The sequence below is a fragment of the Pseudomonas sp. TE3552 genome (assembly GCF_056278945.1).
Genome location: NZ_JBWBQJ010000001.1, coordinates 2,528,328 through 2,585,048, shown reverse-complemented (window position 1 = coordinate 2,585,048; position 56,721 = coordinate 2,528,328). Strand labels below are relative to the sequence as shown.

At 60.3% G+C, this 56,721-nt stretch carries 50 protein-coding genes (2 of these 50 running past the window's edge); 27 read left to right on the top strand and 23 right to left on the bottom strand.

Annotation, left to right across the window (positions count from 1 at the left end):
* The 8 genes from araD1 to ACZ9BB_RS11350 form a co-directional block, all read left to right on the top strand.
* Positions 1-589 carry the 3' portion of an AraD1 family protein gene (araD1, locus tag ACZ9BB_RS11385; protein ID WP_476213866.1) on the top strand. 404 nt of this gene lie to the left of the window's left edge, so 589 of the gene's 993 nt are visible here — the last part of the coding sequence; its start codon lies beyond the left edge, outside the window; it ends in the stop codon at positions 587-589.
* A 10-nt stretch (positions 590-599) separates the two neighbouring features.
* Positions 600-2,180, top strand: coding sequence for an aldehyde dehydrogenase (NADP(+)) (locus ACZ9BB_RS11380; RefSeq protein WP_476213865.1), 1,581 nt, complete (start codon positions 600-602; stop codon positions 2,178-2,180).
* A gap of 199 nt (positions 2,181-2,379) precedes the next feature.
* A complete protein-coding gene (locus ACZ9BB_RS11375; protein ID WP_476213864.1) occupies positions 2,380-2,676 on the top strand; it encodes a DUF5629 family protein in 297 nt (98 codons plus the stop codon).
* Positions 2,669-3,838 carry a lactonase family protein gene (locus tag ACZ9BB_RS11370; protein ID WP_476218273.1) on the top strand — a complete coding sequence of 390 codons (1,170 nt, stop codon included), beginning with the start codon at positions 2,669-2,671 and terminating at the stop codon, positions 3,836-3,838. Before ACZ9BB_RS11375 ends, ACZ9BB_RS11370 begins: the two co-directional genes overlap by 8 nt.
* 155 nt (positions 3,839-3,993) lie before the next feature.
* Entirely contained in the window at positions 3,994-4,173 is a 180-nt protein-coding gene (locus ACZ9BB_RS11365) for a hypothetical protein (protein ID WP_018926171.1), read from the top strand.
* A 206-nt stretch (positions 4,174-4,379) separates the two neighbouring features.
* Positions 4,380-4,505: a hypothetical protein gene (locus ACZ9BB_RS11360; RefSeq protein ID WP_007901166.1), complete on the top strand. Its 126-nt coding sequence runs from the start codon at positions 4,380-4,382 to the stop codon at positions 4,503-4,505.
* Between the two features lie 115 nt (positions 4,506-4,620).
* Positions 4,621-4,833, top strand: a complete 213-nt coding sequence (locus ACZ9BB_RS11355) for a hypothetical protein (protein ID WP_476213863.1) — start codon at positions 4,621-4,623, stop codon at positions 4,831-4,833.
* Positions 4,830-5,087: a hypothetical protein gene (locus ACZ9BB_RS11350; protein WP_476213862.1), complete on the top strand. Its 258-nt coding sequence runs from the start codon at positions 4,830-4,832 to the stop codon at positions 5,085-5,087. Before ACZ9BB_RS11355 ends, ACZ9BB_RS11350 begins: the two co-directional genes overlap by 4 nt.
* 156 nt (positions 5,088-5,243) lie before the next feature.
* Here the strand turns inward: ACZ9BB_RS11350 and ACZ9BB_RS11345 are convergent, their stop codons facing one another.
* The 11 genes from ACZ9BB_RS11345 to ACZ9BB_RS11295 form a co-directional block, all read right to left on the bottom strand.
* Positions 5,244-5,840 carry a glutathione S-transferase gene (locus ACZ9BB_RS11345; RefSeq protein WP_476213861.1) on the bottom strand — a complete coding sequence of 199 codons (597 nt, stop codon included), beginning with the start codon at positions 5,838-5,840 and terminating at the stop codon, positions 5,244-5,246.
* A complete protein-coding gene (locus tag ACZ9BB_RS11340; RefSeq protein WP_476213860.1) occupies positions 5,837-9,478 on the bottom strand; it encodes an AAA family ATPase in 3,642 nt (1,213 codons plus the stop codon). The genes ACZ9BB_RS11345 and ACZ9BB_RS11340 overlap by 4 nt, the downstream gene beginning before the upstream one ends.
* Positions 9,475-10,719: an exonuclease SbcCD subunit D C-terminal domain-containing protein gene (locus ACZ9BB_RS11335; protein WP_476213859.1), complete on the bottom strand. Its 1,245-nt coding sequence runs from the start codon at positions 10,717-10,719 to the stop codon at positions 9,475-9,477. The genes ACZ9BB_RS11340 and ACZ9BB_RS11335 overlap by 4 nt, the downstream gene beginning before the upstream one ends.
* Before the next feature lie 261 nt (positions 10,720-10,980).
* Positions 10,981-12,633, bottom strand: a complete 1,653-nt coding sequence (locus ACZ9BB_RS11330) for a BatD family protein (protein ID WP_476213858.1) — start codon at positions 12,631-12,633, stop codon at positions 10,981-10,983.
* The gene (locus ACZ9BB_RS11325; protein ID WP_476213857.1) at positions 12,630-14,363 is read right to left on the bottom strand and encodes a tetratricopeptide repeat protein; all 1,734 of its coding nucleotides are present in this window, start codon (positions 14,361-14,363) and stop codon (positions 12,630-12,632) included. Before ACZ9BB_RS11325 ends, ACZ9BB_RS11330 begins: the two co-directional genes overlap by 4 nt.
* Complete coding sequence (locus tag ACZ9BB_RS11320) at positions 14,360-15,454, bottom strand: vWA domain-containing protein (RefSeq protein ID WP_476213856.1); 1,095 nt, start codon at positions 15,452-15,454, stop codon at positions 14,360-14,362. The genes ACZ9BB_RS11325 and ACZ9BB_RS11320 overlap by 4 nt, the downstream gene beginning before the upstream one ends.
* Positions 15,447-15,941, bottom strand: a complete 495-nt coding sequence (locus tag ACZ9BB_RS11315) for a DUF4381 domain-containing protein (protein ID WP_476213855.1) — start codon at positions 15,939-15,941, stop codon at positions 15,447-15,449. Before ACZ9BB_RS11315 ends, ACZ9BB_RS11320 begins: the two co-directional genes overlap by 8 nt.
* Complete coding sequence (locus ACZ9BB_RS11310) at positions 15,938-16,882, bottom strand: DUF58 domain-containing protein (protein WP_476213854.1); 945 nt, start codon at positions 16,880-16,882, stop codon at positions 15,938-15,940. Before ACZ9BB_RS11310 ends, ACZ9BB_RS11315 begins: the two co-directional genes overlap by 4 nt.
* Positions 16,883-16,887: 5 nt before the next feature.
* On the bottom strand, positions 16,888-17,847 hold the full coding sequence (locus tag ACZ9BB_RS11305; RefSeq protein WP_007941298.1) for an AAA family ATPase: 960 nt from the start codon (positions 17,845-17,847) through the stop codon (positions 16,888-16,890).
* Between the two features lie 285 nt (positions 17,848-18,132).
* Positions 18,133-18,486, bottom strand: a complete 354-nt coding sequence (locus ACZ9BB_RS11300; RefSeq protein ID WP_476213853.1) for a hypothetical protein — start codon at positions 18,484-18,486, stop codon at positions 18,133-18,135.
* Positions 18,477-19,028 carry a hypothetical protein gene (locus tag ACZ9BB_RS11295; RefSeq protein ID WP_476213852.1) on the bottom strand — a complete coding sequence of 184 codons (552 nt, stop codon included), beginning with the start codon at positions 19,026-19,028 and terminating at the stop codon, positions 18,477-18,479. The genes ACZ9BB_RS11300 and ACZ9BB_RS11295 overlap by 10 nt, the downstream gene beginning before the upstream one ends.
* Here ACZ9BB_RS11295 and ACZ9BB_RS11290 point away from each other — a divergent pair.
* A complete protein-coding gene (locus ACZ9BB_RS11290) occupies positions 19,003-23,910 on the top strand; it encodes an NAD-glutamate dehydrogenase (protein WP_476213851.1) in 4,908 nt (1,635 codons plus the stop codon). The genes ACZ9BB_RS11295 and ACZ9BB_RS11290 overlap by 26 nt on opposite strands.
* A gap of 63 nt (positions 23,911-23,973) precedes the next feature.
* Here ACZ9BB_RS11290 and ACZ9BB_RS11285 read toward each other — a convergent pair whose 3' ends face one another.
* The 3 genes from ACZ9BB_RS11285 to pdxR form a co-directional block, all read right to left on the bottom strand.
* The gene (locus ACZ9BB_RS11285; RefSeq protein ID WP_476213850.1) at positions 23,974-24,390 is read right to left on the bottom strand and encodes a cupin domain-containing protein; all 417 of its coding nucleotides are present in this window, start codon (positions 24,388-24,390) and stop codon (positions 23,974-23,976) included.
* Positions 24,391-24,693: 303 nt separating this feature from the next.
* Positions 24,694-24,987, bottom strand: a complete 294-nt coding sequence (locus tag ACZ9BB_RS11280) for an antibiotic biosynthesis monooxygenase family protein (protein WP_476213849.1) — start codon at positions 24,985-24,987, stop codon at positions 24,694-24,696.
* Between the two features lie 122 nt (positions 24,988-25,109).
* A complete protein-coding gene (gene pdxR, locus ACZ9BB_RS11275) occupies positions 25,110-26,543 on the bottom strand; it encodes a MocR-like pyridoxine biosynthesis transcription factor PdxR (RefSeq protein WP_476213848.1) in 1,434 nt (477 codons plus the stop codon).
* A gap of 205 nt (positions 26,544-26,748) precedes the next feature.
* On the opposite strand from pdxR, the gene ACZ9BB_RS11270 reads away from it, so the two are divergent.
* The 3 genes from ACZ9BB_RS11270 (at position 26,749) to ACZ9BB_RS11260 (ending at position 28,869) form a co-directional block, all read left to right on the top strand.
* Positions 26,749-27,189: a carboxymuconolactone decarboxylase family protein gene (locus tag ACZ9BB_RS11270; RefSeq protein WP_476213847.1), complete on the top strand. Its 441-nt coding sequence runs from the start codon at positions 26,749-26,751 to the stop codon at positions 27,187-27,189.
* An 85-nt stretch (positions 27,190-27,274) separates the two neighbouring features.
* The gene (locus ACZ9BB_RS11265; protein WP_476213846.1) at positions 27,275-28,258 is read left to right on the top strand and encodes a LysR family transcriptional regulator; all 984 of its coding nucleotides are present in this window, start codon (positions 27,275-27,277) and stop codon (positions 28,256-28,258) included.
* A gap of 101 nt (positions 28,259-28,359) precedes the next feature.
* Entirely contained in the window at positions 28,360-28,869 is a 510-nt protein-coding gene (locus tag ACZ9BB_RS11260; RefSeq protein ID WP_476213845.1) for a GNAT family N-acetyltransferase, read from the top strand.
* 26 nt (positions 28,870-28,895) lie between these two features.
* Here the strand turns inward: ACZ9BB_RS11260 and ACZ9BB_RS11255 are convergent, their stop codons facing one another.
* From ACZ9BB_RS11255 to ACZ9BB_RS11240, 4 genes are all read right to left on the bottom strand, one after another.
* On the bottom strand, positions 28,896-29,588 hold the full coding sequence (locus tag ACZ9BB_RS11255) for an aspartate/glutamate racemase family protein (RefSeq protein ID WP_476213844.1): 693 nt from the start codon (positions 29,586-29,588) through the stop codon (positions 28,896-28,898).
* Between the two features lie 116 nt (positions 29,589-29,704).
* The gene (locus ACZ9BB_RS11250; RefSeq protein ID WP_476213843.1) at positions 29,705-30,175 is read right to left on the bottom strand and encodes a DUF2599 domain-containing protein; all 471 of its coding nucleotides are present in this window, start codon (positions 30,173-30,175) and stop codon (positions 29,705-29,707) included.
* Complete coding sequence (locus tag ACZ9BB_RS11245; protein WP_476213842.1) at positions 30,172-30,375, bottom strand: hypothetical protein; 204 nt, start codon at positions 30,373-30,375, stop codon at positions 30,172-30,174. Before ACZ9BB_RS11245 ends, ACZ9BB_RS11250 begins: the two co-directional genes overlap by 4 nt.
* A gap of 79 nt (positions 30,376-30,454) precedes the next feature.
* A complete protein-coding gene (locus ACZ9BB_RS11240; RefSeq protein ID WP_476213841.1) occupies positions 30,455-31,963 on the bottom strand; it encodes a hypothetical protein in 1,509 nt (502 codons plus the stop codon).
* Positions 31,964-32,215: 252 nt separating this feature from the next.
* Here ACZ9BB_RS11240 and ACZ9BB_RS11235 point away from each other — a divergent pair, with 252 nt between their 5' ends.
* On the top strand, positions 32,216-32,710 hold the full coding sequence (locus ACZ9BB_RS11235; protein ID WP_476213840.1) for a hypothetical protein: 495 nt from the start codon (positions 32,216-32,218) through the stop codon (positions 32,708-32,710).
* A gap of 176 nt (positions 32,711-32,886) precedes the next feature.
* Here ACZ9BB_RS11235 and ACZ9BB_RS11230 read toward each other — a convergent pair whose 3' ends face one another.
* The gene (locus ACZ9BB_RS11230) at positions 32,887-33,108 is read right to left on the bottom strand and encodes a cbb3-type cytochrome c oxidase subunit 3 (protein WP_476213839.1); all 222 of its coding nucleotides are present in this window, start codon (positions 33,106-33,108) and stop codon (positions 32,887-32,889) included.
* Positions 33,109-33,123: 15 nt separating this feature from the next.
* The gene (gene ccoN / locus ACZ9BB_RS11225; RefSeq protein ID WP_476213838.1) at positions 33,124-34,551 is read right to left on the bottom strand and encodes a cytochrome-c oxidase, cbb3-type subunit I; all 1,428 of its coding nucleotides are present in this window, start codon (positions 34,549-34,551) and stop codon (positions 33,124-33,126) included.
* 428 nt (positions 34,552-34,979) lie between these two features.
* Here ccoN and ACZ9BB_RS11220 point away from each other — a divergent pair, with 428 nt between their 5' ends.
* The 4 genes from ACZ9BB_RS11220 (at position 34,980) to ACZ9BB_RS11205 (ending at position 39,218) form a co-directional block, all read left to right on the top strand.
* Positions 34,980-36,653: a nitrite/sulfite reductase gene (locus tag ACZ9BB_RS11220; RefSeq protein WP_476213837.1), complete on the top strand. Its 1,674-nt coding sequence runs from the start codon at positions 34,980-34,982 to the stop codon at positions 36,651-36,653.
* Positions 36,650-37,144: a DUF934 domain-containing protein gene (locus ACZ9BB_RS11215; protein ID WP_476213836.1), complete on the top strand. Its 495-nt coding sequence runs from the start codon at positions 36,650-36,652 to the stop codon at positions 37,142-37,144. Before ACZ9BB_RS11220 ends, ACZ9BB_RS11215 begins: the two co-directional genes overlap by 4 nt.
* Before the next feature lie 315 nt (positions 37,145-37,459).
* Positions 37,460-38,428, top strand: a complete 969-nt coding sequence (locus ACZ9BB_RS11210; protein WP_476213835.1) for a hypothetical protein — start codon at positions 37,460-37,462, stop codon at positions 38,426-38,428.
* A gap of 118 nt (positions 38,429-38,546) precedes the next feature.
* Positions 38,547-39,218, top strand: a complete 672-nt coding sequence (locus ACZ9BB_RS11205) for a DUF3313 domain-containing protein (RefSeq protein ID WP_476213834.1) — start codon at positions 38,547-38,549, stop codon at positions 39,216-39,218.
* Here the strand turns inward: ACZ9BB_RS11205 and ACZ9BB_RS11200 are convergent.
* From ACZ9BB_RS11200 to ACZ9BB_RS11190, 3 genes are all read right to left on the bottom strand, one after another.
* Complete coding sequence (locus ACZ9BB_RS11200; RefSeq protein ID WP_476213833.1) at positions 39,188-39,361, bottom strand: hypothetical protein; 174 nt, start codon at positions 39,359-39,361, stop codon at positions 39,188-39,190. The genes ACZ9BB_RS11205 and ACZ9BB_RS11200 overlap by 31 nt on opposite strands.
* Positions 39,362-39,573: 212 nt before the next feature.
* On the bottom strand, positions 39,574-39,999 hold the full coding sequence (locus ACZ9BB_RS11195; protein WP_476213832.1) for a YciI family protein: 426 nt from the start codon (positions 39,997-39,999) through the stop codon (positions 39,574-39,576).
* A gap of 540 nt (positions 40,000-40,539) precedes the next feature.
* Positions 40,540-40,833 carry a hypothetical protein gene (locus ACZ9BB_RS11190; protein ID WP_476213831.1) on the bottom strand — a complete coding sequence of 98 codons (294 nt, stop codon included), beginning with the start codon at positions 40,831-40,833 and terminating at the stop codon, positions 40,540-40,542.
* A 39-nt stretch (positions 40,834-40,872) separates the two neighbouring features.
* Here ACZ9BB_RS11190 and ACZ9BB_RS11185 point away from each other — a divergent pair, with 39 nt between their 5' ends.
* The 10 genes from ACZ9BB_RS11185 to ACZ9BB_RS11140 all read left to right on the top strand — a co-directional run.
* Positions 40,873-42,846 (top strand): S-type pyocin domain-containing protein, encoded by a 1,974-nt coding sequence (locus tag ACZ9BB_RS11185; protein ID WP_476213830.1) that lies wholly within the window; start codon positions 40,873-40,875, stop codon positions 42,844-42,846.
* 2 nt (positions 42,847-42,848) lie between these two features.
* Positions 42,849-43,124 carry a bacteriocin immunity protein gene (locus ACZ9BB_RS11180; protein WP_192343199.1) on the top strand — a complete coding sequence of 92 codons (276 nt, stop codon included), beginning with the start codon at positions 42,849-42,851 and terminating at the stop codon, positions 43,122-43,124.
* Positions 43,125-43,230: 106 nt separating this feature from the next.
* Positions 43,231-44,814 carry a bacteriocin immunity protein gene (locus ACZ9BB_RS11175; protein ID WP_476213829.1) on the top strand — a complete coding sequence of 528 codons (1,584 nt, stop codon included), beginning with the start codon at positions 43,231-43,233 and terminating at the stop codon, positions 44,812-44,814.
* Positions 44,815-44,862: 48 nt separating this feature from the next.
* Positions 44,863-45,306 (top strand): SRPBCC family protein, encoded by a 444-nt coding sequence (locus tag ACZ9BB_RS11170; RefSeq protein ID WP_476213828.1) that lies wholly within the window; start codon positions 44,863-44,865, stop codon positions 45,304-45,306.
* Positions 45,307-45,459: 153 nt separating this feature from the next.
* Positions 45,460-45,960 (top strand): thiol peroxidase, encoded by a 501-nt coding sequence (gene tpx, locus ACZ9BB_RS11165; protein WP_123359645.1) that lies wholly within the window; start codon positions 45,460-45,462, stop codon positions 45,958-45,960.
* A 177-nt stretch (positions 45,961-46,137) separates the two neighbouring features.
* Entirely contained in the window at positions 46,138-47,454 is a 1,317-nt protein-coding gene (locus ACZ9BB_RS11160; protein WP_476213827.1) for an MdtA/MuxA family multidrug efflux RND transporter periplasmic adaptor subunit, read from the top strand.
* A complete protein-coding gene (locus ACZ9BB_RS11155; RefSeq protein ID WP_476213826.1) occupies positions 47,451-50,546 on the top strand; it encodes an MdtB/MuxB family multidrug efflux RND transporter permease subunit in 3,096 nt (1,031 codons plus the stop codon). The genes ACZ9BB_RS11160 and ACZ9BB_RS11155 overlap by 4 nt, the downstream gene beginning before the upstream one ends.
* Before the next feature lie 169 nt (positions 50,547-50,715).
* Positions 50,716-53,823: an efflux RND transporter permease subunit gene (locus ACZ9BB_RS11150; protein ID WP_476213825.1), complete on the top strand. Its 3,108-nt coding sequence runs from the start codon at positions 50,716-50,718 to the stop codon at positions 53,821-53,823.
* The gene (locus tag ACZ9BB_RS11145) at positions 53,820-55,301 is read left to right on the top strand and encodes an efflux transporter outer membrane subunit (protein ID WP_476213824.1); all 1,482 of its coding nucleotides are present in this window, start codon (positions 53,820-53,822) and stop codon (positions 55,299-55,301) included. The genes ACZ9BB_RS11150 and ACZ9BB_RS11145 overlap by 4 nt, the downstream gene beginning before the upstream one ends.
* Before the next feature lie 281 nt (positions 55,302-55,582).
* On the top strand, positions 55,583-56,721 hold the 5' portion of the coding sequence (locus ACZ9BB_RS11140; protein WP_476213823.1) for a putative bifunctional diguanylate cyclase/phosphodiesterase. Its footprint extends 943 nt past the window's final position; the window shows 1,139 of its 2,082 coding nt (coding positions 1-1,139); it begins with the start codon at positions 55,583-55,585; the stop codon falls past the right edge of the window.

Genomic DNA, 56,721 nt, shown 5'->3' with positions numbered 1-56,721 from the left:
ACCGGAGTGGTTCTACAAGGGTGACGGCAGCATCGTTGTGCGACCGGGCAAACCATTTCCGCTGCCGCCGTTTGCCGAAGATGCCGGGGAGGAGCCTGAACTCAGCGGCCTCTATGTGATCGGCCACGACGGCAAACCGTATCGCCTCGGTTTCGCGGTGGGCAACGAGTTCTCCGATCACGTGATGGAGCGCAAGAATTACCTGTATCTGGCTCACTCGAAACTGCGCAGTTGCAGCTATGGTCCGGAGCTTCGGGTCGGTGAATTACCCCAACACCTGGCGGGTACCAGTCGCATCCTGCGTGACGGCGAGGTGCTGTGGCAGAACGAGTTTCTCAGTGGCGAAGCCAACATGTGCCATAGCCTGGAAAACCTCGAGTACCACCATTTCAAGTACAGCCAGTTCCTGCGCCCTGGCGACGTGCACATTCACTTTTTCGGCACCGCGACCCTGTCCTACGCCGACGGCATTCGTACCCGGCCGGGTGATGTGTTCGAGATCAGCCAGGCCGAGTTCGGCGCGGCCTTGATCAACGGCATCGCAGCGGTTGAAGCAGCGTTCGAACCCGGCACCGTCGGCACACTTTAAGGAGACAAGCATGACTCGGATTCTTGGTCACAACTACATTGGTGGTCAGCGTAGCGCTGCTGGCGCGGTGAAACTGCAGAGCGTCGATGCGAGCAGCGGTGAGGCCTTGCCTCATGATTTCTATCAGGCTACCCCTGAAGAGGTCGATGCCGCCGCGAAGGCTGCCGCCGCTGCTTACCCGGCCTATCGCAGCCTGAGCGCCGAACGCCGCGCACAATTTCTCGATGCGATTGCCGATGAACTGGACGCCCTGGGCGATGAGTTCGTGGCCGTGGTCTGCCGCGAAACCGCGTTGCCCATGGCGCGGATTCAAGGCGAGCGTGGTCGCACCAGCGGCCAGATGCGTCTGTTCGCCAAAGTGCTGCGGCGTGGTGATTTCTATGGCGCGCGGATTGATCGAGCGCTGCCTGAACGTACGCCATTGCCGCGTCCGGATCTGCGTCAGTACCGCATCGGCCTAGGGCCGGTCGCCGTGTTTGGCGCGAGTAACTTTCCGCTGGCCTTTTCCACGGCTGGCGGCGACACGGTTTCGGCATTGGCCGCCGGTTGCCCGGTGGTGTTCAAGGCCCACAGTGGCCACATGGCAACCGCCGAGTGGGTAGCCGACGCCGTGATCCGCGCCGCCGAGAAAACCGCCATGCCGGCCGGTGTGTTCAACATGATCTACGGCGGCGGGGTGGGCGAAGCGCTGGTCAAGCACCCGGCGATTCAGGCGGTCGGTTTCACCGGTTCACTGAAGGGCGGGCGAGCGCTGTGCGACATGGCCGCGGCAAGGGCGCAGCCGATTCCGGTGTTCGCCGAGATGTCGAGCATCAACCCGGTGATCGTGTTGCCGCAAGCGCTGGAAACCCGCGCTGAAAGTATCGCTCGTGACCTCACGGCGTCGGTGGTGCAGGGTTGTGGGCAGTTCTGTACCAATCCGGGGTTGGTGATCGGTCTTCGTTCGCCGCAGTTCAGTGCGTTCGTGCAGCAAGTGGCAGGATTGATTGGCGATCAACCGGCGCAAACCATGCTCAATGCCGGCACGTTGAGCAGTTACGGCAAAGGCCTGCAGAAGCTCCTCGCACATCCGAAAATCGAGCACTTGGCCGGCAACCCGCAACAAGGCAATCAGGCGCAACCGCAACTGTTCAAGGCGGATGTGAGCCTGTTGCTCGATGGCGATGAAGTGCTGCAAGAGGAAGTATTCGGGCCGACCACGGTGTTCGTCGAAGTGGCGGATCAGGCGCAACTCAATGCCGCGCTGAACGGCCTGCACGGGCAACTGACGGCGACCATCATTGGCGAGTTGGCAGATTTCGAACAGTTCGGTGAGCTGACGGCATTGCTGGAACAGAAGGTCGGGCGGATCCTGCTCAACGGCTATCCGACCGGCGTGGAAGTCTGTGACTCGATGGTTCATGGCGGACCGTATCCGGCGACATCCGATGCGCGCGGTACCTCGGTGGGCACCCTGGCCATCGACCGTTTCCTGCGCCCGGTGTGTTTCCAGAACTACCCCGACAGCTTGCTGCCGGAAGCGCTGAAGAATGGCAATCCATTGCGCATTCAACGCCTGGTCGATGGCAAGCCATCGCGCGAAGCACTCTAACGGTTGTACGCAGTCCCTGTGGGAGCGGGCTTGTGGCGAGGGGGCTTGCCCCCGTTGGGCTGCGAAGCAGCCCCAAAACCTCTGATGCACCAAAGAATTTGTGAGTGCTACGCACTCAAACGGGGGCAAGCCCCCTCGCCACAGGTTCGCTTTCACTTTGAGCTATCATTGCGCCTTTCCCATTCAAAGATTGACTGCCATGACTGCCGTATCCAACACCTTGCTAAATGCCCTCGAAGTCTGCGACATGCTGGAGATCGACGGGCTGCACGCGTTCGACTTCTCTCTCGATGAAGACGATAACCTGCACATCGAATGCATGGACGGCCGGGTGCTCAAGCGCTGGGAGTTCAGCATGGCCCAGATCGCGGCGGCGACGTTCGACCCCGACTTGAAGAGCTGGATCATTACCGGTGATTCCGGCGAGCACCGGCTGGTGCCTATGGAAGCGTTCGGCGGTGGTGACGATGAGGACGAAACGAATGAGGATGCGTAACTTCTGGCCACTGTTGATGGCCGGCAGCGTCGGCGCGATGGGCGTGCAAGCAGCCCCGGTCGACAGTTACGAATTGCTGGTGGGCTCTTACACCGCCGGCCAGAGCCAAGGGATTTATCGTCTGAGCTTCGACAGCCGCACCGGGCAGATCGACGCCAAACCCCTGCAAGTGGTGAAGAGCGCCAACCCGTCCTGGCTGACCGTGTCCAAGGATCAACAACACCTGTTCGTGGTCAACGAAAACGGCCCGGGGCAGGCCGATCCGGTCGGGCGTGTCAGCAGTTATGCGATTGATCCCAAGACCCATGAGTTGAGCCTGATCAACCAGGTGCAAACCCTGGGCAACGAACCGACGCACTCGAGCGTCAGCGGCGATGCCAGTCACGTGTTTGTCAGCAACTACTCGGTGGCTGAAGACCCGGGTGGCACCCTGGCGGTGTTGCCGGTGGGCACCGATGGCACGCTCAAGCCTGTGGTGCAGATGAGCAGTCATCCGTCCAGCCGGGTCAATCCCGAGCGGCAGATGTCGGCGCACGTGCATTCGGTGGTTTCATCGCCGGATGGCCAGTACGTGTTTTCCAACGACCTGGGGGCGGACAAGATCTTCGTCTATCGCTTCGACCCCAAGGCCAATCCGGAACGGCCGTTGACCGCCGCCAAACCGGCCTCTGTCCAGTTGCCCCCCGGCAGCGGGCCGCGGCACTTGCTGTTCAGCGCCGATGGCAAGCGCGCCTGGCTGACCATGGAAATGAGCGCGCAGGTCGCGGTGTTCGATTACCGCGACGGCAAGCTTGAGCAAACGCAGTTGGTTGATCTGGCGGCGGGTCTGCCGACATCGGGCAAGGCTGCGGCTGCGCTTCACGCCTCGGCCGATGGCAAGTTCCTGTACGTCAGCAACCGTGGCACCACCAATCAGTTACTGGTATTCGCCATCGACCCGGCGACCGGGCACCTCAAGGAGCTTCAGCGCCGCTCGGTGGACGGTGATCACCCGCGTGAGTTCAGCCTCGACCCGAGTGGCAAGTTCGTGTTGATTGCCAACCAGAAGAGCAACCAGATTGTCGTCGTCGAGCGCGACGCCAAGACCGGGCTGTTGGGTAAAACCGTGCAGAAACTGCCGATGGACGCCCCCAGCGATCTCAAGTTCCTGCTGCGTCAATAGACCGCAGGCCCCGGTTGATGGGGCCTGCAACCTTCTATTAATGAGACTGATATCGGCTAATGCTACAAAGCATTTCAAGGCGTCGACCTTCGGGAGTTAAGTTTGCTTCACGGCCCAACCGGGCAAGCAAGCCAACTGAATCGAGGAATACCGCTATGAACTTCAATCTCTTCTCCGTCATCGCCGCTTCCGCTATCTCAGCCACCGTTGCACTGCCAGCCAGCGCCAACGTTGAAATCAGCGACAAAAAATCCCACACCCAAAGCTACACCCAGAAATACCTGCAACAGAGCGCCAACTTCTACGCCGCGCTGGATCACAAAAACCAACACTGAAATCTGAAGCCTGCACCTTTTATGCAGGAGCGAAGTCACTTGCCGATCGACCTGTAAAGCGTCGAAAAGCCTCGAAGTGATGTCGCTCCTGCATAACGCGTTTACGACAGCATCATATTGCCATCAATGTATTGCTTGATATCACATAGCCATGAGTTTAAATTTGACGCTGATTTTTTGACTCCTTCCCTAAAAGGATCGACAGCATGGCGATGCGTTTGGCAGTGGTTCTCCTGTTTCTCTATTCCACCCCGATTCTGTCGGCTGCCCAGCCCGTTCCCAACGAGCCGGACGCGGCCCGTGAGCGCTTGATGAGCTTTATCGAGGACTGAAACACGCTGGGTTCAAGATCAATAAAACTGATAGCTACTATGCATAAAGGCCGCTAGTTATCTTCTGTTTTTTGATCGATTCTGTGGGCACTGAAACATGCCCACGGAGAACACCATGGCCAGCGCAATCCTCACTTCTGCCAAACACGGCGCCTACCTGGCCATTGGTCTTTACGTGGCCATGGTGTTGGTCGTCAGCCTTTCGGCTCAATCGCAACAAAGCCTTCAAGCACCGATTCAGGTCGCTTATCCCGCCATTCAATTCGAACACCGCGCTCAAAGCGTAATGGTCGATCACGCCGACGTGGCGGGAGTGGTGGGGGCATGAAAGGACGCAAACTCTGGGTCATCGCCTTCCTGGCGTTCATGACCAATGGCGCTTCTTTGCTTGGGATCGGCCAGGGCTCGGCAGGGTCGGTGGCACGGGCCATTGAATGCAACCACAACATCGCCCACAACATTCAGACCGCCAAGGCTCTGGAGCTGTTGGTGGGCAATCCGCCAATCAAACCCAATGGCGAATTCTTCGGGCCGTTCCAGGTAGATTGCTCGGCATTGGGGATGTGCTCGGTATTAACCTGAATCCCCCGGCCTATTGTGGCGAGGGAGCTTGCTCCCGCTCGGCTGCGCAGCAGTCGTAAATCGGCTGATGAAGGCTGTCTGAAACAATGAGGTGACTGGTTTGGGGCTGCTGCGCAGCCCAGCGGGAGCAAGCTCCCTCGCCACAAGTGTGCGGTGCTATTTCTGCATCACACCAGTAAACAGCTCTGACTCCAGAAACCGCTGTAACCAGGCCTGCAAACGCACATAAGGCGTCTGCCCGAACCACTCGCGATCCACGTGGGCGAATTGCCGCACGAACGGCATCACGGCGACGTCCGCCAGGCTCGGATGCTCGCCTAGTAAGTAGTCGCCCCCCTTCAGTAATTCATCCAGCTTGCGCAAAAACACCTCGCCCTCCGAGCGGTAGAACGCCATCGGCTGCTCGGGGTAACGCTCGGCGTATTTGTAGCGATTCAGGTGCGCCTTGAACACTTGATCGTTGTCTTCGATCAGCGCGGCGCTGTGTCGCTGTGCTTGTGGATCATCCTTGAACAACCAGTCCTGCGGATCGTTCTGCGCCAGTGCCCAGCGCATGATGTCCAGGCTTTCATCGATCACCCGGCCGTCCACACTCAGCACCGGCACCGTGCCTTTGCTCGACAGTGCGAGCATTTCGGCGGGTTTGGCCTTGAGGCTGACCTCGACGATATTCACCGCAACGCCCGAATAGCGCAGGGCCATGCGTGCGCGCATGGCGTAGGGGCAGCGGCGGAACGAATACAGGGTGATCATTTCACCTCCAGCGTACTCAGGCCGTTGCCTTGGCGGCGGACCTGGATCTGCACCGGAATCCGTTCATGCATTTCCTGCACGTGGGAAATTACCGCCACCTTGCGCCCCTGCGCTTGCAGGCCGTCGAGGGCGTCCATGGCCAGTTGCAGGGATTCCGGATCGAGGCTGCCGAAGCCTTCGTCGATGAACAGCGATTCGATTTTCAGCGTACTCGAAGCCATCGACGCCAAACCGAGGGCCAGGGCCAGCGACACCAGGAACGTCTCGCCGCCGGACAGCGAATGCACCGAGCGCAGTTCATCGCCCATCTCGGTATCCATCACCAATAACCCAAGCATGCTGCCGCCACGTTTCAGGCGATAGCGTCGCACCAGTTGCCGCAACTGGACGTTGGCGTGATGCACCAGCAGGTCGAGGTTGTAAGCCTGGGCGATTTTGCGGAAGGTGTCGCCGGTGGCGGAACCGATCAATGCATTCAAACGTGCCCAGCGCTGGTACTCGGCGTAGGCGTCGGCAATCTGCTGCGCCAGCGCCTGATTGGCATTCTGTCGGCGCTGATCCTCGGCCTGTTCGGCGCGCAATTCAGCGCAGCGGTGTTCGCTGGCGGCGAACAGCTTTTGCAGATCGGTAAGCGCCGTGGCCAGTTGTTCGGCGTCGAGCTGGCCGTTGTGCTGCGCCTGATGATCGAGCAAGCGTTGATCGCGCTCCTGCAACCGCACCTTGGCTTGCTCGATGGCTTTTTCGCTCTGTTGCAATCGCTGACGCAGTTCGCTGACCTGCTGGTCGTCGACACTCAACAGCGCCTCCAGCCCACCGTCGTCCAGCTCCGGATGCTGCGCGCGCCAGTTGGCGATCTTGGCGCTCAGCTCGCGGTCTTCGATTTCCAGGGCTTGCGCACGGTCCTGTTGCGCCTTGAGTTCGGCGGCCAGTTGCACCAACCCCGTACGCACGCTTTGCAGTTGCTGATTGGCCGTCGCCTCGGCGTTGCGCGCCTGCTCGACAGCTTGATCCAGTTGTTGCTGCCACTGTTCGGCGCTGGCGTGTTCGCCCAACAGTTGCGTCAGTTTCTGCTGGCAAGCCTGTTGCTGCCCGGCCAGTGCCGTGAACTGCTGCTGCGCGGCGTCCAGCTGCTGGGCGCGGGTCTGCTGTTGGTACTGTTCTTTATCCAGCGTCTGCTGACGTTGTTGCTGTTCGCCGAGTTCATCGCGCTGCTGGTCGAGTTGTTGCAGGCGCTGGGCGATCTGCCGGTCAAGTTGCATGAACGTCGCGGCCGGTTCGTTGCGCAAGGCTTCAAGTGTGTCGGCCGGGAGCAGGGTGCTGAACGCGCTCAGTTCCTCGTTCAGGCGGTGGCGATCGCTGCTCAACTCACGCTGCTGGTTGATCAGGTGTTGTGTCGCCTGCTGGTTCGCCGCTTCGGCGCTGCGCAGTTGCTGCGCCAGGCGCGCGGCATCCTGTTGCAGGGTGAGCAGGGCAGCTTGCCGCTGTTCATCCTGGCTGATGCTCTGGTTCAACTGGCTGCTTTGTTGGGTCAGCCAGGTATCGCGCTTGCTTGCATCCTGGGCCAACAGTTGAGCGGACAACGGGTGCGCTTCCAGGCTTGGCGCCAGGCTTTGTTGCTGAGTCGCGAGCTGTTCTTGTTGTTGCAGCAATTCCTTTTGCTGAGCAATCAAGCCTCCGACCTCGGCGCGCAGGTCGGTGAGTTTTTCCTTGAGCAGGTCGACGGCTTTCTGGGCGTTGGCCTGTTCGCTTTCATCGTGCCGGCCGAGGCTTTGCAGCAAGGCTTCGGGCTGATGATAAGGATGGTCCTGGCTGCCACAAACCGGGCAGGGTTGATCGTCCTGCAACTGCGCGCGCAGTTCTTCGACGCTGGCACTGCGCGCCAGACGCTGGCGCTCCAGCAGTTCGCGGGTGACGCTCAGGGTCTGTTCGGCGACGCTCAGTTCAGCCTTGGTCTTCACCCCGTCCTGGGTCAGACGATCGCGGTCTTGCTGAGCGGCGAGTTGCCTTTGCTGTAGCTCGGCACCGCGTTTGTCCAGTTCTTGCTGGCTGGCCCACAGCCGCGTCAGCTCTTCAACGGCACGCAGTTGTTTGCGGTTGTCCTGCAGCAAGCTGCCGAGGATCTGAATCTGCTCGGCTACCGCTTCGGGTTCAGCGCCAGCTTCCTTGTACAGCACCTCAAGGCTCTGGCGCTGCGTGGTCAGTTCCTCAGCGGCGCGAGCGGCGCTTTGCTCCAGGGCGGCCAGCTCGGCCTGACCCTTGTTCAGGCGATTGCCGATCAACATCAGTTGCTGCAGGCGATCGCGGTAGGCGTTCCAGGCATCGCTCAACGGCGCCAGGTGAGAGCTTTGCTCAAGCTCGCCGGCAATCCGCTGCAACCGTTCGGCGACCTGTTTCTGTTGCTCGAGCAGGCCTTGAATCGTGCCCTGACCCTGAGTGCAGGCCTGTTCCGCCTGCTGCTTGAGGTCGGCACTGAGGCTGGCGTCCTTGACCAGGCGGGCGAGGGTGCTTTGCTCCTCAAAGGCCTGACGCAGCAGTGGCGCGCTGGAGGTGTGTTGGCTTTGTGCTTGGGCTAGCGCCATTTGGGCGGTGCTCAGGCTTTGTTCGAGTTGAATCTGTCGCTCGCCGAGCTCGGTTTGCTGTTTTGTCTGCTGCTGAATCTGCGCCGACAGCGGTGTGAGCTGGGCGGTCAGCTCGGTCTTGCGTGCGAACTGATGCCGTTGCGGAGCCAGTTGCTCCAGGCGAGTCAGCTTCAAGCGTTCGCCAGCCAGGCTCTCCCAGTGTTGCTGGGCCGATTGCAATTGCTCGGTGGCGCTCTGTTGCGCGTCCTGCCACTGGCGCAGGTCCTTGAGCCAGGTGTGTTGCAACTCCAGCTGTTTGAGCTGCGCTTGTTGGGTCTTGAGTTGTTGTTGCGCGTCGTTGAAGCGCTCGTCGAGTTCGGCTCGGGCTTCAGGCGACAGCGGCGTGACCCCGTTGGCCTGATCCTGTAGCAGCTTGTGGGCTTCGCGAGCTTCCTTGGTCTTGTCGAAAGCGCGGCGACCCAGGCGAGTGTAGAGCGCGGTGTCGGTGAGTTTTTCCAGCAGTTCGCTGCGGTCGTTGTCGTCTGCCTTGAGGAAGGCGCTGAATTCGCTCTGGGCCAGCAATACGGCGCGGGTGAATTGTTCGAAATTCAGGCCCAGTACGGACTCAATCCGGCTTTTGAATTCAAGTTTCTGACTGGCGAGCAATTGATCCTGATCGATGTCGCGAAGGCTCTGGCGACTGGCTTGCAACTTGCCGCCGGCCTTTTCCCGTGCGCGATTGGCTTCCCAACGTGCGCGATAACGGCGGCCATCGATGCCAACAAAATCCACTTCGGCAAAACCGTCACCGGTGCCGCGACGCAACAGCGTGCGCGGGTCGCCGGTACTTATTTCACCATCGGCGTCCGGCGTTTTGGCAGACGCTTGAGCGTTGTTCAGGCGCGGCACGGCGCCAAACAACGCCAGGCACAGCGCGTCGAGCAGCGTGCTTTTGCCAGCACCGGTCGGCCCGGTAATGGCGAACAGACCGGCACTGGCCAAGGGCTCGGCGGTGAAGTCGATTTCAAACGGCCCGGCCAGGGAAGCGAGGTTTTTCAGGCGGATCGCGAGGATCTTCATGGTTGCTCGCTCTCCATCTGCACGTCTTGCAACAGCTCGGCGAAGTCCTTCAGCGTTTGCTCGTCGACCTCGCTGCCGTAGTTGTCCTGCCAGGCGCGGCTGAACAGTTCCTGCGGCGTCAGCTGATCCAGTTCGATCAAGGTTGTGCCGTCATCGACGCTGTCGCGGCTGCCATTGCCGGCGTATTCGGCGGCAATCCGCACCAGCCGTACGGCTTTGCCTTGCAGCGCAGTTTCCACTTGATGGCGCAGGTCCGGTTGCGGTTCGTCGAGACGGACCCGCACTTCCAGCCACGGTTGGCGCTGGATATCGGCGAGCAGGTCGATGTTGGGCAGGTCGGCCAGTTGCAGCAGGATCTCCGCCAGCGGTATCGGGCCGAGACGTTGCAAGTGGACGGCACGCGGAATCAGGCGCGGTTCGACGCTGACCAATGTTTCGCCATCGAGCTGAATGTCTAGGATCTGATGTTGGTAATTGATTTCGGAGAACGACAGCGGAATCGGCGAGCCGCAGTAGCGAATGCGCTCTTCACCGTTGACCTTCTGCGGCTTGTGCAAATGCCCTAGGGCAACGTAACTGATGCTCGGCCCGAACAGGCTGGCGGGCAGGGCTTCGGCGTTGCCGATGATCAGGCTGCGCTCGGAATCTTCCGAAACCGAACCGCCGGCCATGTGCGCATGGCTGATGGCGATCAGCGCCTGGCCTGGCGTGCGCTTGGCGTTCGCGGCTTCGATCAGCCATTCGTGAACCTGGCCGATGCCACGCAAGTAGTTGTCGCCCAAATGCGCACCGGTCACTTCAGCGGGGCGCAGGAACGGCAGCGCCAGGCACCATGCGGCAATTTCGCCGCTGGCATCAGGCAACGGCAACAACAGGCGTTCGGCATCCAGTTGCCCGTCATCGAGCCACAGCACGCGCCCCAGCGCGTGAGTGCGCAGGCGTCGCATCAACGGCGCGGGCAGTTCGATCCGCGAGCCGGAATCGTGGTTGCCGGCGATCATCACGATGGTCAGCAACGGCTGCTGCTCGTGGGCGCTGACGATGAAATCGTAGAGGCGTTCCTGGGCTTTGACCGGCGGGTTGACCGTGTCGAAGATATCGCCAGCGATCAGCAGCACATCGGGCTGCTCCAGCTTCAGCTGACGCAGCAGCCAGTCGAGAAAACAGGCGTGCTCGAAATCGCGCTCCTGGCCGTGCAGGTTCTGCCCAAGGTGCCAGTCGGAGGTGTGGAACAGACGCAAGGCGTACTCCGCAACAAAATAAGGTGATGGCCGCGAGGAAAATGATGGCGGCTAAAGAGGGGAGAGTTTACTGGCAAACACGTTGGATGGCGCGGTGGATCTGATCGAACCAAAGACCTGTGGCGAGGGAGCTTGCTCCCGTTCGGCTGCGCAGCAGTCGCAAAATGGCTGATGCGTTATGTCAGACGAAACGAGTGATGTGGTTTTTGGGCCGCTTCGCAGCCCAGCGGGAGCAAGCTCCCTCGCCACAAGGCCCCGGGGTTATTTGGGATACAGCGGCGGCAACCCGGTGTCACCCACCAGATCTTGCCCTCCCTCAGCCGTCGGGATCGCCCGAATCGCCCGCCACAGCTCTTCGCCTTGCCAGTACTGGCCGGTTTCGCTGTAGAGCGCGCCGTTCAGGCCGTCGAGGGCATCGGACAACGGTACGAAGCGGGCGGCCATGTCGGCCAGGGTTTCCGGTTGTTGCCGGGCCCAAGCGTCGAGGGCCTGGCGGGTGGCATGGGAGTCATTGGCCTGACAGGCACGCTTGAGGTCATCAAGCAGAGTGCGCGGGCTCGGGCCGGTCTGCGCTGCACGCAGGATCGCCGGTTGCGAGCGGGCGCGCCACCAGAGGCCGAAGCCCAGCAGGGTGGTGCAGGCCAGAATCAAGCTGCTGAGTTTCCACCACCGCAGGGCTTCGTTGCTGGCGCCGGAGATTGCCTGCGGGCTGCCCGCCGGGGTATCGACGATCAGGCTCGGGTTGCTCGCCACTTGCAGTGTGCGGGCCGGCAGGCTGCTGTGTTCCAGGTGATCCTCGAAGGTGTTCCACCAGACCACTTCAACACTCGGCAAATCAATAGGGCCAGTGCGGGTCGGCACCAGGGCTTCACGGTCTTCGCGACTGCCGATCAAACCGCGCTCGCTGTTCTGGTTGCCCAGCACCGGTTGATCCGGGTAGCGCCGCAGACCGTTGATCTCGGTGGCGGGCAGCGGTGGCAGTTGCGAACTGGCGAGGCCTTCGGCGTTCAGGGTCAGGCTGCGGGTCAACGAGTCGCCGACCTGCGCATGATCAGGTTCCGGGCTCCAGCTTTCGCTCAGGCTCAGGCTGCGGGCCGGCAGCCAGGGAACGTCGGCTGGATAAGAATCGGGTTTGGCTTTGACCGTCAGCGGAATCTCGGCGGAGCTGACGTGCATCAGCTTGCCCGGTTTTGGCCCTTGTGGCGTTGCTTCCTGGGACGGTTGGGCGTCGACCAGCGTGGCACTGAACATCTGCGCCGGAATGGTCAATACGCCACTGAGCTGCGGGTAGATCGCGTAGCGCATCTCGATCACGCCATGGCGCAGGCCGTTGATGACTTTCTCGTAGGTGCGCGACTCGCCCAGTTGTTCGATGCGCGCATCGGGAATTTGCAACGGGGTCAGGCTGCTGTCGTCGTACAGCGACACCGAATGGTAAATGCGCAGCGTCAGGATTGCCTGAGCCTGCACATAGACGCTGTTCTGGTCGAGGCTGGCTTCGATGAACACCGGCGCCAGTGTGTTGCTACGGTCCAGGGTTTCGCTCTCGATCACTTGCACGGTAATCGGCTGGCTCTGGACGTCACCCAGTTGCAGCGATGGAATCACCACGCTGCCGTTTTGCCTGGGCAGCAGGGTGATGATCCAGCGGGTGGTCGCTTGGGTGTTGCCGTTGAGAGTGTTCAGTTGGTTGACCTGGCGGGTGCCGCGCACTTCGAACAGTGGTTCGAGTGGGGTCAGGTCAGGTTTGCCGAACTGGGTCACGTCGCTGGATTCCAGGGTCAGTTCGACCGTCTCGCCGGAATTCAGGCGACTGCGATCGACACTCGCGACCAAACCAACCGCCTGGGCCTGAACCGTGCAGAGCAACAGGGTGGGCAGCAGTGCGAGCAAGAAAGCGGTGAAGCGGGTCATCGAATTTTTCCCTGATCCTGATGTTGTTGCTGTTCGTACCAGAATTTGCGTCTGAGCAGTTCGCCGGGGTCATCCGGGATCGTGCGCAGCCATTGCTCCAGCGCCTGACGCTGTTCGCCTTCGATCATGTCGCTAGCCGGACGCCGCGGTGGCGTGGTGCTTTGTTCGTCGCCCAACTCGCTGCCCGGGACTTCATTGGCGCCCGGTTGCGGCGGTGTCGTGGGCGGCTGCTCGGCGTCCGGGTTGGTCTGGGCGTCGGTTTTCGGTTCGCCATTGCTCGGCTGGGTGGCGCTGCCGGGCGGCGGTTCTGACGCGATGGTTTCGGTTTCGTCCTCGGCGGTTTTGTCCGGCTCGACGGGTGGTGCTGCGTTTTTCTGCTTGAGCAGGCTTTCCACCAATGCCTTGTTGGTCAGGGCCGGGCGCAGATCTGGCTGGCGTTCCAGCGCTTGATCGTAAGCATCCAGTGCGGCTTCCAGCTCACCGCTTTTGGCCAGGGCGTTGCCACGATTGTAGTGGGCATGGGCGTCCTTGCCTTCGGCGAACCGCTGGGCGGCGCCACTGTAGTCTCCGGCCTCATAGAGCGCCACACCTTGCCACTGCGGATCTTCGAAATGCTCCACGGCCTCGGCCGGGCGTTTTTGATTGAGCAGGTGCAGGCCTTGCTGGTCGGGACGCAGCCACAAATCTTCGAAATCGAAGGCGTAGCTCGGTTGCGGCAGCAGGAACAGCAGCGGCAGGCAGAACAGCCAGCCACGGCGTCCGGCACAGGCGGCCAGCAATAACAGCGGCAACAGCAGCCAGTAGCCCTGATCGGCCCAGGTGTCGAGCCGCAACGTCTGGCCGTCGTTGCGCAGATCCCGTGGACCGTCGAGCAGGCCAAGGCCGCGCAGGTCGGCATCGTCCAGGCGCGCCTGGCGATAACGTCCACCCAAACCGTTGGCAAAGGCTTTCAGGCTGCTGCCGTCCAGGCGTGGCACCAGAATGGCGCCCTGGTCGTCCTTGAGGAAACTACCGTCGTCCTGCGCAACCGGCGCACCGACGGCGGTGCCGATACCGAGCATCAGAAAGTGCGTGGGCTTGTCGTCCAGCGCCTGACGAATCCCTTGGCGTTCCTGTTCCGTCAGCGACGAGCCGATCAACAGAATCCGCCCCTGGCCGAGGGCGCCCTGATCCAGCAGCGCAAGGGCCTTGGCCACCGCCAGATCGGCACGGTGACCCGCTTCGGGCATCAGCGACGGCTTGAGTGCATCCAGCAGGTTGCGGCTGGTCGACAGGTCATCCGATAGCGGTACCAACGTGTGAGCGCTGCCGGCGTAGACGACGATTGCGGTCTGCGCGTCGCTGCGGCTTTGCAGCAGATCGAACAGTTTGCGCCGTGCCTGCTCAAGCCTGTTCGGCGCGACGTCGGTGGCGAGCATTTCCGGGGTCAGTTCCAGCAACACCACCAACGGGTCGGCGGGTTTCTGACTGCTCTGTTCGACGCGTTCCCAGCTCGGCCCCAGCAGGGCCAGCACGCCCAGCACCCAGGCCAGGCCGAGGGCGACCCACGGCAGTTTGCTTTCGCGACCGCTGCCACCACTGAGCAACGCGGCATGGAAGGCTGGCGGCAGAATCATCTGCCAGCGACCGGCGCGTTTCTGCCGATGCCAGAGTTGCCAGAGCAACCAGCCCAGCAACGGCAACAACAGCAGCCACCAGGGGCGGAACCAGTACGGCCAGAGCGCACTCATCGGCGCCTCCGCAGACGCAGGCGTTTGAGTCGCTGGCGCCAGTCGGGCAGTTGCGTTTGCAGAAACCGCTCTCTGGTAAACAGCTCCCTGGTAAACAGCCGTTGCAACGGGTTATCCGGCCAGCGCACGCGGACAACCAGCAGCATGCTCAACAGCAGCGCGATCGCCAAAGGCCAGTGATACAACGCTTGGGCCGGGCGGGCCTGGGTGGGTTGCTGGGTCACTGGTTCCAGTTGGTCGAGCGTGTGCTTGATCGCCTGCAGTTCCTGGCCGTCGTGGGCGCGGAAGTACTGGCCGCCGGTGGCTTGGGCGATGGCTTTCAAGGCCGGTTCGTCGAGGTCCAGGCTCGGGTTGAGCCCCAGGAAGCCCAGGGTACCGCTTTGTTCCGGATCGGCGCCGATACCGATCGGGTAGATTTTCACCCCTTCGTTGGCTGCCAGCCGTGCGGCGGTCAACGGATCGATTTCGCCACCGTTGTTGGCGCCGTCGGTGACCAGAATCAGCACGCGGCTTTGTGCCGGGCGTTGACGCAGGCGTTTGAGGGCCAGGCCAATGGCGTCGCCGATGGCGGTGTTCTTGCCGGCAATACCGATCCGCGCTTCGTCGAGCCAGACGCGCACGGTGTGCCGGTCAAAGGTCAGCGGCGCTTGCAGATACGCCTGGCTGCCGAACAGGATCAGGCCGACCCGATCGCCGTCGCGACTTTCGAGAAAATCACCGAGCAGATGCTGCACCAGTGTCAGTCGACTGACGTCTTCGTCCTGCCACTGCATATCGGGGAAGTCCATCGAGCCGGACACGTCCACCGCCACCAGCAGGTCGCGGCCGCTGGCGGCAATCGGCAGGGGTTCGCCAAGCCATTGCGGACGCGCCGCGGCGATCAGCAACAACAGCCACAGCAAAATGAACGGTGCTTGCTGACGCCAGGCCGGCAGATTGGCCCGGGCGCGGCGGCGAGCGAGGCCTTCCAGGTCGCTGAGGAAGCTGACCTTGAGCGCCGGTTCGCCACTGTCGGCCACTGGCAGCAGCACCCGCATCAGCCAAGGCAGCGGCAGCAGTGCGAAGATCCACGGCCAGGCGAACTCAAACATGTTTGCGAATCCAGGTGTCGACGGCTTGAGTCAGGCCGGCGATGGCCTTGTCGTCGAGTTTGCATTCGGGTTTGTAGGCGCCTTCGACCAGCACCATCCAGCGCGTGAGGCCGGCGGCCGGGCAGCGGTTATCAAGGAACGCCAGCCATTTGCGCCCGTTAAGGGTGTGGCTCTGGCTATAGGGGTAATGGTTACGGCACAGGCGTTTGAGCAAACCGTTGAGTTGCTGCAGCCAGGCACCGGCCGGGGCGCCGTCGTAGGGTTTGGGCATCAGGGCGAGTTCGGCCAGGGCGGCGAGACGCACCGGGTCCAGTGGTTGTTCGGCGCGCACGACAGGGCGTTTGTTCGCAATGAAATGCCGCAACTGCCATACGCCGAAACCGATCAGCGGCAGCAACAACAGCAGCAGCCACCAACCCGGCGCCGGCGGCCAGAAGCCGATCGGCGGCGGGGAAATCAGCGGTTGCAGTTGATCGAGGCTGCTCATCGACCTTTCCCCGGACGTTGTGGGTTCAGGTATTCGCGTAGTTGCTCGACCATCTCGCTCTGGGTACTCAAAGGCATCAGCAACACCCGCAGCTTCTGCGCCAGCAGTTCCCAGCGGGCGATGCGCGCTTCCGCTTGGGCGCGATAGGCCTGGCGCAAGTCGAAATTCAATGTGTCGAGCTCCAATTGCGCACCGCGTTCGGCAAAGCGCAGCAAACCGGCGGCGGGCAGGGCGTGATCCAGCGGGTCGGACACCGGCAGCAGCAACAGGTCGCAATGGCGTGACAACAGGCTCAGTTGCTGTTCGGCACTGTCGGACAAGGCGCGTTCGTCGCAGATCACGATCACCAGGCTGCCGGGGCGCAATACTTCCCGGGCGCGGCGCAGGGCAATGCCGAAGGCGTCGCGGTCCGGCTCGCGTTCGGTGTGCAGCGACTGATTGACCCGCACCAGTCGGTTGAGCAATTGCAGCAAGCTCTGTTTACTGCGTCGCGGCTTGATTTCGTAGTGTTCGTTGTCGCCGAACACCAGTCCGCCGACCCGGTCGTTATGGCCCAGCGCGGCCCAGCCAATCAGGCTCGCCGCTTGGGCGGCAAGCACCGATTTGAACATCATCCCGGAGCCGAAGAACAGCCGGCAGCTCTGTTCGACCATGATGAAAATCGGTCGCTCGCGTTCTTCATGGAACAGCTTGGTGTGGGGCTCCTGGGTCCGGGCGGTGACGCGCCAGTCGATGCTTCGCACGTCATCACCGGCCTGATAAACCCGCACCTGATCGAAATCCACCCCGCGCCCGCGCAGTTTGGAGTGGTGCAGGCCGATCAGCGGGCTGCGCTGGCTCGGCGTTGAAAACAGCTGCACTTCACGCACGCGATGGCGCATCTTGATCAGCTCGGAAAGGCTGACCCGGATGCCCGGCTCGGGCGGCAGGAGGGCGTTCATAGGGGTCAAGCGACAGCTACGACGTCGAGAATCCGCTGGACCACCCGGTCCTGGTCGATGCCAGCGGCTTCGGCTTCAAAGGAAAGAATGATGCGGTGGCGCAACACATCGAACAGCACTGCCTGAATGTCTTCCGGGCTGACGAAGTCGCGACCGGCCAGCCAGGCATGGGCCCGGGCGCAACGGTCCAAAGCGATAGAACCGCGCGGACTGGCACCGTAGGCGATCCATTCGGCCATTTCCGGGTCGAATTTGGCCGGGATGCGCGTGGCCATGACCAATTGCACCAGGTATTCCTCCACGGCGTCGGCCATGTACAAACCGAGGATTTCCTTGCGCGCGGCGAAGATGGCCTGCTGGCTGACCCGGCGTTCGGGCTTGGTTTCGCCATGCAACGCTTCGCCGCGGGCCTGTTGCAAAATCCGCCGTTCGACGGTGGCGTCAGGGAAGCCGATTTTCACGTGCATCAGGAACCGGTCGAGCTGGGCTTCGGGCAGCGGGTAGGTGCCTTCCTGCTCGATGGGGTTTTGCGTGGCCATGACCAGAAACAGCGGCGACAGCTCGTACGTGCTGCGCCCGACACTGACCTGGCGTTCGCCCATGGCTTCGAGCAAGGCCGACTGGACCTTGGCCGGGGCACGGTTGATTTCGTCCGCCAGCACCAGGTTGTGGAAGATCGGGCCTTGCTGGAACACGAAGCTGCCGGTTTCCGGGCGATAGATTTCCGTGCCGGTGATGTCGGCCGGCAGCAGGTCGGGGGTGAACTGGATGCGATGGAACTGTGCTTCGATGCCTTCGGCGAGCTCTTTGATGGCCTTGGTCTTGGCCAGCCCTGGAGCGCCCTCGACCAGCATGTGGCCGTCGGCGAGCAAGGCGATGAGCAAGCGCTCGATGAGTTTTTCCTGGCCGAGAATCTGCGTTGAAAGAAAGGTTCGCAGCGCGAGCAGCGCTTCACGATGTTCCATCGATGACTGTTCCTGGAAAGGGTGACCGAAGACGTTCGAATAACGCCAGGGCTGGGGGCGTTACTTTAATCCATCGCGGGGGGCGGCGACCAACGGCATTTGTGCAAAGTGCGGGAATTGATGGGCAAAATTGTTGGAATTTTGTAGGGGGTGGGTATTGCGGTGTTCTTTTGGACGCCTTCGCGGGCAAGCCTCGCTCCTACAGGTACCTAGGCGCCGCGATATTGTGTCCGACGCAAAACCAAGGAGCGAGGCTTGCCCGCGATGAGGCCCGCCCGTCTACCATCAGAGCTGGCTGATATAAGTACCAATCCCCTTGAGAATGTTCTGCAAGGTCTCTTCCACCTCAGTCAGATCGCCAGCATCGGTACTGTGCAGGATTTCCAGCGAATCATTGCCACCCAGCACATCGGCGTCCGCGGCGGCGATTTCGATCAGCAGGTGGTCAGGGCTGAGCGTGACTTTCACGCCATTGAGGGCCGAAGGCTTGTCATGGAAGATGATCTCCAGCTCATCCTCGTCCGGAAAACGGCTCATCAGGAACATTTCGCCGTCGGCGCTGGTGCAGCAGAGCATGGCCAAGTTGTCTTCTTCTTCGTCGCACGGGTTGACGATCAAGAGGTCGGTTGTCATTTGCATGGGGAAAATCCTGGCTCGGCGAGCGTGGTGAACGCAATAAACGACGATTCTGCCAGCCCGCGGGAATTTCTGCTCGGCTGAGTGTCAGAGGATGTGTCGTGAACACTCCCTGCATTGCTGGTCACTTCTGGCACGCAGGTGCCGTAAAACCGGGCATAAAGCGCCCGTTTTTCTACTCGACTGCTAATGTTGTTCGAGGCGCCTGCCGCGCGCTGCGTACCGTTGACCGAATATGTCGCAGCGCTGCAAGCATGGCCCTTGCCGCAGTCGTTAAGCTGCGCAACGGATGAGCACCCGTAAAGGCATTGCTGATGGCCTCGATAGTCGCGCCCGGCAGTCGTTTTTGCAGATGCCCATTCAATGGAAGGTGAATGTGACCTGAGTGTCTCGTCCAGCTTCATCCACCTGTCATCCTGTTTCCTCTGCCCGAGAATCAGGAACAGGGTGACGGATTGCCCCGAAAGGGGTTTGCACGCGACGCTTCCATCAATAACAAGCCCAAGCGGAGTACCACAGATGGCGTTCTTCACCGCAGCCAGCAAAGCCGACTTCCAGCACCAACTGCAAGCGGCACTGGCGCAGCACATCAGTGAACAGGCACTGCCACAAGTGGCGCTGTTCGCCGAACAATTCTTCGGCATTATTTCCCTCGACGAGCTGACCCAGCGTCGGCTGTCCGACCTCGCCGGCTGCACCCTTTCTGCGTGGCGCCTGCTTGAGCGCTTCGATCACGCGCAGCCGCAAGTGCGCGTCTATAACCCCGATTACGAACGCCACGGCTGGCAGTCGACCCACACCGCGGTCGAAGTGCTGCACCACGATCTGCCGTTCCTGGTGGACTCGGTGCGTACCGAGCTGAACCGTCGCGGCTACAGCATTCATACCCTGCAGACCACTGTGCTGAGCGTGCGTCGCGGCAGCAAGGGCGAACTGCTGGAAATCCTGCCGAAGGGCACCCAGGGCGAGGGCATTCTGCAAGAATCGCTGATGTACCTGGAAATCGACCGCTGTGCCAACACGGCCGAACTCAATGTCCTGACCAAAGAGCTGGAGCAGGTTCTCGGTGAAGTCCGCGTCGCGGTCGCCGATTTCGAACCGATGAAAGCCAAGGTCCAGGAACTGATCGAAGGCATCGACAACAGCCAGTTCATCATCGACGCCGACGAAAAATCCGAAATCAAGAGCTTCCTGGAATGGCTGGTGGGCAACCATTTCACCTTCCTGGGCTACGAAGAATTCGTGGTGGGCGAGGATCAGAACGGCGGTCACATCGAATATGACCAGAATTCCTTCCTCGGCCTGACCAAACTGCTGCGCGCCGGCCTGACCGTCGACGATCTGCGCATCGAAGACTACGCCGTGAATTACCTGCGCGAATCGACGCCGCTGTCGTTCGCCAAGGCGGCACACCCAAGCCGTGTGCATCGTCCGGCATACCCGGATTACGTGTCGATCCGCCAGATCGATGCTAATGGCAAGGTCATCAAGGAATGCCGTTTCATGGGCCTGTACACCTCGTCGGTGTACGGCGAAAGCGTGCGGGTCATTCCTTACATCCGTCGCAAGGTCGAGATCATCGAGCAGCGTTCGGGCTTCCAGGCCAAGGCTCACTTGGGCAAGGAACTGGCCCAGGTACTCGAAGTACTGCCTCGCGATGACTTGTTCCAGACGCCGGTGGACGAGCTGTTCACTACCGTGATGTCGATCGTGCAGATCCAGGAACGCAACAAGATCCGCGTGTTCCTGCGCAAAGACCCGTACGGCCGTTTCTGCTACTGCCTGGCCTACGTGCCGCGCGATATCTACTCCACCGAAGTGCGCCAGAAGATCCAGCAAGTGCTGATGGATCGCCTGAAAGCCAGCGACTGCGAGTTCTGGACCTTCTTCTCCGAGTCCGTGCTGGCCCGCGTGCAACTGATTCTGCGCGTCGATCCGAAGAACCGTCTGGACATCGACCCGGTTCTGCTGGAAAAAGAAGTGGTGCAGGCCTGCCGCAGCTGGCAGGACGACTACGCGAGCCTGGTGGTCGAGAGCTTCGGCGAAGCCCAGGGCACCAACGTGCTGGCCGACTTCCCGAAAGGCTTCCCGGCTGGTTACCGCGAGCGTTTCGCGGCGCATTCGGCCGTGGTCGACATGCAGCACCTGCTGAGCCTGAACGAAAAAAATCCGCTGGTGATGAGCTTCTATCAGCCGCTGGGCCAGGTATCCGGTCAGCGCGAGCTGCATTGCAAGCTGTACCACGCCGATACCCCGCTGGCATTGTCCGACGTACTGCCGATCCTGGAAAACCTCGGCCTGCGCGTGCTGGGTGAGTTCCCGTATCGCCTGCGTCACAACAGCGGCCGCGAATTCTGGATTCACGATTTCGCGTTCACCGCCGCTGAAGGCCTGGAACTCGACATCCAGCAACTCAACGACACCTTGCAGGACGCTTTCGTCCACATCGTGCGTGGCGATGCCGAGAACGATGCGTTCAACCGTCTGGTGCTGACCGCCGGCCTGCCATGGCGTGATGTCGCGCTGCTGCGTGCCTACGCTCGTTACATGAAGCAGATCCGTCTGGGCTTCGACCTGGGCTATATCGCCAGCACCCTGAACAACCACACCGACATCGCTCGTGAGCTGACCCGGTTGTTCAAAACCCGTTTCTACCTGGCGCGCAAGCTCGGCAGCGACGACCTGGAAGACAAGCAGCAACGCCTGGAACACGCGATTCTCAGCGCACTGGACGACGTCCAGGTGTTGAACGAAGACCGCATCCTGCGTCGTTACCTGGACCTGATCAAAGCGACCCTGCGGACCAACTTCTACCAGACCGATGCCCACGGTCAGAACAAGTCCTACTTCAGCTTCAAGTTCAACCCGCACCTGATTCCAGAGCTGCCGAAGCCGGTACCGAAGTTCGAAATCTTCGTTTACTCGCCTCGCGTCGAAGGCGTACACCTGCGCTTCGGCAACGTTGCTCGTGGTGGTCTGCGCTGGTCCGACCGTGAAGAAGACTTCCGTACCGAAGTCCTGGGCCTGGTAAAAGCCCAGCAAGTGAAGAACTCGGTCATCGTGCCAGTGGGCGCCAAGGGCGGTTTCCTGCCGCGTCGCCTGCCACTGGGCGGCAGCCGTGACGAGATCGCGGCCGAGGGCATCGCCTGCTACCGCATCTTCATCTCGGGCCTGTTGGATATCACCGACAACCTGAAAGACGGCGCGCTGGTACCGCCGGCCAATGTCGTGCGTCATGACGACGATGACCCGTACCTGGTCGTTGCGGCGGACAAGGGCACTGCGACCTTCTCCGACATCGCCAACGGCATCGCCATCGACTACGGCTTCTGGCTCGGCGACGCCTTTGCGTCCGGCGGCTCGGCCGGTTATGACCACAAGAAAATGGGCATCACCGCCAAGGGCGCGTGGGTTGGCGTTCAACGCCACTTCCGCGAGCGCGGCATCAATGTCCAGGAAGACAGCATCACCGTGGTGGGCGTCGGCGACATGGCCGGTGACGTGTTCGGTAACGGCTTGTTGATGTCCGACAAGCTGCAACTGGTCGCGGCATTCAACCACCTGCACATCTTCATCGACCCGAACCCGGAGCCTGCCAGCAGCTTCGCCGAGCGTCAGCGCCTGTTCGACCTGCCACGTTCGGCCTGGTCGGATTACGACACCAGCATCATGTCCGAAGGCGGCGGGATTTTCTCGCGTAGCGCGAAGAGCATTGCCATCTCCGAGCAGATGAAAGAGCGCTTCGACATTAAGGCCGACAAGCTGACCCCGACGGAACTGCTCAATGCCTTGCTCAAGGCACCGGTGGACCTGTTGTGGAACGGCGGTATCGGTACGTACGTCAAAGCCAGCACCGAAAGCCACGCCGATGTCGGCGACAAGGCCAACGATGCACTGCGCGTGAACGGTAACGAACTGCGCTGCAAAGTAGTGGGTGAGGGCGGTAACCTGGGCATGACCCAACTGGGGCGCGTCGAATTCGGCATCAATGGCGGCGGTTCCAACACCGACTTCATCGACAACGCCGGTGGCGTGGACTGCTCCGACCACGAAGTAAACATCAAGATCCTGCTCAACGAAGTTGTGCATGCAGGCGACATGACCGACAAGCAACGTAACCAGTTGCTGGCGAGCATGACCGACGAAGTCGGCAACCTGGTGCTCGGCAACAACTACAAGCAGACTCAGGCCCTGTCCCTGGCGGCTCGCCGTGCCTACGCGCGGATTGCCGAATACAAACGCCTGATGAACGATCTGGAAGGCCGCGGCAAACTGGATCGCGCCATCGAGTTCCTGCCGACCGAAGATCAACTCGCAGAACGCGTTGCGGCGGGCCACGGCCTGACCCGTGCAGAACTGTCGGTGCTGATCTCCTACAGCAAGATCGACCTCAAGGAAGCGCTGCTCAACTCCCTGGTGCCGGACGACGACTACCTGACCCGCGACATGGAAACCGCTTTCCCGCCGACGCTGGTGAGCAAGTTCTCCGATGCCATGCGCCGTCACCGTCTGAAGCGCGAAATCGTCAGCACCCAGATCGCCAACGATCTGGTGAACCACATGGGCATCACCTTCGTTCAACGGCTCAAAGAGTCGACCGGCATGAGCCCGGCGAACGTGGCGGGTGCTTATGTGATCGTGCGTGACATCTTCCATCTCCCGCACTGGTTCCGTCAGATCGAAGCCCTGGACTACCAGGTTTCGGCCGACGTACAACTGGAGCTGATGGATGAGCTGATGCGTCTGGGCCGTCGCGCTACGCGCTGGTTCCTGCGTGCTCGCCGCAACGAGCAGAACGCTGCCCGTGACGTCGCGCATTTCGGTCCGCACCTGAAGGAGTTGGGCCTCAAGCTTGACGAACTGCTCAGTGGTGAGATTCGCGAAACCTGGCAGGCCCGCTATCAAGCGTACGTCGAAGCCGGTGTGCCGGAGTTGCTGGCACGCATGGTGGCAGGCACCACGCACCTGTACACCCTGCTGCCGATCATCGAGGCTTCCGACGTGACCGGCCAGGATCCGGCGGACGTGGCCAAGGCCTACTTCGCTGTCGGCAGTGCGTTGGACATCACCTGGTACCTGCAACAGATCAGTGCCCTGCCGGTTGAAAACAACTGGCAGGCCCTGGCCCGTGAAGCGTTCCGCGATGACGTCGACTGGCAACAACGTGCGATCACCATCTCGGTCCTGCAACAGGGCGACGGCACCCAGGACGTGGAAACACGCCTGGAGCTGTGGATGGAGCAGAACGAAGGCATGATCGAACGCTGGCGCGCCATGCTGGTGGAAATCCGTGCCGCCAGCGGCACGGACTACGCCATGTACGCGGTGGCCAACCGTGAATTGCTGGATGTGGCGTTGAGCGGTCAAGCGGTGTTGCCTGCCGCTGTCACTAGCAGTGCGGACGCCGAGCTGGAGCCGGCTGCCTGATAAGCGCTGAATGAAGAAAGCCCCGTCTCGAGAGAGGCGGGGCTTTTTTTTTATGTACGGCGATCAGTTTTCCAAAGGGATCAACACCTTTTCATCCGGAGCCAACACCATGAACACAAGCAGCTTGGCGGGTTGGGTGGCGCTGGCATTTTTCGAGACCAGATGTTCCGACCCGGCCGGTTCGTACCAGAATTCGCCGGCCTTGTAGGTGATCGCTTTTTCACCTTTGACTTGAGAAATGATCTCTCCCGAAAGCACGTAGGCCATGGCCGTGCCCTGGTGTTTATGGGCGATGGACGATTGGCCGGGTTTGTAATCGACTTCGATCATCAAGGCCTTTTTGCCGGGTGCGTTTTTCAGCATCTGGTCCTGCAGGATGGTGACTTTTTCTGAAGGGGCGGTTTCGTGGGCGAATACCGGGGCTGAAATACTCAGTGTCAGGGCGGTGAGAGGGATGGCAAAAAAACGAAGCGCATTCATGGTTGATTACCTGAGGTGGTGAGTCGACAGGGACCACAGTAAGCCGCGCTATGGCGCAATCAAACGGCCAATTTTCAGGAAGGTGAGGGGGCCAATCACAACGTGCGCAGGGCTATAGAATGATGAACTGTGGCGAGGGAGCTTGCTCCCGCTGGGCTGCGAAGCGGCCCAAAAAACGCGCAGGACCAGGCAGGCAGCGTTCGCCTGATTTGCGTCTGCTGCGCAGACGAGCGGGAGCAAGCTCCCTCGCCACAGGTGTTTTGTCAGACGACTGAGCTGCTACATAGGGCTGGGGTTATTGTTTTAGACGATTGGAAAACTGTTGAAGTCGACGGCGTTGGCCAGTCGGCTGTCGATCAGGCCGATAAAGCCTTGCACTTCGGGGCAGTTGAAATGCGCGTGCATGGCCGCTTCCGATTGCCAGCGGGCGCTGACTGTCCAGCGGGTGTCGTCCTCGGGGCAGCGGTCGACCATATAGGAGTCGCAGCCCGGAAGTTCGCGCAGGGTGTCGACAATCTTTTGCAGTTGCTGACCCAGTTCATCCGAGCGGCCGGCTGCGGCCTGCACCTTTACGATGTTGATCACTTCGCTGGACATTGCTCACACTCCTGAATCAGGCCGGACGAATCCTGCTCATTGAGGGATAACGCCATTCAGGATAGGCCTGCACCCATGGACCGCCAATAGCCAATCGCCGGATAAAACCGCAGACCAATCCGTCAGCCGACCTGCTGCAAAATGTCGCGCAAACGGTCCAGGGCGATGTCGATATCCAGGGTTTCGATCGCCCCGAACCCCAGAAAAAGCCCGGCCCGCGGCGCTTGCTGGTAAAAAAAGCTGTCCAGGGCATAGAGCCCCACTTCGACTTTTTTCGCGAGTTCGATCACCAATGGAATATCGACCGGCACTTTGCACAGCACCGCCATGTGGAACCCGGCCGTGGTCGGGACCGCCTCGAACCACGGCGAAAGGTCGCCCGCCATGCGCGCCAGGATCCGCTCGCGGCGCCCGGCATAAATCGTATGGCAGCGCCGGATGTGCTTGAGCAGGCAGCCCTCGGCGATGAATTTGGCCAGCGCCCATTGGGGCAGGGTCGAGGTGTGCAGGTCGGTGAGCTGCTTGGCGCGGATCACCGCTTCGAGAATCGCCGGCGGCAGAATTGTGTAGCCGAGCCGCAACTCCGGCAGCAGGGTCTTCGAGAAAGTGCCGACATAGGCGACGATGCCGCGCTGATCCAGGCTTTGCAGAGAGTCGGTGGGCCGGCCTTCGTAGCGAAACTCGCTGTCGTAATCGTCTTCGATGATGATCGCCCCCAGCTCATAGGCCCTTGCGAGCAGGGCTTCCCGGCGGGCCTGGCTTAGGGGCATGCCCAAGGGAAACTGGTGGGACGGAGTGACGTAAATCAGCCGGGTGCCATCGGAAATGTGCTCGACCTGAATGCCTTGCGCATCCACCGGCACGCCGACTACTGTCGCGCCATGGGTGCCGAACAACAGGCGTGCCGGCGGGTAACCGGGGTCTTCCATGGCCACCAGGCTGCCCGGCTCGGTCAACACCCGGGCAATCAGATCCAGCGCCTGCTGCGCGCCGTTGCACACCACCACGTCTTCGTCCTGGCAATTGACCCCGCGCGAAAACGCGATGTGCCGCGCAATTGCATTGCGCAGCGCCGGCAGGCCTTCGGGCAGGCTGTAGAAACCTTTGGAACTGGCGATCTGGCGCAGGGCGTGGGACGTACAGCGGCGCCAGTCGTCCTGTGGAAACAGGCCCTTGCTGGTGGCACCACCGATGAACTCGTAACGCAGCGAGCCTTCCAGCGTGGGATGGCGCAGGAATGTCGGCAACGAGCGCCAGCGCTCGATCACATCAAAACTCGCCAGCTCCGAATGGCTCTGCTTGCGGACGCTTTTCGCCGCCCGGGCATTGACGTAAGTGCCTTTGCCGATCACCCCGGTGAGGAAGTTCTCGTAGGTCAGTTGCGCATACGTGTCGGAAATGGTCTTGCGCGAGATCCCCAGTTGTTCGGCCAGCAAGCGGCTGGGTGGCAGTTGCGCCCCGGCTGCCAGGCGACCGGATTCGATGGCGTCGCGCAGTTGCCGGTACAACTGGCCTGCCAGGTCCTTGCGGCCGTTGATGACAACATGAAGTTCCATACCGGCGGGGCTCCTTGGGCGTTTGAGACGACTGTGCGTCGCGCCAGATTACCCGCATGAACGGCTGCGCAGAAGTTGCGTGGGCGAAAAAGCGCCGATTGGCCTTCTGCCGGGCGGTCCATGGCTTTTTCGCCGAATTGGCTCTGTAACCCTCGCGCATCAGCGCCTACCGTGGAAGCATTGATCAGAGCCATGAGGCACCGCCATGAACGCCCGTCTGGATTACTACAGCGCATCGCCCAAAGCGATGAAAGCCATGATCGCCATGGAGGCCTTGACCAGCAACCTGAGCATCGAACCGGCGCTGCTGAACCTGATCAAAATCCGCGCCTCGCAGCTCAACGGCTGCGCCTTCTGCACCGACATGCACTCGGTGGACGCGCGCCGTTTCGGCGAAACCGATCGCCGGCTGTATGCGATCGTGGTCTGGCGCGACAGCGACTTCTTCAACCCTCGGGAGCGGGCCGCCCTGGCCTGGACCGAAGCGGTGACCCTGCTCTCGCAAAGTCATGTGCCGGACGACGTTTACGCCCTGGCCCGGGAGCAGTTCAGCGAAGGCGAACTGGTCGACCTGACGATGGCCGTCAGCACCATCAACAGCTGGAATCGCCTGGCGGTGAGCTTTCGGCAAACGCCTGGAGGTTGATCGGTTTTTTGCCCGGTTGTCACATCAGGTTCATGAACGGCCAGCAGGATGAAACGCTCAAGGACAGATCGACAAGGAGTCATCAATGTCACTCATGGAACCCACTGGTCGTCAGGGTGTGGCCGAGTACCGTTGGCCCGTAGAGCAAAGCGAATCCTTACACACACTGACCGGAATCGATCCGGTGCTGGTGCAGTCTTTCCGGGTCAGCGCCCGTTGCGGCTGTTTCATGCAAGCGGCCCGCAGCCTCAACATCAAATCGACCCTATTGCGTAAACAACTGGCACAACTTGAAGCGCAACTGCGGTGTTCGCTGTTCAGCCACTCGGGCAATGGCTTTGCTCTCAGTCGTGACGGTTTGCAGTTCCAGGCGCAACTGATTGCCTTGGCCGATGACCGCAAGTTGCCGGTGATCGAACAGCCGTTGATACGGCTGGCCGTGGCCGAATCCATCCTGCACGACATCCTCGGCCGCGACTTGGTGTCGCTGCTGCGACGCAACGCCAGTGTGCGCCTGGACATCATCTCCCTGGACAGCGAACTGGCCCTGCGGGCGATCAGTGCCGATGTGGTGGTGTGGCTGGCCGCTGCCGATTCGCCGCTGCCAGGCCCCAGTTTTGCCATCAGTGAGCTCCAGCGCCTGGCGCGGCTGGACTATCTGCCGCACATCGCCAAACGTTATTCGCGGGTCGCGGCCCGGCCGGACAGCCTGGGTGACCTGGCCGATTTCATGCTGGTGCAGTGGCAGCACGATCGCCAGGTCGGCGCCTTCGGGCCGTGGAACAGTCTGGTGGAGGAGCGCCTGGCGGGGGTGGTGCAACTGCATTCTTATGAGCTGATGCTGGAGATGATCCGCTGCAGCGCCTGCATCGGTTTGCTGCCGCACTACATGAGTCAATTCGACCGCGGGCTGGTGGCGTTGCCTGGGCTCTTCAAGCAACCGATGCAGCGTCAGGTGTGGATGGCGGTCAATGCCGAGTCCGGGGATGAGACCGAGGTGCAGCGCATCGTCGAACTGATCCACAACACTTTCAATGAGCGGCGGGAGTGGTTCGAGCTGATCGACTGACCCCCTCGCCACAGGTGTATACACCTTCAATTGTTATCGCCACGCAAAGGGCGTGCGGTTTAGAGTGATCGGCCACACATCGATCAAGGACGAACACCGCCATGCCCGACCACGACCCCGCCATTCACCTCGAACGCTTCAACGAATCCCACATCGAGGGCATCACCGCGCTCTACAACGACCCGGCCGTGGCCCGGCAGGTGCTGCAAATGCCGTTTCAGTCCACCGAGGTCTGGCGCCAACGGCTGATGGCGGACAACGAGCGGGCGGTGAAACTGGTGGCGCTGCACCAGGGATCGGTCATCGGCAACATTGGCCTTGAGCAGTTTTCGCGAATCCGCCGCAGCCACGCCGGCAGCTTCGGCATGGGTGTCGCCGTGGCTTGGCAGGGCAAGGGCGTCGGTTCGAAACTGCTGGCAGCAGCGCTCGACGTCGCCGACAACTGGATGAACCTGCAGCGGGTCGAACTCTCGGTGTACGCCAACAACGAAGCGGCCATCGGCCTGTACCAGAAATTCGGCTTTGAAACCGAAGGTCTGTTTCGCGATTACGCCGTGCGTGACGGCCGGCTGGTCGATACCCTGAGCATGGCGCGCCTGCGTCGCCGGTAACTCAAAAAAAATCCTGTAGGAGCGAGTCAGTCACCCAACGCGAACGCCACCGCCGCCTGCGCATGCAGTTCGGTGGTGTCGAGCAAGGGCAGGGCGCTGTGTTCGGGTTTGATCAGCAGGCCGATTTCGGTGCAGCCAAGGATGATCGCCTGGGCGCCGCGTTCGGTCAGCGACCCGATCACCCGTTGATACACCCTGCGTGAAGCCTCGCTGATCACCCCGACACACAACTCGTCATAGATGATCCGGTGCACGGCCTGACGCTCCTCGGCCTCCGGCACCAGTACCGTCAGGCCCTTGGCCGTCAGACGGGCCTTGATAAAGTCTTGCTCCATGGTGAACGCAGTCCCCAGCAAACCCACCCGCAGAGCGCCGGCGTCCAGTGCCGCCTGAGCGGCCGGGTCGGCAATGTGCAGGAACGGAATATCGATCGCTGCCTGAATCTGCCCGGCCACTTTGTGCATGGTGTTGGTACACAGCACCACGCACTCGGCGCCACCCGCCTGCAGACGCTGGGCCGCATCCACCAGAATCACCGCCGCATCGTCCCACCGCCCGGTATGCTGGGCCTGTTCGACCGGGCCGAAGTCGACGCTGTACATCAACAGTTTTGCCGAGCGCAACGGCCCGAGGCGATCACGTACCTGTTGGTTGATGAGACGGTAATACTCGGCGCTGGACTCCCAGCTCATGCCGCCGATAAGGCCGATAGTGCGCATTGGATTTCCTCAGGCTATGGCCTGGGTCGATGGGCCAAGCCTGAAGGGAGTTTCCATTTGTTCGATGGCGGGTACCAGCGATAAATGAACTGTAATGCTCATGTTTCGGTGAAGTGTCATGGTGCTTTTTGAGGCAAGGGGACGACATGATTGCAGCCGGCCGCAAACGTTTGTGCATACCCCACATCTGGCCGCCACGGTTCCAGGTTCCACTGCGGTTTGTCCCTCGCAATCGCCAGATGACAAATCAGTTGGTGGCGCAGGCCATGGGTATTTTGCCAGTAGCTGCTATTGGAATAGTCACGGGACAGTTCGTCCCAAAGGAAGGGTGTCCCTTCCGGTTGTGTCCGCCGCGCACACGGTGTGGGCGTGATGGAAAACGACCACTGATAGTCCCGATACACCCATTGCGCACTTTCGACATATTTCACACAACGCTCCACGGTAAGGATGTAGTTGTCAGGGGTTTCTGTTGCTGTTTGCGCATAAAGGGGCGAGTTGATACTCAGCATCAAACCGACCCCCGTTAGCGAATGAAAGAGAATGCGCGGAGCATTGCCGAGCGTGCGCCACAGTAGGGTGTTCATTGAGCCACCCCCTGATCTGCGGCGACATAGGTGAAAGTGGCTAATTTTCGGTTGTAAAGCGTGTTCAGTTGAGTGGCGACGGCGGGGCCATTCAGGGGCTGGACATTATTGATCGTCCCTACTTCACTCGATGGTTTTATATCGACCTGAGTGCAACCCACCATTAGTGCGATTAACAGAGCACCGATTATTTTGTGCATGACAAATCCCTCGTCTATATAAACGCCAAACAGTTATGGGTGATCGGGTTACGCAGTGGTGTCGCCAAAGGTGAGCCCGCTACAGGGTCAGTCTCAGGAACCATGAAAAAATTAGTTTTTCGGTAGTGTCTGTTCTATGCAGGGTGTAATTGAACATGACGGATCTACCCCGATTTTCTGTTATCCATGCCGGCGGCACAGGCAGATTGGTGAAGTCGGGTTGTGTGATAGTGACTTCATCGCCATAGCGAGTGGTGATACCAAACAGGGCCATACGCACAGTGTAAGTAGCTTCCAGCGTTGGGTAGTAAGCCCTGAGATTGGTTTTGTCCGAATTAAGCGTCGGTTCCGGTAGATGATGTTTTTGCGCGGTGACCGAGATGCGCAGGTTTTCGGAGGGTAGATTCTCGGTGGTACCTGGTAGCTTCACGGTGTAACTGATCTGCGCACCGCTACCGATGCAATCAACCACTTCCTGCCTGGGCACCAGAAATCTCAGTATCTCTCCGGCATAGGCAACGGTTCGAATCTCGCTGCCATAAGTCGAATTGCGCCCGAGCCAATAGACTTTGACAGTTTGCCCGGGGGCGGAGCCGGTGAAGGCGACCTTGACCGTGGCGAACTTGGCCTCATAAAAGTCCCGTTCAAAGTTCAATCGAGTGCCGTTGAGTTCCAAGGCTTCCAACACTTCGGGCGCTTTTAGATCCAGAACGGGTTTTTGGATGTGCACATCGATATAAGTGGTTTTTGACCAGATTGCGAGTGGGCCTGAGTTGTTGCCGATCTGGTCTCTCACTCGAAAGCGCATGGCAAATCGGGGATTGTCACCTTTCTGAAACGCATCGGCGAACAGCTTCAGAACGACGGTGCCGGCTCCGGCCTGGGCAGCCGTGACGGTGTGCAGGATTTCGTGGCCGTCACAATCGAGGGTAATGACGTCGTGTTCGCGTATGTAGCTATAGGTCAACGTGACATCTACCCCTTGCGCGGCGCGAGCGGCATCCACTCCATTGGCGATGACATCTGCCGGAAGCGTCATCAGCAGATAGGGGTTGTCTCCCGAGCCTGTCACCTCGCCGCCAGGACGCGGGGTATTGAAGAGTACGACGCGTGGCAGAGAGGTTTCTTCTGACTGGCTGATCCGCTTCACCCTCAGGCGCAGACGGTTAATGCCATTGCGCAGAAGTCCGCCGGGTACGTTCAGAATGAATCGTTGCGGATCATCAGCTTCATCCGGCTGAATGGTTTTGCCGTCTATCGCCGTCTCTGATTCATTCAGCAGTAAATCCGCCCTGTCACCTCCCGAAAAATTAAACCAAGGGTCGATCCAGACGGGCATCAGTCCATCTACGATGAGCGCTAGTCCGATGCCGCCTTCAGGGTTTTCGGGATGGATAACCGGTTGTTTCCAGCCGGGGATGATCACTTTGTCGATTGCGAAAAGACTGTTATCAACGCTCGCACTGTTCATTCCGCCTATCGGATTCGCAGGCTGGGTAAACGGAGGAGTCAATCCGTAAACGATCATTTTTTTGATGGTCACATAATTGGTTACCCGGCATTTGTTGCGATCGTTCCCACTGTTCATGATGTGCGCTCCTGACTGTACGGATTGAATGTTTTACTCCCGCGTTGGGCAGTGTTATCAAACACCCCGGATATGGATGTTGGCTACTGTCAGATCTGACAGGTGCTCCCCTGAAAAGCAGGTAAAACACGACCATTCGTCGCGTTCATCTGCCCAGGCTCTGTAGCCGTTCGCACCTTTGCCGTACGCGAGCTGTCGGCATCTGCCATGATCGACATTCGCAACATCGCTTCAACCAAAAGGAACACCGCAATGGACGATGTACAGCAACTGGGCGAGATGCTTCGCCACTATGCAGATAGCGAAGCGCACAAGAAGCAACTGTTTGAGTCGCAATCGGCCGTATGGGCGACGCGCATTGGTGAGCTGTTCGATCAGATCCAGCAATGGCTGGCGCCTGTCCTGACTCCGAATCTGTTGGAAGTGAGCCGCGAGGCGTATGTCGCATCCGGGCCGAGCATTCCGGCGGAGACGTCGACGTTCAAGACCGAGAAACTGTCTATTGTGATTGCCGGTAAACCGGTGGAGTTCGTGCCGGACGTGATGGGCGCGGGTGGGCTGATTTCCCTGGCAGTGATGGGCTTGACCGCCGCGCGTTATGGCAGCATTTCGCTGGTGTGCCTGCCGCCCTCCAGCAATTGGCAATGGCGCAAGACCAATGGTTTGAAAGACCCGGATACCTTTGCCTTCGATGCGAACTTCCTGGCGCAGCAACTGCAGAGCTTGATTCCCCGCGAACGTGGCTGAAGCGTGTTATTTGTGACCAACACATAACCACTGTGGGAGCGGGCTTTGTGGCGAGGGGGCTTGCCCCCGTTCGAGTGCGCAGCGCTCGCAGGTCCTGGGTCCGCTGCGCGGCCCAACGGGGGCAAGCCCCCTCGCCACAAGCCCGCTCCCACATTGATCTGCGGCGTTTCCCTGTATCAGATTTCGAGATTGCCCCAACCCGGCTTCACCTCTTCCGGCGCCACAGCGTTCACCTTCTTGCCCGTCGCCAATTCCAGCCGCCGCGCCACCTCGGGGTCATCGGCGAACGGAATCAGGCTGGCATCCTCCAGGCTCTCGGCGGTCTGGTGTTTCAGGCAGTATTCGACCGCCAGCCAAAGCCCCAAAACACCCAATAGATTCAGCGCCATCTCGATCATGTCAGGCTCCTTGCCTCAGGCAATCTGGGCTTCAAGTTCGGCCATTTTCACGTCCGACACCCGCACCGTGTGCCAGGTGTTGTAAGCCATCAGCAGCATGCCGCTGAGGAAGAACACCCCGCCGACAAAGCGCACCACGAACCCCGGATGACTGGCCTGCAAGGCTTCGACGAACGAATAGGTGAGGGTGCCGTCGTCGTTGATCGCCCGCCACATCAAGCCCTGGGTGATGCCATTGACCCACATCGAGGCGATGTACAGCACGGTGCCGATGGTCGCCAGCCAGAAGTGCAGGTTGATCAGCGGCACGCTGTGCATCTGCGTGCGGCCGAAAACTTTCGGGACCATGTGGTAGATCGCGCCAAAGGTGATCATCGCTACCCAGCCCAGGGCACCGGCGTGAACGTGGCCGATGGTCCAGTCAGTGTAGTGGGACAGGGCGTTGACCGTTTTGATCGCCATCATCGGCCCTTCGAAGGTCGACATGCCGTAGAACGCCAGGGACAGCACCAGAAAGCGCAGGATCGGGTCGGTGCGCAACTTATGCCAGGCGCCCGACAACGTCATCATCCCATTGATCATCCCGCCCCAACTCGGCGCCAACAGGATCAGCGACATCGCCATGCCCAGCGACTGCGCCCAGTCCGGCAGTGCGGTGTAGTGCAAGTGGTGCGGGCCGGCCCAGATGTACAGGGTGATCAGCGCCCAGAAATGCACGATCGACAAGCGATAGGAATACACCGGCCGACCGACCTGTTTCGGCACGAAGTAATACATCATCCCGAGGAAGCCGGTGGTCAGGAAGAACCCCACCGCGTTGTGCCCGTACCACCACTGCACCATAGCGTCGGTGGCCCCGGAATACACCGGATACGACTTGAACCAGTCCACCGGAATCGACAGGTGATTGACCACGTGCAGCATGGCGATCACCACAATGAACGCACCGAAAAACCAGTTGCCGACGTAAATGTGTTTGGTCTTGCGCTGCACCACGGTGGTGAAGAACACAATGGCGTAGGCGACCCAGACCACCGTCATCCACACCGCGCCGGAGAATTCGATCTCGGCGTATTCCTTGGTGGTGGTGTAGCCCAGAGGCAGGCTGATCAGCATGACCACGATCACCGATTGCCAGCCCCAGAAGGTGAATGCGGCGAGCTTGTCGGAGTACAGCCGCACCTGGCAGGTGCGCTGCACCGCATAGTAACTGGCGGCGAATTGCGCGCTGCCGGCAAAGCCGAAAATCACCAGGCTGGTGTGCAGCGGGCGCAAGCGGCCGAAGGTGGTCCACGGCAGGTCGAGGTTCATCTCGGGCCACACCAGTTGCGAGGCGATCCACACCCCCATCGCCATCCCGACGACACCCCAGACGATGGTTGCCACGACGAATTGACGGACGACCTTGTAGTTATAGGCCTGTCCGATTGTTGCTGTACTCATGGTCAGTTCTTCCACGGTTGCAAAGTCTTGCCAGGCCACCCGGTCTGGCATGCCATGAACTGTAGAAACCCTGCCGGAAACAAAACAGACTCAGAAAAACCGAGTTTATGCGGATCAGATTCGATGCCAGCCTGCGGCCATAGGCCGCGCCCTGATACGGTTTTTTAGTGGTTAGCTGAATCTGTAACGTGCTGCGCTGCTGCTTCATAGTTGCACCCCAAGAGCGAACCGCAGAGTTCGATACACCGCAATTCCTGTGGGAGCGCCTGTGGCGAGGGGGCTTGCCCCCGTTTGAGTGCGTAGCACTCACAAGAACTCTGGTGCATCAGAGATTTTGGGGCTGCTTCGCAACCCAACGGGGGCAAGCCCCCTCACCACAAGCCGCTCCCACAGGTTCTGTGCAAAATTCCTGATGAGGTGGCAGCCACATGTATCAGTACGATGACTATGACCGGGCGCTGGTGTTCGAGCGTGTTGCGCAGTTTCGCGATCAGGTCGAACGTTTCATGGCCGGGGAATTGAGCGAAGAGGAGTTCTTGCCGCTGCGTTTGCAGAACGGCCTGTACATGCAAAAGCATGCTTACATGCTGCGCGTGGCGATCCCCTACGGCACCCTCGGCGCGCAGCAGTTGCGCACGCTGGCGAGCATCGCCCGGGACTACGATCGTGGCTACGGCCACTTCACCACCCGGCAGAACATGCAGTTCAACTGGATCGAACTGGCCCTGGTGCCGGACATTCTCGAACGTCTGGCCCAAGTCGAAATGCATGCGATCCAGACCTCCGGCAACTGCGTGCGCAATATCACCACCGAAGCCTTCGCCGGAGTGGCGGCGGACGAGCTGATGGACCCGCGCCCGCTGGCGGAGATCCTGCGGCAATGGTCGACCATCAACCCGGAATTCCTGTTTCTGCCGCGCAAGTTCAAGATTGCCATCTGCTCGGCCAGACAGGACCGCGCGGCGATCATGATGCATGACATCGGCCTTTATCTTTATCGCGATGACCGCGGGCAAATGCTCTTGCGGGTGATCGTGGGTGGCGGCTTGGGGCGCACGCCGATCCTCGGTTTGCAGATTCGCGAAGGCTTGCCGTGGCAGCACTTGCTGTCCTATGTCGAGGCGGTGTTGCGGGTCTACAACCGCCATGGGCGGCGCGATAACAAGTACAAGGCGCGAATCAAGATTCTGGTGAAAGCCCTGGGTATCGAAGCGTTCGCCAAGGAAGTGGAGGAGGAGTGGCAGCACCTCAAGGACGGTCCGGCGCAATTGACCGACGTCGAGTATGAGCGTGTCGCCAGTGCCTTCGTGCCCCCCGATTACCGTTCACTGGCCGACACCGACCTGGATTTCGGCACACGCCTGGCCGAGAACCCGGCATTCGCCCGTTGGGTGACGCGCAACGTTCAACCGCACAAGGTGCCGGGTTACGCCAGCGTGGTGCTATCGACCAAACCGGGCATCGCCGCGCCGCCGGGGGATGTCACAGCCGAGCAAATGGACGCGGTGGCCCAGTGGTCCGAGCAGTTCGGTTTTGGCGAAATCCGCATCGCCCATGAACAGAACATCGTGTTGCCGGACGTGCCCAAGGCCGACCTTTATCCACTGTGGTGCCTGGCCTGCGAACAGGGGCTGGGTTGCGCCAACATCGGTTTGTTGACCGACATCATCGCGTGCCCCGGTGGCGACTTCTGCGCGTTGGCCAACGCCAAATCCATCCCCATCGCACAAGCGATTCAGGCGCGTTTCGAGGATCTGGATTATCTGCATGACCTGGGCGATATCAGCTTGAACATCTCCGGTTGCATGAACGCCTGCGGTCACCACCATATCGGCAACATCGGCATTCTTGGCGTCGATAAGAACGGCAGCGAGTGGTACCAGATCACCCTGGGCGGTGCCCAAGGCAAGAACAGCGCGCTGGGCAAAGTCATCGGTCCATCCTTCAGCGCCGCTGAAGTGCCCGATGTCATTGAACGGATCATCGCCACGTTCGTTCGCTACCGCGAGAGCGAGGAGCTGTTCGTCGATACCCTGGCGCGCATCGGTCTGGAGCCGTTCAAGGAACGGGTTTACCCGAAAATGCTGGAGGTGTCGGCATGAACAATCTGCTGCGTTTGCAAGAGGGCGGCGCCGAGTGGGTACGCGACGACCCGTGGCAGTTGATTCGTGAAGCAACCGATGAGTTGCCGACCGGACCGCTGATACTGCCGTTGTCCCAGTGGCTGGCACTTAATGCCGACACCACAACAGCGCTCGAAGGCGTGTGGCTCGGTCCTGATGATGAAGTGACGAACTTGACCCCATGGTTTCCCGACCTGCCGCTGATTGCCCTGGATTTCCCGAGTTTTCGCGATGGCCGCGCTTACAGCCAGGCCTATCTGTTGCGTACGCGTTTGGGTTGGCAAGGCGAATTGCGCGCGATTGGCGATGTACTGCGCGATCAACTCAGCCACATGCGCCAATGCGGTTTCGACAGCTTTGCCGTGCGCGAAGATAAATCCGCTGAAGACGCGCTCAAGGGGCTGGCGGGGATGAGCGTGTTGTACGGGCGCTCGGTGATTGAACCGCGGCCGTTGTTTCGGCGGCGTTGAAGTTTTTTCCGGCAGCTTCAACTGCGATGCACTCTTTGTAACAGCTGGCGAAGCCTGCGTTCGGCTGCGAAGCAGTCGTCAATCCGACTGATGCGGTTTACCTGACGTACCGCAATCTCTGGTTTTACGACTGCTACGCAGCCGAACGCAGCCGAACGCAGCCTCGCAGGCTCGGTAGCTGCTACCTATCGCATTACGGCTTAAGCTCCCTCGTCACAAGGATCTTCCTGGCCCGGTTATTTTTGCTTGGGCCAGTGATGGCATTTTGATAGAGTCCGCGCCTCATAAGGGAGTCAGTAAAGAAAGGAGTCTGGTTTGAGCGTGGGCAAGAAAATTCTGGGACTGATAGCGCTGTTGCTGATGGCAGCCCTGTGGGGCAGTTACTTCTACGTGTTCAAAGAGAACCGCAACGGCCAGCTCGGGGACGCCTTCGACAGCTACGCCTGGTGCGGCACGCCGTCGGCCAGCGATGCCGCAGGGTCGGACAAGGACCGACTGTCGCTGCGCATCACCAACAATGTTCATGGCGAGTTCATGCTCTCGGGCGCGGTGGTCGTCTCCGAGCGAACCTTTGATCGCTATGACCTCGGTCGCAACGAACTGCGGCTGCGCATGGAGCCCATGCAATGGTCCTACGGATTCGCACCGATTCTCATGGAGCAGGTCAAAATCAAACCCCTGAGCCGCAATCTGTCTTCAGCCAACAAAAGTGCCTACGCCGAACTTGAATCCAGACCCATCGACGTCCAGGGGCGGGCGACCGACTTTCCGTTCGACACTTATCGCTACGGCTACAAACCGGTGCTGTATTACCTCAAGGGCAACGAGCGCATCGACCTGCGCTTCAAAAACGTCACTACCAGCATGGCGATGTCCAACACCTTCACGCCGATCCAGAAGTACAACCGTGTCGAGTACATCAACGAGAAAAATTCATTGATTCGCGAGGAAGACTACAAGCCCTACGGCGTCAACGAATGCGCGTTCAGCATCGAGCGCAAGGGCTCGTTCAAGGTGATCGTGTTGATGTTGTTGCTGGTGATGTGCCTGCCGCTGTTGCATGTGTTCTATCGTGATGAGCCGGGCATCGATTTTCTCGCAACGCTGGTGAGTATCGGGGCGATCCGGGTGTTCCTGGTGGGGCCGTTGAACGACTTCCAGCTGTACAGCATCGACTTCCTGTTCGGCGCGGTGATTATCCTGGTGGGCACGGTGTCGTTGATCAAGGCGATGCGGGCGAACAGTCGGCGGGCGTTGGCGGCCAGGAGCGGGTCGTCCTGGTAGGGGCTGAAGGCGGCCTTGTGTGCTGGAGAATATTCGGCATAAAGGCTGCCAAACGCCGGCGAATTGGCTATACCTGTAACTCCAGCCTCATCCCGTGTGGCTTACAAGGAGTGACAGCATGAAGCTTGCGTCAATGATCGGCACTGCGTGCATTGCCTCTCTCGCTTTGGCGGGCTGTACCAGCAAGGTGGTTAAACCGGATGAGTATTCCGGTTTCCTGGGCGACTACAGCCGCCTCAAGGAGGAGAAATCCCCTTCGGGGGCAGAGGTGATGCGCTGGGTCGATCCGAAGATCGATCTTAAGAAATACAAGAGTATTTACGTCGAGCCGACGCAGTTCTACCCCAAGCCACAGCCAACGGTAAAAATCCCGCAAGGCACATTGTCCGGTATCACCGCTTATTACGATCAGGCGCTCAAGCGTGAGGCCGGCAAATCCCTGCCGCTGGCGGCTGGCCCCGGGCCGGGTGTCATCGTGATGCGTGCCGCGATCACTGCCGTCAGCAGTAAAACCGAAAGCCTCAAGCCCTATGAAGTGATTCCCATCGCCTTGGTAGCCGCAGCCGTCAGCACCGCGACGGGTATTCGCGATCAGGAAACCACCCTGGGCACCGAGGCGGTGTTCCTTGATGGCGGCAACAACGCCGTGGTCGCTCAAGTGGTGCGCAAGGGCACGGGCAAGCCGCTGTCCAACGACTCACAGGTGATGAAACCCGATGATGTGAAAAACGTCATCGATGGCTGGGCTTCGGACTTGAATCAGTCGTTTGTGAAGCTCAAGTCCAAATAAGCCGGGCCTGCGACGATGGAGGCGGCATTCATCGTCGCAGGCGAGGCGGGTACCCAATGCGTATCCAGATCCTGAGCTCCCACACCGCAACTGGCGAACAGGGTCATCAGGCTGAAACCGGCTGCACGAATTGCACGCTGCATAACGAACTCCTTATTGAGGACACCTAAGATTCAAGTTAGCAGCTAAACAGGGGGTTGCTTGCGAAACCTGTGTTCGAGTCGAAAGAGATGTCGGCTGACAGTGCGCATTCGCGAGCAGGCTCGCTCCCACAGTTGATTTGCGCCGAACGCAGACTTTGTGTTCGCTGGAGAGTCGGTGTGGGAGCGAACCTGCTCGAAACTTACTGAACTATTCAGTGCTTCTTCGCCTGCGCGCGCACTCGTTCTTCTTGCTCGCGTAACTGCGGTGTGAACTCGGCGCCGAAATCCTCGGCCTCGTACACCTGGCGAATCTCGATTTCGGCCTCGGTACCCGGCATCGGGTTGGGGCAGCGCTTGACCCACTCGATCGCTTCCTCTTTCGACTTCACCTGCCACAACCAGTAACCGGCGATCAGCTCCTTGGTTTCGGCGAACGGGCCGTCGATCACCGTGCGCTTGTCACCTGAAAAGCGCACCCGTGCGCCTTTGCTGCTGGGCTGCAGGCCATCGCAGTCGATGAGGATACCGGCCTTGGCCAACTCCTCGTTGTAATTGCCCATAGCGGTCATCAGTTCTTCGCTGGGCAACACACCGGCCTCGGAATCCGGGCTGGCTTTCACAATGATCATGAATCGCATGGTCTTATCTCCATTGATTTTGAGTGATTCACTGCATAGTCGAACGGGCGTGACTTGAATCGACAATGCACCTGAACAAAAGATTGCCCTTTTCGTTTTAGCAGGCGTTGTAGAGGACAGATGTATTTTCGACATCCTCCTTGCGATCAAGTATTGCTGCGCAGCTAATCCAACGACCAACGGAAGGTTTCCTCCATGCCCAACCTGGAACTGACCAGCCTATAACTATGTACCGCACCTGACTGCGGCTCCATCGACATGCTGTGCCCTACAGACAAGGAGTGACTGTATGGCACAAAACATATTGAACGATGGATCGTCAGGAAGCGTTGTCATCAGGTCGGGACCACCAGCGTCCAGTGGTGGTTCTGGCGGCGTTGCTGGTGGCGGCGGAGGGGTTTCCGGCGGATTCGGTGGTACGAGCAAGAAAAGAAAAAAGGCCCGAAAGCGGGCCTTGGAAGCGGATCGTCAAGCAAAGGAAAAAGCGCGTGTGCAGGCGCAAGCCGAGGCGGCCCAAGCACAGGCAGCCGCGGCGCAGGCTCAGGAACAGGCCCCCGCGCCCACGCGCTGAATCAATTTCTTGCGGGGCTGGCGCAGCGTCATGACACCGTCAGAGCTGAGGTCGACCGTCGCTTTGCCGACAAGGCCGGGCAACTCGCGGCATCCCTTGAACACGAAATCCTCGCCGCGCGACGGCCGCCCGCCAGTGACTATAGCGAGCGCTGGCAGCTTTACCTGATCACCAAGGAAAAAAACGAAATCGACGGGCTCATCGCCCGCAAGACCGCCGAGCTTAATGCAAGGAACGCAGTCGCCCGTTCGTTCGACGGCCATGATCCATTCACCCGTACTTCAAACGATTACCTGACTCGGTTGGGTCAGTTCGGCCAGGCACTCAATGACGGCCATCAGATCTGGGAAAACGCCTACAACGCTGCCCATGAAGCGCGCCTATTATCGGCACAGATAAACGCACTCACCGGCAAATCCAGCGCGATGGCCCGACGCCACGCCGAGCAGACAGTGGTCTGGCGCGAAAGAGAAGCCGTCTGGCAGGCCCAGCGTCAGTACGCCGAGCAGCGAGAAGCTCGGGTGCGCTTCAAGCAGCGGGCCGATGAAGATGCACGGGTTGAACGGGTCAGGCTGGCCAACACACTGACGATCCCCGTGTCTTCGGTGATGGCCGGCGGGATGGCTTTAACGCGCGATGGCGTGTTCGTAGCGCAGCAAGCCGCCGCAGTGCTTGAGACGGCTGTCCAGTCTGCCGTCAACACCCTCATCGATTACGCACGGGTTGCAGTAAAAACAGGGCCGGTGTTCGTCACCGCGATGGTGTATTCGCCAACCCTTGGCAATGGCGAGTTGAGCGCTGAGCAACGTCGGCGTCTGTTCCAGTCAATCGGTGTGCCGGCGCAAGCGCTGGGTCTTGCGGACCAGTCGATCGTCGATGCGGGTGGTTCGGTGGAGGTGGCGTACCGGCTCAAACCTGTAACGGTGGCCCAAGGCACCGCGATCAACGTTGCCAGTACCGGTGGCGAGATAAGTGCGCGTGTTCCGGTCGTCAATGCAGTGCTTGATCCGTTGACCGGTCTCTACAGCGCCGAGATTCCCGGATCGCCAGCCAGGCACCTGCAATTCACCCCGGACACCACTCAGGTTGCCACTGCCAGTCAGCCCGGGCTGAGCGTGTTGATACCCCAGGTCGAGGCCATTGCGGCGGGCGTCGATCTGCGTATCAGCGATTGCATTGTGTGCGTGCCTGATCAGCCGCCGATTTACTTCACCTTCAATCTGCCACCGATAGGCTCGGGCGTCGTCACAGGGGTCGGTAAACCGGCGGCGAATGACTGGTGGAAAACCGCGAGTCAGGCGCAAGGTGCTGCCATTCCCGTGCAGATAGGCGACCAGTTCCGTGGTCGTGAATTCAATTCGCTCGCCGCCTTCGACGAAGCGCTGTGGCGAACGCTCGGCGAGCATCCGGCGCTCATCGCTCAGTTCGATGAGGTAAACAAAAAGCGCATCGAACAAGGCTTCGCGCCGTACGCGCCGAAAAGTACCTGGGTCGGTGAGCGACGCGAGTTCGAACTGCGCTATCAGGAGCGGGCAGAGCTCGGCGCCAATCCTTTCAACCTCGACAAAATCAGCATCACCACGCCGCAAAGTATCCAGGGACGGCTGGGGATCACTCCTGCGGTCCTGCCCTGGCCGATTCGTCCGGTCGGCGTCGGAACCTGGACACCCCTGGTGCCGCCGGGTATCGAACACCTCGGTCCTACAACTTCACCGATCACATTGCCGATTCCTGCGGTTTATCCCGGCGCTCCGGTCATCCCGGTCCTACCACAAAACGAGACGTTTCCGGCTGTTGACGAAGGGCTGATGGGTGCCAATATTCCTGGGTTCCCGGCGGATATGGAATTGCCTTCGTCGGATGTTTTGTTTCTGGATCGACGTGATGATCCAGGTGTGGCGATGGGGTTTGGGCAGTCGGTTTCAGGAATATGGTTGGGGGATGCGGCACGAGCGGAGGGGGCGCCGATTCCCGAGCAGATTGCGGATAAGCTGCGGTGGATGGAATTTCGTAATTTTCATGGATTCAGGCGGGCGTTTTGGAGGGCTGTTGCGGCGGATGTGAAACTGAGGGCTCAATTTACGCCTATCGATTTGCACTTGATGAGAATGGGTAAGGCTCCTTTCTCGTTACCAGAAGATAGAAATGGAGGTCGAATTAAATTCGAAATTCATCATCTTGTAGAAGTTGCACAAGGAGGGGCTGTTTACGATATGGATAATTTGGTGGTGATGACGCCTAAACGGCATATTGATTTTCATGGAAAAGGAAATTGATGATGGTTTTTAAAGAGAAGTTTGAAGACTACACCGAGGCTGAATTTTTAGAATTTCTGCGTGGGCTTTATGAAGAGAGAGATGATTTGTCCGCTGATGCATTTGATGACTTCATAGTCAAGGGTGTATTGCACTTCGAGGAGGTGACTGAACATCCAGATCGATCTGGTGTAATTTTCCAGCCTAAGGAAGGGTGTGAAAGTACCCCGGAAGACGTGCTGAGGGTCATTAAAGAATGGCGCGCACTCAATAACAAACCCGGGTTCAAGCCAGAGTAACTGCCCTGTTTGAAATGCAAACAACTCAAAGGCATCTGCTCATCACACATGAGCAGATGCTGTTATCTGGCAGCCGTTGTGTGCCAGAAACAAGGAAGCGATAAAGATGGAACTTAAAACAACACTCAAAGATTACACCGAATCGGAATTCCAGGCCCTGGTGAACAGAATCTGGGCCGTCGATCTGCCCAAACAGGATCACGACCGACTGATTAATCATTTCGACCGCATCAGCGGCCACCCCCAAGGCGCAGATCTATTGTTCTATCCGCCAGAAAATGAATACAACGTCCATTCTTCGGGTGCGGTTGTGTACTACGTCAAAGACTGGCAGCAAAAACAGGGGCGCGCCGCATTCAAAGGGGAGGGTGTTCCTGTTCCTCGTCCGGTTGCTGCAAGACCGGGAGCACCGTTGACCCCGGCGCAGATGACACAGCAGCGTATCGCCCGCAACCTGGCTGACGTACAGAAAGTCGCTGTAGATCTGGCGGACTCAGAACGGGCGGCAGAAGCGGCACTCAGTGTATTCGAGCAACAGATTAAACACCTGCGTCAGCGACAGAACGCCCAAGTGGACATCCGTAGGCGCGAGGCGGACATCCGTGCTCTGGAGACTTCTGAATTTCAAGCGCGCGTGGCAGCCCGCCGATACGAATTCTGGAAAATGAGCATCGGGTTCAAAAGAGACAGCGCCCGGCGCGACTTGTCCTATGCCCGGTCCGAACACGCGCAATGGCAAAATATCGCCCAGCAGATCAATGCCACTTACGATCGTTATCTGGCGAAATTGAATGAGATCAATCAACGTCTCCACCGCTTGCAGGTGGACGCTGAAGCACTGCTGGTGGTCGTGCAAACACAACTCGTTGATCAGCGTTATCAGCAGGGAGCAGGGCCGACCCAGGCGGGGGAGCTTCTTTTTGCGCCGCTTGCCTTTGCCAATGCGCGACCGGGTATTTTCCTCGATGGCGGCCTTTCGCAACCCCTGGAGACCCATCGGGTAGCATTGCAAAAAGCTATACGCTCGGCGGTGGCGGAGTTTACCTGGCAGACAACCTCGGGAACCCAAGAGCATCAAGGTCAATACGCCGCCGTGCTGCAATTCGATTTTTCCAGTCGGGCCGAGGTGGGGAGGTATGGGCTCAGCGTTCCTCTGCTCGAGTTGCTGCCGATCGAGGGCCAGGACTGGCAAGGCCTGGCCGCGACGGGGGCCGAAGTCGATCTTCCGTTCAGGATGAGCAGCGGCACGTACGCCGTTCCACCAGGGACGATGTCCCAAGGCCTGAGAGAAATAAACACGTTGCTACAGGTAGCCATTACGCCGACTAATGGCAATGTAGTGTCCTCCAGGGTGAGGGTGCGAACTGCTGTCCGGGATGCGCAGATGAAGACTTACTGCTTCACCGCTGACGGGCCGGCCCCGATGACCGTGAGCTGGAGCGCGCCAGCAACCCTTGAAGCCATATCGGCCCTGGCGCCGACCCCTGAGTATCGGCTGGGATTCCTCCGGTCTTCACCTGTGCCCTTGCTGGAGTCTTTCAACGACATCGCTGCGATTCGTTTCGATGACTATGTTGTGGTCTTCCCGCCGGAGTCTGGCCTGGACCCGCTTTACATCATGTTCAGGGACCGGAACGAATACCCCGAAATGGCCATTGCTCAAGCAAGGCCCCTGGCACTGTCGCTTTAACACGGCTGCCCATCAGCCACCCCGCCAAATAAAGGAATGTTACGGTCTATGCCTGTACTGGAACTCACCACCCTGATCCCCAATCGTACCCCCGAACAAGTCCTCGACTTCTGCCTGGAAGGCATGAACTTCCCGAAGATCTTTCCAGAGCGAGTCACGCTGTTGAGCGATATCGATTTGAGTAACCTGCGCATCGAAGCCGGTCGCCAATTCCGCTTTCGGCACTGGATGTTCAACGTGATCCCGTCGAGCTGGACAGTGGTGATCCGCGAGGTCGGTGACACGCATTTCGTCGATGAAATGCTCGAGGGGCCGTTGCGTGCCTTTCGTCATGAACACCGCGTGGCGGCGGGCAAGGGCGGTACGCTGTACACCGACCGGGTGACCTATGCGGCGATTGGCGGCGCGCCTTTGGAATGGCTGCTGGTCAATGGGTACATGCGGCGGATCTTCGCGGCGCGGCACCGCAATATGCTGCGTCTGCTCGGTTAAGCAGCCTGTATACGCTCCCACAGGGTTTTGTGTCGTTTTTCCTTTTCCACGGCTCATGACAATTTGTGTTTTTGCATAGGTCGTCAGGCAATTTCGTGGTTAACTTCGGCCTCGTCAAAATTCTCCACATCAACGTTCAGAAGGACTCCGTTCATGGCTCAAGTCACTCTCAAAGGCAACCCGGTTCAAGTCAACGGCCAACTGCCACAAGCCGGTTCCCAGGCGCCAGCCTTTTCCCTGGTTGCCGGCAATCTGTCGGACGTGACCCTGGCGAGCTTCGCCGGCAAGCGCAAAGTGCTGAACATCTTCCCAAGCATCGACACCCCGACCTGCGCTACTTCCGTGCGCAAGTTCAACGCCCAGGCCAACGATGTCGCCAACACCGTCGTGCTGTGCATCTCCGCTGACCTGCCATTCGCCCAGGCTCGTTTCTGCGGCGCCGAAGGCCTGGAAAACGTGCAAAACCTGTCGACCCTGCGCGGTGCCGAGTTCATCGAGAACTACGGCGTGGCGATTGCCGATGGCCCACTCAAAGGCCTGACTGCCCGTGCCGTCGTGGTTCTGGACGAAAACGACAAGGTTCTGCACAGCGAACTGGTCAGCGAAATCGGTCAAGAGCCGAACTACGAAGCAGCGCTCGCTGTTCTGAAATAAGCAAACTATTACAATTGTTAACGGCCTGGCTCTGTCCAGGCCGTTTTCATTTGTGCTTCAGTGTCTTAGCTAAACCTCCTGTTCTGTAAGCCAAAGGTAAATTGCCGGTAAAGGCGCTTTGCTTAATACCCGCCAGTGCTTATCGTTCAGCCTTATGTAAAAAAGCCCACGCGCCCAATGGTTGATCACTCAATGCAATCCTCCGCTTCCCGTAGTCCCCGTCGCTGGCTGTTTGGCCTGCTTGTCCTGTTGGTCATCGCCGCTCTGTGCTGGAAGTTCTGGCCCGGCGGCGCTGCGCCGAAAGAAGGTGCGGGGCAGAAAGCCGTGGCCGGGCACACTGGGCGGTCGGGGGGGATGCGTCCGGGGTTTGGCGGGGCGACCGGGCCGGTCCCGGTGCGTGTGGCGCCGGCGGTCAAGGGTGATTTCCCGCTGTATTACAAGGCGCTGGGCACCGTGACTGCGCTGAACACCATTAATGTGCGCAGCCGGGTGGGCGGCGAACTGGTCAAGATTTCGTTCGAAGAAGGGCAAATGGTCAAGGCGGGCGACCTGCTGGCCGAGATCGATCCGCGTCCTTACCAGAACGCCTTGCTCCAGGCCGAAGGCACCTTGCTGCAGAATCAGGCGCAACTGAAAAACGCCCAGGTCGATGTCGAGCGCTATCGCGGCCTGTACCGCGAAGACAGCATCGCCAAGCAAACCCTGGACACCGCCGAAGCCTTGGTCGGCCAGTACCAGGGCACGGTCAAGACCAATCAGGCGGCGGTCAACGACGCCAGGCTCAATCTGGAATTCACCAAGATCCGCGCTCCGATCGCCGGGCGCGTGGGCCTGCGTCAGCTGGACGTTGGCAACCTCGTGGCGGCCAACGACACTACGGCGCTGGCGATCATCACCCAGACCCAACCGATCAACGTGGCCTTTACCTTGCCGGAAAACAGTCTGGAAACCGTACTGGCCCGTTATCGCACCGGCGCCAAACTGCCCGCCGAAGCCTGGGACCGTGGCGATACCAAATTGCAGGCTACGGGGGTGTTGCAGAGCCTGGACAACCAGATCGACGTCACCACCGGCACCCTCAAATTCAAGGCCCGCTACGAGAACCGCGATCAAGCGCTGTTCCCCAACCAGTTCGTCAACGTCCACCTGCTGGCCGACACCCTCAAGGATGTGGTGCTTGCGCCATCGGCCGCCATTCAGTTCGGCACCAACGGCACGTTCGTGTATGCGCTGGACGGCGACAAGAAGGTCAAGATCCGTCAGTTGAAAGTCGGTGCCAGCGACGGTGAAAACACCGTGATTACCGAAGGCCTGGCCGTCGGCGATCGGGTGGTCCTGGAAGGCACCGACCGCCTGAAGGATGGCAGTGACGTGGAAGTGGTCAACGACAGCAAGGATGTACCGACCACTCCGACCGAGCACCTGCAAGGCAAATCGGCAGCCGACGCGACTGAGCCGGCGACCACCGGCAAGGCGAAAAAGGGCGGCGCATGAACCTCTCGCGGCTGTTCATCCTTCGCCCGGTCGCCACGACCCTGAGCATGCTGGCGATTATCCTGGCCGGCGTGATCGCCTATCGGCTGCTGCCGGTGTCGGCATTGCCCCAGGTCGATTACCCGACCATCCGCGTCATGACGCTCTATCCCGGCGCGAGCCCGGATGTCATGACCAGTGCGGTGACCGCGCCACTGGAGCGCCAGTTCGGGCAGATGCCCGGCCTGACCCAGATGGCGTCCACCAGTTCCGGCGGCGCTTCGGTGCTGACCCTGCGGTTCAGCCTCGACATCAACATGGACGTCGCCGAGCAGCAAGTGCAGGCCGCGATCAACGCAGCGACCAATTTGCTGCCCAAGGATTTGCCGGCGCCGCCGGTGTACAACAAGGTCAATCCGGCGGACACCCCGGTGCTGACCCTGGCCATCACCTCCAAAACCATGCTGCTGCCCAAACTCAATGATTTGGTCGATACCCGCATGGCGCAGAAAATCGCCCAGATCAGCGGCGTCGGCATGGTCACTATTGCCGGCGGTCAGCGTCAGGCGGTGCGGATCAAGGTCAACCCCGAGGCCCTGGCGGCCAATGGCCTGAACCTGTCGGACGTGCGCACGTTGATCGGCGCTTCCAACGTCAACCAGCCCAAGGGCAACTTCGACGGCCCGACCCGGGTGTCGATGCTCGACGCCAATGACCAGCTGACTTCACCCAAGGACTACGCCAACCTGATCCTGGCCTACAGCAACGGCGCGCCGTTGCGGCTCAAGGACGTGGCAGAGATCGTTGACGGTGCCGAAAACGAACGTCTGGCGGCGTGGGCCAATGAAAACCAGGCCGTGCTGCTGAACATCCAGCGTCAGCCCGGCGCCAACGTCATCGAAGTGGTCGACCGCATCAAGGCCTTGTTGCCGAGCATCACCGACAACCTGCCGGCCGGCCTCGACGTCACGGTACTCACCGACCGCACCCAGACCATCCGCGCCTCGGTCACCGACGTGCAACACGAATTGCTGATCGCCATCGCGCTGGTGGTGATGGTCACGTTCCTGTTCCTGCGGCGGGCCAGCGCCACGATCATTCCATCGGTGGCCGTGCCGCTGTCGTTGATCGGCACCTTCGGCGTGATGTACCTCGCAGGCTTTTCGGTCAATAACCTGACCCTGATGGCGCTGACTATCGCCACCGGTTTCGTGGTGGACGATGCCATCGTGATGCTGGAGAACATTTCCCGCTTCATCGAGGAGGGTGACAGCCCACTGCAAGCCGCGCTCAAGGGTGCCAAACAGATCGGCTTCACTCTGATTTCCCTGACCCTGTCGCTGATCGCGGTACTGATTCCGCTGTTGTTCATGGCGGACGTGGTGGGGCGTTTGTTCCGCGAGTTTGCGATCACGCTGGCGGTGGCGATCCTGATTTCCCTGGTGGTGTCCCTGACCCTCACGCCAATGATGTGCGCGCGGCTGCTCAAGCGTGAACCCAAGGAAGCGGAGCAGGGCCGGTTCTACCGTTCCAGTGGCGCTGCAATTGATTGGATGATCGCGGCTTACGGGCGCAAGTTAAAGTGGGTTCTCAAGCACCAGCCGCTGACACTGATGGTGGCCATCGGCACGCTGGCGTTGACCGTGTTCCTGTACATGGTGGTGCCCAAGGGCTTCTTCCCGGTGCAGGACACCGGGGTGATCCAGGGCATATCCGAGGCGCCGCAGTCGATTTCCTTTGCGGCGATGAGCGAGCGCCAGCAGGAACTGGCCAAGGTGATCCTGGCCGATCCGGCGGTCGAGAGCCTGTCGTCCTATATCGGGGTCGACGGCGACAACTCGACGCTGAACAGTGGCCGGCTGCTGATCAACCTCAAATCCCACAGCGAGCGCGACCTGAGTGCTACCCAAGTGATCGCGCGCCTGCAACCGGAGCTGGACAAGCTGATCGGCATACGCCTGTTCATGCAGCCGGTGCAGGACCTGACCATCGAAGACCGGGTCAGCCGCACGCAGTACCAGTTCAGCATGTCGTCGCCGGATGCCGAGTTGCTCAGCCTGTGGAGCGGGCGTCTGGTGGAAGCGCTGGCGCAACGGCCGGAGCTGACCGACGTCGCCAGTGACTTGCAGGACAAGGGTTTGCAGGTTTATCTGGTAATCGACCGCGATGCGGCGTCGCGGGTCGGCGTATCAGTGTCGAACATCACCGATGCGCTGTACGACGCCTTCGGTCAGCGGCAGATTTCCACCATTTACACCCAGGCCAGCCAATACCGCGTGGTGCTGCAATCGCAGTCCGGCGAGAAGATCGGCCCGGATGCGCTGAATCAGATTCACGTCAAGACCACCGATGGCGGGCAGGTGCGCCTGTCCAGCCTGGCGCATGTCGAGGAGCGCCAGGCGCAACTGGCGATCACCCACATCGGCCAGTTCCCGGCGGTGATGATGTCCTTCAACCTGGCGCCTGGCGTGGCGCTGGGGCATGCGGTGCAGATCATTGATCAGGTGCAGAAAGACATCGGCATGCCGATCGGCGTGCAGACCCAGTTCCAGGGGGCGGCCGAAGCGTTCCAGGCGTCGCTGTCGAGTACCTTGCTGCTGATTCTGGCGGCAGTGGTGACCATGTACATCGTGCTTGGCGTGCTGTACGAGAGTTACATTCACCCCATCACCATTCTCTCGACCTTGCCCTCGGCGGCGGTCGGCGCCTTGCTGGCGCTGTTGTTGAGCGGCAATGACCTGGGGATGATCGCGATCATTGGCATCATCCTGCTGATCGGTATCGTGAAAAAGAACGCGATCATGATGATCGACTTCGCCCTCGAGGCTGAGCGTAATCAGGGCATGGACCCGCAAACCGCGATCTATCAGGCGGCGCTGCTGCGCTTCCGGCCGATTCTGATGACCACCCTGGCTGCGTTGTTCGGCGCGGTGCCGCTGATGCTGGCCACCGGTTCCGGCGCGGAACTGCGCCAGCCTTTGGGTCTGGTGATGGTGGGTGGCTTGCTGGTGAGTCAGGTGCTGACGTTGTTTACCACCCCGGTGATCTACCTGTACTTCGATCGGCTGGGACGCCGTTTCGGCAAGTCCGACGCCCAAGAGGTGGCGCTATGACGGCGTCGGGCGGCAAACTGTGGCGAGGGGGCTTGCCCCCGTTGGGTTGCGAAGCAGACCCCAACTCTCTCAGGTACCAAGAATCTTGTGAGTGCTATGCACTCAAACGGGGGCAAGCCCCCTCGCCACAGTTCGCTCCCACAGGGGTGGATGTCGGGAGCTGGCGTCGATGAACCTGTCCGGACCTTTCATCAAGCGCCCGGTCGCAACGATGTTGTTAAGCCTGGCGATCATGTTGCTGGGCGGCGTGAGCTTTGGCTTGTTGCCGGTATCGCCACTGCCGCAGATGGATTTCCCGGTGATCGTGGTTCAGGCCAGTCTGCCCGGCGCGAGCCCGGAGGTCATGGCCTCGACCGTGGCCACGCCGCTGGAGCGTTCCTTCGGTACCATCGCCGGGGTCAACACCATGAGCAGCCGCTCCAGTCAGGGCTCGACCCGGGTGATTCTGCAGTTCGACCTGGACCGCGACATCAACGGCGCGGCGCGGGAAGTGCAGGCGGCAATCAACGCCTCGCGCAACCTGCTGCCGAGCGGGATGCGCAGCATGCCGACCTACAAGAAGGTCAACCCATCGCAAGCGCCGATCATGGTGTTGTCGCTGACCTCGGATGTGCTGGAAAAAGGCCAGCTCTACGACTTGGCCTCGACGATACTTTCCCAGAGCCTGTCCCAGGTGCAGGGCGTAGGTGAAGTGCAGATCGGCGGCAGTTCGTTGCCGGCGGTGCGCATCGAGCTCGAACCCCAGGCGCTCAACCAGTACGGCGTGGCGCTGGACGATGTGCGTACCACCATCGCCAACGCCAACGTGCGCCGGCCCAAGGGCTCGGTCGAAGACGGCCAGCGGCTGTGGCAGGTCCAGGCCAACGATCAGCTGGAAAAAGCCAAGGATTACGAGTCGCTGATCATTCACTACGCAGACGGCGCGACCCTGCGATTGAAGGATGTGGCCAAGGTCAGCGACGGCGTCGAGGACCGCTACAACAGCGGGTTCTTCAACGACGATGCGGCGGTATTGCTAGTAATCAACCGCCAGGCTGGCGCCAACATCATCGAGACGGTCAACGAGATCAAGGCGCAGTTGCCGGCATTGCAGGCGGTGCTGCCGGCCAGCGTCAAGCTGAACCTGGCGATGGACCGTTCGCCGGTGATCAAGGCTACGTTGCACGAAGCGGAAATGACCTTGTTGATCGCCGTGGCGCTGGTGATTCTGGTGGTGTTCCTGTTCCTCGGTAACTTGCGCGCCTCGCTGATTCCGACCCTGGCGGTACCGGTGTCGCTGGTGGGCACGTTTGCGGTGATGTACCTCTACGGGTTCTCCCTGAACAACCTGTCGCTGATGGCGCTGATTCTGGCCACCGGGCTGGTAGTGGACGATGCCATCGTGGTGCTGGAGAACATTTCCCGGCACATCGACAAGGGCGTGCCGCCGATGAAGGCCGCGTACCTCGGGGCGCAGGAAGTCGGCTTCACGCTGCTGTCGATGAACGTCTCGCTGGTGGCGGTGTTCCTGTCGATCCTGTTCATGGGCGGGATCATCGAAAGCCTGTTCCGCGAGTTTTCCATCACCCTGGCGGCGGCTATCGTGGTGTCGTTGCTGGTGTCGCTGACGCTGACGCCGATGCTCTGCGCGCGCTGGCTCAAGCCGCATACGCCAGGGCAGGAAAACCGCCTGCAACGCTGGAGCCAGCGGACCAACCAGTGGATGGTCGGCAAATACGCCACCAGTCTTGACTGGGTGTTGCGTCATCGCCGACTGACCTTGCTCAGTCTGTTCGTGACGATTGGTGTGAACATCGCGCTGTATGTTGTTGTTCCTAAAACATTTCTGCCCCAACAAGACACCGGCCAGCTGATCGGTTTCGTGCGCGGCGATAATGGCCTGTCGTTCAGCGTGATGCAGCCGAAGATGGAAACCTTTCGCCGCGCGGTGTTGAAGGACGAGGCGGTGCAAAGCGTCGCCGGGTTTATCGGTGGCAACAACGGCACCAATAACGCGTTTATGCTGGTGCGGCTCAAGCCGATCAAGGAACGCAACCTGTCCGCGCAGAAAGTCATCGAACGTTTGCGCAAGGAAATGCCCAAGGTGCCCGGTGCGCAATTGATGCTGATGGCCGACCAGGACCTGCAATTCGGCGGCGGGCGCGAGCAAACCACCTCACAGTATTCCTACATCCTGCAAAGTGGCGATCTCGGCGCATTACGCGAGTGGTATCCGAAAGTCGTTGCCGCCTTCAAGGCCCTGCCTGAGCTGACGGCGATTGACGCGCGCGAAGGCCGTGGTGCCCAGCAAGTGACATTGATTGTGGATCGCGATCAGGCCAAACGGTTGGGCGTGGACATGAACATGGTCACAGCGGTGCTGAACAACGCCTACAGTCAGCGGCAGATTTCGACGATCTACGACAGCCTCAACCAGTATCAGGTGGTGATGGAGGTCAATCCGAAATACGCCCAGGACCCGGTCACCCTGAACCAGGTCAAAGTGATCACTGCCGACGGCGCGCGAATTCCGTTGTCGACCATCGCCCACTATGAAAGCAGTCTGGAAAACGACCGGGTCAGCCACGAAGGCCAGTTCGCTTCGGAAAGCATTGCCTTCGACATGGCCGAAGGCGTGACGGTGGAGCAGGGCTCGGCGGCCATCGAACGGGCGATTGCCAAGGTCGGCCTGCCGGAAGACGTGATCGCGAAAATGGCCGGCACCGCCGACGCCTTCGCCGCCACCCAGAAGAGCCAGCCGTGGATGATTCTCGGCGCGCTGGTGGCGGTGTACCTGGTGCTGGGCGTGCTGTATGAAAGCTACATTCATCCGCTGACCATTCTTTCGACCTTGCCGTCGGCCGGAGTCGGCGCGTTGCTGTCGATTTATGTGCTGGGCGGTGAGTTCAGCCTGATCTCCTTGTTGGGGCTATTCCTGCTGATCGGCGTGGTGAAGAAAAACGCCATTCTGATGATCGACCTGGCGCTGCAACTGGAGCGGCGCCAAGGCCTGGAGCCGCTGGAGTCGATCCGCAGCGCCTGCCTGCAACGGCTGCGGCCGATTCTGATGACCACCCTGGCGGCGATCCTCGGTGCCTTGCCGTTGCTGCTGAGCCGCGCCGAAGGGGCGGAAATGCGTCAGCCACTGGGCCTGACCATCATCGGCGGGCTGGTCTTCAGCCAGGTGCTGACCCTTTACACCACCCCGGTGGTTTACCTCTATCTCGACAAACTGCGCCATCGTTTCAACCACTGGCGTGGGGTGCGTACCGATGCTGCTCTGGAAACTCCGCTATGACTGACCGTTCGCTTATCAACCTGGCTGCACCGCTGATCACAGCCCGAGGCTCGCGTTTGCTGAGCCTGTCGCTGTGCGTGGCGATGCTCAGTGCCTGCGCCATCGGCCCGGATTACCAGCGCCCGCAGACCGCCGCGCCGGCGCAGTACAAAGAGGCTGCCGGCTGGCGTCAGGCCAGCCCGAGTGATTCGTTGGCGCGCGGTGCCTGGTGGGAGTTGTATGGCGACCAGCAGCTCAATGGCCTGATCGAAAAACTCAACGCTTCCAACCAGACCGTCGCCCAATCCGAAGCTCAGTATCGTCAGGCCCAAGCCTTGGTGCGCAGTGCCCGGGGGGCGTTTTTCCCGACGGTGGACCTGACGGTGGGGAAAAGCCGCTCCAGCCAGGGCACCGGTAGTAGCAGCTCGAGCCTGAGCAGTTCGTCCAGCGGTATTCGTGACACTTACTCTGCGCAGGCCGGGGTCAGTTGGGAAGCCGACATATGGGGCAAGTTGCGCCGCGGGCTGGAGGCCGACACGGCCAACGCCCAGGCGAGTTTTGCCGACCTGGCGGCGATGCGCCTGAGCCAGCAATCGGAGTTGGTGCAGAACTACCTGCAACTTCGAGTGATCGATGAACAGAAACGCCTGCTGGAAGCGACAGTCGAGGCTTATCAGCGCTCGCTGACGATGACCGAAAACCAGTACCGCGCCGGGGTCTCCGGTAAGGACGCGGTGGCTCAGGCCACCACTCAGCTCAAAACCACCCAGGCAGAAATGGTCGACCTGATCTGGCAGCGCGCTCAGTTCGAAAACGCCATCGCCGTACTGATCGGCCTGCCGCCGGCCGAGTTCAGCCTGGCCGAAAGCCAGGATATCCCGGCGCTGCCCCAGGTGCCGCTGAGCCTGCCTTCGCAGTTGCTGGAACGCCGCCCGGACATCGCCTCCGCCGAACGCTCGGTGATGGCCGCCAACGCCAACATCGGCGTGGCGAAGGCTGCCTACTACCCGGACCTGACGCTGAGCATGAACGGGGGTTATAGCAGCAGCACCTATGCCAACTGGATCAGCGTGCCGAACCGTTTCTGGTCGGTCGGCCCGCAACTGGCCATGACCCTGTTCGACGGCGGCCAGCGCTCGGCGGAAGTCGATCGTAGCGAAGCAGCCTACGACGAGACAGTCGCCAAGTACCGCCAGACCGTGCTCGACGGTTTTCGCGAAGTGGAAAATTATCTGGTGCAGCTCAAGGTGCTGGAAGACGAGGCCAAGGTACGCCAGGAAGCCCTGGATGCAGCGCGCGAGTCCCTTCGCTTGACCCGGAATCAGTACAAGGCCGGCCTGATTGCTTATCTGGATGTGGTGGTGGTCCAGGCCACGGCGTTGAACAACGAACGCAATGCGCTCAGTTTGTTGCAGAGCCGGCTGATTGCTAGCGTGCAGTTGATTGCCGCGCTGGGCGGCGGGTGGGACGGGCAGTTGCAGGTGAGCGACAAGGAGTAACACAATCCCTGTGGTGAGGGAGTTTGCTGTGGTGAGGGCTGTTGTGGCGAGGGGGCTTGCCCCCGTTGGGTCGCGAAGCGGCCCCCTACATTTTTCAGATATACCAAGTTGCCTGGACTTACGACTGCTTCGCAGTCGAACGGGGGCAAGCCCCCTCGCCACATCATCTTGATGGCCTTTTGATTACTTTGTGAGTGCGTTCGCCCGCGGAATCAGTACAATCGCCGGCTTTGCTCCCCGAGAACGGACACAGTACGGCGGGGGCGGTCGCGAGAAGTCCCATGCTCATCGGTAGTTATTCCATTACGCTGGTTTTCATATCGCTGTGTGTGGCGATACTTGCCTCTTATACCGCGCTCGACCTCACCGGACGCATCGCCACGGCCAAGGGCCGAGCGGTGCATCTATGGACGGCGGGCGGGGCCTTTGCGATGGGGATTGGTGTGTGGTCGATGCATTTCATCGGCATGCTCGCGTTCAAACTGCCGATCGATCTGGGCTACGACGTTACCCTCACATCACTGTCACTGTTGATCGCCGTTCTGTCCTGCGGCTTTGCCCTGTGGCTGGTCAGCCAGCCAAAACTGCCAGCCTGGCAATTGGCGTTCGGCGCGCTGGTCATGGGTGCCGGCATCAGCGCGATGCATTACACCGGCATGGCCGCCATGCTCATGCAGCCCGGCATCGATTACGATCCGGCTCTGTTTGGCGCCTCGCTGCTGATCGCCGTCGGTGCGTCGGGCGCGGCGTTATGGATCGCTTTTCGCCTGCGCCAGCACGCGCCGTATGTTCGCCTGATCCGCGGCGGTGCAGCGGTCATCATGGGCATCGCCATCGTCGGCATGCACTACACCGGCATGGCCGCGGCGCGTTTTGCCGATGGCAGTTTCTGTGGCGCGGTCATCAGCGGCCTGAATGGCGATGGCCTGGACAACCTGGTGCTGATCACCACCCTGGCGGTGTTGAGCATTGCCTTGCTGACGTCGATCCTCGATGCACGCCTGGAAGCTCGCACCGCGGAGCTGGCCCATTCGCTGACCGAGGCCAATCGCGAACTCACCCAACTGGCGCTGCACGACACCCTGACCGGGCTGCCGAACCGGGTATTGCTGGCCGATCGCATCGATCAGGCAATGTCGAGGGTGCAGGAGCAGGGTGGCTGTTTCGCGTTGATGTTCATTGATCTGGACGGCTTCAAACCAGTCAACGATGCCTTCGGTCATCACATGGGCGACCAGTTGCTGCGTGAAGTCGCCCTGCGCCTGCGTGAGGATTTGCGCAGCCAGGACACCCTGGCCCGCATCGGCGGCGACGAATTTGTGCTGCTGGTGCAACTCAGCGAGCCGAACGACGCGCTGAACCTGGCGGCGCGTCAGGTCGGGTTGATCGCACGTTCGTTCAGGGTCGAAGAACATCACTT

Excerpts from the sequence above, each read along its gene's own strand:
- ACZ9BB_RS11380 (WP_476213865.1), top strand. The coding sequence starts at position 600 with ATGACTCGGATTCTTGGTCACAACTACATTGGTGGTCAGCGTAGCGCT.
- ACZ9BB_RS11375 (WP_476213864.1), top strand. The coding sequence starts at position 2,380 with ATGACTGCCGTATCCAACACCTTGCTAAATGCCCTCGAAGTCTGCGAC.
- ACZ9BB_RS11370 (WP_476218273.1), top strand. The coding sequence starts at position 2,669 with ATGCGTAACTTCTGGCCACTGTTGATGGCCGGCAGCGTCGGCGCGATG.
- ACZ9BB_RS11365 (WP_018926171.1), top strand. The coding sequence starts at position 3,994 with ATGAACTTCAATCTCTTCTCCGTCATCGCCGCTTCCGCTATCTCAGCC.
- ACZ9BB_RS11360 (WP_007901166.1), top strand. The coding sequence starts at position 4,380 with ATGGCGATGCGTTTGGCAGTGGTTCTCCTGTTTCTCTATTCCACCCCG.
- ACZ9BB_RS11355 (WP_476213863.1), top strand. The coding sequence starts at position 4,621 with ATGGCCAGCGCAATCCTCACTTCTGCCAAACACGGCGCCTACCTGGCC.
- ACZ9BB_RS11350 (WP_476213862.1), top strand. The coding sequence starts at position 4,830 with ATGAAAGGACGCAAACTCTGGGTCATCGCCTTCCTGGCGTTCATGACC.
- ACZ9BB_RS11345 (WP_476213861.1), bottom strand. The coding sequence starts at position 5,840 with ATGATCACCCTGTATTCGTTCCGCCGCTGCCCCTACGCCATGCGCGCA.
- ACZ9BB_RS11340 (WP_476213860.1), bottom strand. The coding sequence starts at position 9,478 with ATGAAGATCCTCGCGATCCGCCTGAAAAACCTCGCTTCCCTGGCCGGG.
- ACZ9BB_RS11330 (WP_476213858.1), bottom strand. The coding sequence starts at position 12,633 with ATGACCCGCTTCACCGCTTTCTTGCTCGCACTGCTGCCCACCCTGTTG.
- ACZ9BB_RS11325 (WP_476213857.1), bottom strand. The coding sequence starts at position 14,363 with ATGAGTGCGCTCTGGCCGTACTGGTTCCGCCCCTGGTGGCTGCTGTTG.
- ACZ9BB_RS11320 (WP_476213856.1), bottom strand. The coding sequence starts at position 15,454 with ATGTTTGAGTTCGCCTGGCCGTGGATCTTCGCACTGCTGCCGCTGCCT.
- ACZ9BB_RS11315 (WP_476213855.1), bottom strand. The coding sequence starts at position 15,941 with ATGAGCAGCCTCGATCAACTGCAACCGCTGATTTCCCCGCCGCCGATC.
- ACZ9BB_RS11310 (WP_476213854.1), bottom strand. The coding sequence starts at position 16,882 with ATGAACGCCCTCCTGCCGCCCGAGCCGGGCATCCGGGTCAGCCTTTCC.
- ACZ9BB_RS11305 (WP_007941298.1), bottom strand. The coding sequence starts at position 17,847 with ATGGAACATCGTGAAGCGCTGCTCGCGCTGCGAACCTTTCTTTCAACG.
- ACZ9BB_RS11300 (WP_476213853.1), bottom strand. The coding sequence starts at position 18,486 with ATGCAAATGACAACCGACCTCTTGATCGTCAACCCGTGCGACGAAGAA.
- ACZ9BB_RS11290 (WP_476213851.1), top strand. The coding sequence starts at position 19,003 with ATGGCGTTCTTCACCGCAGCCAGCAAAGCCGACTTCCAGCACCAACTG.
- ACZ9BB_RS11285 (WP_476213850.1), bottom strand. The coding sequence starts at position 24,390 with ATGAATGCGCTTCGTTTTTTTGCCATCCCTCTCACCGCCCTGACACTG.
- ACZ9BB_RS11280 (WP_476213849.1), bottom strand. The coding sequence starts at position 24,987 with ATGTCCAGCGAAGTGATCAACATCGTAAAGGTGCAGGCCGCAGCCGGC.
- pdxR (WP_476213848.1), bottom strand. The coding sequence starts at position 26,543 with ATGGAACTTCATGTTGTCATCAACGGCCGCAAGGACCTGGCAGGCCAG.
- ACZ9BB_RS11270 (WP_476213847.1), top strand. The coding sequence starts at position 26,749 with ATGAACGCCCGTCTGGATTACTACAGCGCATCGCCCAAAGCGATGAAA.
- ACZ9BB_RS11265 (WP_476213846.1), top strand. The coding sequence starts at position 27,275 with ATGTCACTCATGGAACCCACTGGTCGTCAGGGTGTGGCCGAGTACCGT.
- ACZ9BB_RS11260 (WP_476213845.1), top strand. The coding sequence starts at position 28,360 with ATGCCCGACCACGACCCCGCCATTCACCTCGAACGCTTCAACGAATCC.
- ACZ9BB_RS11255 (WP_476213844.1), bottom strand. The coding sequence starts at position 29,588 with ATGCGCACTATCGGCCTTATCGGCGGCATGAGCTGGGAGTCCAGCGCC.
- ACZ9BB_RS11250 (WP_476213843.1), bottom strand. The coding sequence starts at position 30,175 with ATGAACACCCTACTGTGGCGCACGCTCGGCAATGCTCCGCGCATTCTC.
- ACZ9BB_RS11245 (WP_476213842.1), bottom strand. The coding sequence starts at position 30,375 with ATGCACAAAATAATCGGTGCTCTGTTAATCGCACTAATGGTGGGTTGC.
- ACZ9BB_RS11240 (WP_476213841.1), bottom strand. The coding sequence starts at position 31,963 with ATGAACAGTGGGAACGATCGCAACAAATGCCGGGTAACCAATTATGTG.
- ACZ9BB_RS11235 (WP_476213840.1), top strand. The coding sequence starts at position 32,216 with ATGGACGATGTACAGCAACTGGGCGAGATGCTTCGCCACTATGCAGAT.
- ACZ9BB_RS11230 (WP_476213839.1), bottom strand. The coding sequence starts at position 33,108 with ATGATCGAGATGGCGCTGAATCTATTGGGTGTTTTGGGGCTTTGGCTG.
- ccoN (WP_476213838.1), bottom strand. The coding sequence starts at position 34,551 with ATGAGTACAGCAACAATCGGACAGGCCTATAACTACAAGGTCGTCCGT.
- ACZ9BB_RS11220 (WP_476213837.1), top strand. The coding sequence starts at position 34,980 with ATGTATCAGTACGATGACTATGACCGGGCGCTGGTGTTCGAGCGTGTT.
- ACZ9BB_RS11215 (WP_476213836.1), top strand. The coding sequence starts at position 36,650 with ATGAACAATCTGCTGCGTTTGCAAGAGGGCGGCGCCGAGTGGGTACGC.
- ACZ9BB_RS11205 (WP_476213834.1), top strand. The coding sequence starts at position 38,547 with ATGAAGCTTGCGTCAATGATCGGCACTGCGTGCATTGCCTCTCTCGCT.
- ACZ9BB_RS11200 (WP_476213833.1), bottom strand. The coding sequence starts at position 39,361 with ATGCAGCGTGCAATTCGTGCAGCCGGTTTCAGCCTGATGACCCTGTTC.
- ACZ9BB_RS11195 (WP_476213832.1), bottom strand. The coding sequence starts at position 39,999 with ATGCGATTCATGATCATTGTGAAAGCCAGCCCGGATTCCGAGGCCGGT.
- ACZ9BB_RS11190 (WP_476213831.1), bottom strand. The coding sequence starts at position 40,833 with ATGGCCGTCGAACGAACGGGCGACTGCGTTCCTTGCATTAAGCTCGGC.
- ACZ9BB_RS11180 (WP_192343199.1), top strand. The coding sequence starts at position 42,849 with ATGGTTTTTAAAGAGAAGTTTGAAGACTACACCGAGGCTGAATTTTTA.
- ACZ9BB_RS11175 (WP_476213829.1), top strand. The coding sequence starts at position 43,231 with ATGGAACTTAAAACAACACTCAAAGATTACACCGAATCGGAATTCCAG.
- ACZ9BB_RS11170 (WP_476213828.1), top strand. The coding sequence starts at position 44,863 with ATGCCTGTACTGGAACTCACCACCCTGATCCCCAATCGTACCCCCGAA.
- tpx (WP_123359645.1), top strand. The coding sequence starts at position 45,460 with ATGGCTCAAGTCACTCTCAAAGGCAACCCGGTTCAAGTCAACGGCCAA.
- ACZ9BB_RS11160 (WP_476213827.1), top strand. The coding sequence starts at position 46,138 with ATGGTTGATCACTCAATGCAATCCTCCGCTTCCCGTAGTCCCCGTCGC.
- ACZ9BB_RS11155 (WP_476213826.1), top strand. The coding sequence starts at position 47,451 with ATGAACCTCTCGCGGCTGTTCATCCTTCGCCCGGTCGCCACGACCCTG.
- ACZ9BB_RS11150 (WP_476213825.1), top strand. The coding sequence starts at position 50,716 with ATGAACCTGTCCGGACCTTTCATCAAGCGCCCGGTCGCAACGATGTTG.
- ACZ9BB_RS11145 (WP_476213824.1), top strand. The coding sequence starts at position 53,820 with ATGACTGACCGTTCGCTTATCAACCTGGCTGCACCGCTGATCACAGCC.